The following is a 57,671-nucleotide window of genomic DNA, read 5'->3' as shown; positions in this document are numbered from 1 at the left end:
ATCTTTGCATTTTACAAAAATAACATAAACCATTGAGATATTTTCTAGAGCTTTCATATAACGGAATGAACTATCACGGCTGGCAAAACCAACCCAATGCTATTTCGGTTCAGGAAGTGATTGAAAAAGCACTGTCCACTTTATTAGGGCAAGAAACAGCCATAGTTGGAGCAGGAAGGACCGATGCTGGTGTGCATGCCAAACAGATGTTTGCTCATTTTAATTCGGAGGTTGTTTTTAACAATGATAATCTGTGTTACAGACTCAATGCGTTATTACCAAAAGATGTGGCTATTCAGAATATATTTGCTGTAACACCTGAAACTCATGCACGGTTCCATGCCACCAGTCGCACGTATTTGTACCGTTTAGCTTTGAAAAAAAACGCTTTTAATTTTGAAAGGGCTTATTTTATAAAGCAAAACCTCGATATTCCAAAAATGCAAACAGCAGCTGAAAGCTTATTAAACTATAAAGATTTTCAATGCTTTTCTAAAACAAACACCGATGTAAAGACGTATAATTGTAATATTATGAGTGTGCATTTTGAACTAATAGATGATGAATTGCACTTTACCATTCAAGCCGATCGATTTTTACGTAATATGGTTCGGGCAATCGTTGGTACTTTAATTAATATTGGGTTAGGAAAAATTAGTTTATCCGACCTAGACACTATTATTCAATCTAAAAACAGGCAAGAAGCAGGCTATTCTGTTCCAGCACATGGTTTGTATTTAATTCAAATTTCGTATCCAGAGTCTATAAAAAAATGACAACTAAAACAGATAATAAATTACTAGACACTAATCTCCTAAAAAAACTTGTAAAGTTCATGAAACCTTACAACCGTGTTTTTATTGGTGTGCTTTTTGTGGTTATTTTATTGGCACTATTAAGTGCTGCAAGGCCTTATATTTTGCAGCAAGCTATAGATAAAAATATAGCTACTAAAACGCTTGAGGGCTTTTTGCCATACATTTTGTTAATGGCCACGCTATTATTATTTGAAGTTATTAGCCAATTGCTATTTATCTTTTATGCTAGTTGGCTAGGGCAAACCGTTGTTAAAGATATTCGGGTAACCCTATTTAACCATATGCTTCGTTTTAAAATGAAGTATTATGATAATTCTTCAGTAGGTGTGTTAATTACCAGAGCCGTTACCGATATGGAGCGTATTGCTGCTATTTTTGGTGAAGGTTTATTTATGATTTTTAGAGATTTACTAACCATGCTGGTTGTTTCCGGTGTTATGGTTTACATGAATTGGCAGTTAAGTATTATTGTGTTTTTAATGTTGCCCTTGGTTTTATATGCCACACGAATTTTTCAGAAGTACATGAAAAAAGCCTTTGAAGAAGTTCGTACAGAAGTCTCCAATTTAAATTCTTTTGTTCAGGAGCGTGTTACAGGCATGAAAATTTTGCAATTATTTACACGGGAAGATACTGAATATAAAAATTTCAAAATAATTAACGAACGCCATAAACAGGGTTGGTTAAAAACAGTTTGGTATAACTCAATATTTTTTCCAATTGCCGAATTATCATCATCCATTACCATTGGTTTAATAGCTTGGTATGGTGGCTTAAATGCGGTGGTTGATGATACTGCAACGCTAGGAGATTTAACAGCATTTATCATGATGATTCCTATGTTATTTAGACCATTGCGTCAAATAGCTGATAAATTCAATACTTTGCAAATGGGTATGGTTGCAGCCAATCGTGTGTTTAGAGTTTTGGAAACAACATCGCAAATAGATGATACCGGAACGCAAGTTGCAACACATTTTAAAGGAGATATTAACTTTAATAATGTTCACTTTAGTTATGTAATTGATGAGGAAGTGCTAAAAGGAATATCCTTAAACGTGAAAGCTGGTGATACCATTGCTATTGTTGGAGCAACAGGAGCAGGGAAATCTACTATTATAAATTTATTAAATCGCTTTTATGAAATTAATAAAGGCGTTATAACAGTTGATGGGACTGATATTAAAGAATTTACTTTGGCTTCTTTGAGACAGCAAATTGCCGTAGTATTACAGGATGTATTTTTGTTTGCAGACACCATTTTAAGCAACATTACGTTAAATAATCCACATATTACAGAGGATGATGTTGTTGAAGCTGCGAAAGCTATAGGGATTCATGATTTTATTATGACCTTGCCAAACGGATATCACTATAATGTAAAAGAACGAGGTGCTATGTTATCCTCTGGGCAACGCCAACTGATTTCGTTTTTACGTGCTTATGTAACTAACCCGAGTATTTTGGTTTTGGATGAAGCCACATCGTCAGTAGATTCTTATTCTGAACAATTAATTCAAAATGCTACCGATAAAATAACTAAAAATAGAACCTCTATTGTTATTGCTCATCGATTAGCGACTATTAAAAAAGCAGATCAGATTATTGTTATGGACGCTGGTGAAATTGTAGAGCAAGGCACACATAACGAGTTGCTTAAGAAAGATAATGGCTATTATAAAAACTTACACGATGTGCAATTTGCCAAAGAAGAGGTGGCCGTATAAGACTTTGTAAAGCAGTTTGGTAGGTTTTATAATTGATTAGGTTAGATCTTTTTTAATCATTTCTGCCAATTCAACGGTATCATTAAACATAACAAATTCGCCATCCTTAAAATAGGCAATTTGTCCTGTTTCTTCGCTAACAGCAAGCGCTAAAGCATCTGTTTTTTCAGTAATTCCTACAGCAGCTCTATGGCGTAGTCCAAAACGACTGGGTAAGTTTTTGTCATTGTTTACAGGTAAAATAACACGTGTTGCCTTTACAATGTTATTGGAAATAATAATGGCACCGTCGTGCAGCGGACTATTTTTAAAAAAAATACTTTCAATAATTGGCTGTGTTACCGTAATGTTCATGGCGTCGCCAGTTGTGGTTAAAAAATCTAGATTATTATTATGTTCTAAAACAATTAACGCACCTGTTTTAGAAGCACTCATTTTATTACAGGCAGAAATAATAACATCCACATCTGTTTCGTTTTCGGTTTCTGTTTTCAAAAATTTAAACTGTTTGAAAAACTTCCCGCGCTTACTAAAATTAGTGGAACCAACCATCAGTAGAAATTTTCGGATTTCTTGTTGAAAAACAACAATTAAAGCAATTAAGCCTACACTCATAAACCCTCCTAAAATCTTACTCAACATTTTCATTTGTAAGGTTTCAGTAACTAGATAAATAAGATAAATAATAACAATGCCAATAAAAATATTGATAGCAACGGTGCCCTTTACCAATTTGTAAACGTAGTAGAGTAGTGCTGCTACAAGAACCACATCTATGATATCTATAACTGTGAATTTTAATAGGTCGTCAAAAATTTCCAAAGGCGTGTGTTTTTGTAAATGTAATAATTTCAGTTTAATAAATAAATTCGTTGTTGTGAACTTGTATTCCTTCAGAAATTAGAGAAATTAATGCAGATTTTATACTCATATAATCTTGAAATGTTAAGGATTCTGCTAGGTGGAGGACCAAAGGTTCCGATTTAAGTGTTGAATCCGTTTGTAGTTCAGAAATGAGTTGGTTTAGATTTTTAAACTCTTCCGAGTGTGAGAATTTAATGCGATTTAAAGTTTCAACTTTAATATTAAAACGGTTAGTTTTCATTTTGTTCAAAGCTTTTTGAGTGGCTTCAACAGAATCTTTCGTGAAGTAATTTACATCCGTAAAGTCTATAAATCCTAAATTTTTAATGCGTGTGTCGTTACAGCTGTAATAATTTTTGGCATCTTCATTTTTATGCATTTCAGCACCACGCTTTTTATTTTGTAGAAACTGTATTTTAGGTATAACATGTTTTAGTGTTAAACGCCTGTCTACATTTACCAGCCAGTTGGTTGAAATGATTAAATTTTTTCTGTTTAGTTCAATGCTATTTACAGCAGTAGAATCGTAAAACAAATAGGCTGGTGATATATCTAAAACCTCGTGCGTGTTGACTTGTTGTACTTCTGGTAATAGTATAACTTTTTCGCTGTTACAGGCAACAACAAGTAATGGTATTAAAAATTTAAAATATTTCATAGGGAATTATGTCATTTCAAGTGTTAAGTGAATGCATTCCATGGCTTCTTTTACATCATGAACCCGTAGAATGTTGGCACCTTTTTGTAAGGCTATTGTATTTAAAACGGTTGTGCCGTTTAGAGCATCTTTGGCTGTAACCTGTAAGGTGTTGTAAATCATTGATTTTCTTGAAACACCAATTAGAAGTGTTTTTTCAAGCATCTTAAAATGTTCTAAATGTTTTAATAGTTTAAAATTTTGTTCGCGTGTTTTTGCAAAACCAAAACCAGGATCAATAATAATATCTGATATCTGGTGTTTTTTTGCTTCAGATAGCCTTTCGGAAAAATAAAATATGATGTCTTTTAAAAGCAACTCGTATTCGGTTAAGGTTTGCATTGTTTGTGGTGTACCTCGCATATGCATCATAACATATGGCACTTTCAATTTGCCAACCATACTCAGCATATTAGTGTCTAATTTTCCAGCCGAAATATCGTTTACTAAAGCTGCTCCAGCTAAAATACTCTGTTGGGCTACTTGACTTCTAAAGGTGTCTACAGATAGTAAAATATCAGGGAACTTATCAGTAATGCCTTGTATAATGGGAATAATTCGATTGAGTTCTTCCGTTTCACTAACAAAACTAGCATTTGGCTTAGAACTATAGGCACCAACATCAATAAAGGTGGCGCCTTCGTGTAACATGGTTTCTACTTGGAAAAGGACATCGCTTATATTTTTATATTTTCCACCATCAAAAAAGGAATCTGGTGTCAGATTCAATATTCCCATTACTTTTGGGGTTGATAAATCAATTAGGTTTCCTTTACAGTTAATGGTCATAATTTGGCAATCTAGTTTATTCTTTTGAAAGTATTATCTTCACACAAGCAAACAAAATTAAGATATTCAAAGTAAAATAGTTGGTAATTTATATCAAAATAAAAACAATCAGTATTCAACTTTGAACTTTAAACAATTTAAGCGAAATTTACACAAAATTCAACGAAACTCATGCCAGATACCTCACAAGAATATGATGCTGTAATTGCTGTTTGCAGAAACCTTTTCGAGAAAAAAATGTCCGATTATGGCAGCGCATGGCGTATTTTACGTCTGCCATCTTTAACAGATCAAATTTTTATTAAAGCGCAACGAATTCGCGGTTTGCAACAAAATGCCGTTCAAAAAGTAGATGAAGGTGAAGTAAGTGAGTTTATTGGTATTATTAATTACTGCGTTATGGCGTTGATTCAAATAGAAAAAGGTGTTGTTGAGCAGCCGGACTTAAATACAGAAGAAGCCGTAAAACTATATACAGAACATGTTGGTATTACCAAAGAACTCATGATGAATAAAAATCATGATTACGGTGAGGCCTGGCGTGATATGCGGGTGAGTAGTTTAACCGATTTAATTCTTCAAAAATTATTACGCGTAAAGCAAATTGAAAACAACCAAGGTAAAACATTGGTAAGCGAAGGTATTGATGCCAATTATCAGGATATGATTAATTATGCCGTTTTTGCATTAATTCATTTAGAAGTAGCCAATCAATAACTATATTTAGATTTTAGAAAGAAAAATTATGAAATACATTGTAGCAGTTAGTCGCATATTTGTTGGAGTCCTTTTTATTATATCTGGATTTATTAAGTTAAACGATCCGTTAGGCTTTTCTTATAAACTACAAGAATATTTTAGTGCAGATGTTTTAAACATTCCTTTTTTGGAGCCTTATGCTTTAATAATATCCATTTTAGTGGTTGTTTTTGAAGTAGTTTTAGGCGTTTTTCTGCTTATTGGCTATAAGTCTAAATTTACAGTTTACAGCTTATTGGCTATGATTGTTTTCTTTACCTTTTTAACATTTTATTCAGCCTATTTTGATAAAGTTAAAGACTGTGGGTGTTTTGGTGATGCATTAAAATTAACACCATGGGAGAGTTTTACAAAAGATATTATATTGTTATTTTTTATTTTAATTCTAGTAGCTGGAATTAAACATATAAAACCACTTTTTGGCAGACCTGTTATTACAACCGCAATTGCGTTATTAAGTTTTCTAGCATCTTTGTCCTTTGCATATTACGTTTTAATGCATTTACCTGCAATAGACTTCCGTGCGTATAAGGTTGGTGCCAATATTCAAGAAGGGATGACTGTTCCAGATGATGCTCCTAAACCTGTTCAGGAATTTACATGGACTTTTAAGGTTGATGGAGCGGAACAAATATTTGTTACAGACGGTAGCTATCCTACTGTTGATGGTGAATATGTAGGTGTAGAGTCTAAAGTAATTGATCCTGGTTATGAACCACCTGTTGTCGATTTTTCAATAGAAACTGAAGACGAGGATCTGACAACATATTTTTTGGAAAAAGATAAGCTTATCATGATAATCATGTATAATTTGGCAACTGCAGAACCAGATGGTGTAGCAAAATTAAAAACTTTTTCTGATGAGGCTCTTAAAAAAGGATACACAGTAATTGGTCTGTCTGCATCTGGTGGAGAAGAGAAAGCACGCTTTAAAGCAAAGCATAAACTTAACTTTGATTTTTATTTATGCGATGAAAAAGCATTAAAAACTGTGGTTAGAGCAAGTCCTGGAATTGTGAAACTAGAGAAAGGAACCGTTGTTCAAAAAGTCCATTGGAATGATGTGGAAGCTATCAAGCTTTAAGCGTTAATTAATTTTAAAAATAAAGATATTTACTTCTGATAAGCTATTTGTTACATAAAATTACCTATGCATTACTAACCCTTTTTGGAGTGGTAACGGTAATATTTTTGTTATTTAATGTATTGCCTGGCGATCCTGCTAAAATGATGTTAGGTCAAAATCAAACAGCGGAGCAGGTTGAAGCTGTCCGACAGAAATATGGTTTTGATAAACCTAAAACAACCCAATATTTTTATTATTTAAACGATTTATTACCCATATCATTTCATTCTAAAAATGAAACAGATTACACCTATTTACGAGCTGGGAAGTATTCCGCAACCACGTTGTTTTCTATTGGTAATATAACTACCGTTTTAAAACTTCCATATTTACGAGAATCTTTTACAAAACAAGGAAAACGTGTTTCTGAAGTTATTAGCGAAACCTTGCCAAATACTGCTGTATTGGCTGTGTCAGCAATAACTATTGCCTTATTTATTGGTTTAATTTTAGGGGTTGTGTCAGCTATTTATAAAAATACGTGGTTGGATAAAGGCATTCAAATTGTGAGTACAGTAGGTATGAGTGTGCCGTCATTTTTTAGTGCTATTTTGTTTGCTTGGTTTTTTGGTTTTGTGCTTCATGAATATACCAATTTGGAAATGACGGGTAGTTTGTATGAACTGGATGATTATGGTCAAGCTATGCACATTCAATGGAAAAATTTAATACTTCCAGCACTTGTTTTGGGTATTCGGCCGTTAGCGGTTGTTATTCAGCTCATGCGGAATTCATTATTAGAAATCTATAATCAAGACTTTATTCGCACAGCAAGAGCAAAAGGCTTAAGTGAATTTCAAATTATACGAAAGCATGCGGTTAAAAATGCTTTAAATCCGGTAGTGACAGCTATTTCTGGTTGGTTTGCTTCTATGTTAGCAGGAGCTGTTTTTGTAGAGTATATTTTTGGATGGAATGGTCTTGGTAAAGAAATTGTAAATGCATTAAACACGCTAGATTTACCTGTTATTATGGGATCTGTATTGATAATTGCGGTTATCTTTATAATAATCAATATTTTTGTCGATATTATTTATACCTGGTTGGATCCGAAGGTTAGTCTTCAGTAGATAGTCTTCACATTGCAATCATGAATTCACAATCTTAATTCTAGGTAAGTGAATATGTTATAGATAATCAAATTTAAATTTTAACTCTAAATAAAAGTTCCTTCTCTTTAAGAAGGTTAAGTTGGGCTTATGAGAAAGCAAATAGTTGCTGGAAACTGGAAAATGAATAATGATTTGGCTATGACAGAATCATTAATAACGGAATTAAAAAAACATGTAAAAATATCTGATGCAGATATGATGATTGCGCCAGCATTTACAAATCTTTGGCATGCATTTGAGGCTTTAAGACATTCGGATATTGAGGTTGTTGCACAAAATATGCATTTTGCTGAAAGTGGTGCTTATACTGGAGAGATAAGCGCAGGTATGTTAAAAAGTGTTGGCATTCAAACCGTTATTTTAGGACATAGTGAACGTCGTGCATATTTTAATGAAACAGATGATTTACTAGCTCAAAAAGTAAATACAGCCTTAAAAAATAACATGCGTGTTATTTTTTGTTTTGGTGAAGAACTGGCTGATAGAAAGTCTAATAATCATGAAATGGTTGTAGAGAATCAAATTAAAAAGGCGTTATTTCATTTAAATTCTGACGCATTTAATAGCCTTATTTTAGCCTATGAACCAGTTTGGGCTATTGGAACCGGAGAAACGGCTAGTCCGGAGCAAGCTCAAGATATGCATGCGTTTATAAGAGAAACATTGGCCAATAAATATGGCCAAAATCTAGCCGACTCTGTTTCTATATTATATGGCGGAAGTGTGAAACCAAATAATGCCAGAGAAATATTCTCCAAGCCAGACGTGGATGGCGGATTAATAGGAGGAGCAGCACTGAAAGCTGAAGATTTTATGGCAATAGTAAATGCGTTTTAAGTTTTAAAAAATATGTCAAATACAATTTATATTGGTTACGATTTTACGGTAACACCGTTACAGCCAGCGGTTGAAATTTTAATAGCCGAATTAGGATATGCCGGATTTGAGAGTTTTGTAGAAACGGAATCAGGTGTAACAGCCTATATCCAGAAGACGGACTGGAACAAAGATATTTTAACGGATATTCAAATTTTAGCATCTAATGAATTTAAAATTACCTATGAATTCAACGAAATAGAGCAGGTAAATTGGAATGCTGAATGGGAACGAAACTTCAATCCAATAATAGTTGATGATGTTTGTGCTGTTCGAGCACCTTTTCATGAAAAATTCCAGACCAAGTATGATATTATTATAGAACCCAAAATGAGTTTTGGAACAGGACATCATGAAACCACTCATATGATGATTCAACACATACTTAAAAATGATTTTATCGATAAAACCGTATTAGATATGGGTTGTGGGACTGGTGTGTTGGCTATTTTGGCTGAAATGAAAGGTGCCAAAAAATTAGATGCTATTGATATTGATAATTGGTGCTACTTAAATAGTGTGGAGAATGTAGAAAGAAATAACTGCCATCATATTTCAGTTTACGAAGGAGATGTTAGTTTATTAACCAATAAAAATTACGATATTATTATAGCTAATATTAATAGAAATATCCTACTCCAAGATATTCCACAATATACAACTTGTTTAAATCCAAAAGGTTTATTATTTTTAAGTGGATTTTATTTCGACGATATTCCTGTAATTGAAGAGCTTTGCAATAAATACAACTTAAAACTCGTTGATACATTACAACGGAACGATTGGGTTGCCCTAAAATTTGAAAAAGAATAAAGGCTAATTGAAAGTCATTTCAAAAACGCTAAATTTTAATAGTATGAGTACCAAAGAACAAACTTTAGAAGACGTTTTACTTAAAGAAGATGTTTTAAAAGAAAACGAAATAATTCTTTATAATGATGATGTAAACACCTTTGATCATGTTATAAATACCTTAATTTATGCCTGTGATCATACTCCAGAACAAGCTGAACAGTGCTCCATATTAGTACATTATAAAGGACAGTGCACGGTTAAAACGGGATCCTATAAAGATCTTGAGCCCAGATGTTCCATGCTTCTGGAAGCTGGCTTAAGTGCAGAAATAAATTAATTAAAAAGAGATGTTTTGAAAAAGCAAATTCTAAATTAGAGTTTGCTTTTTTTTTTTGTTTAACAATCATATAAGCGTTGGTATTTTATGAGAATTTTATGATTAATCCTTTTACCAACAACCATAATGGTAGTATATTTAAAAGGAAAACTTAAAAAATAGTAATAATGAAAACATTATATGAAGCAACTACCCAAGCAGTGGGCGGAAGAAAGGGATATGTCAAATCTGACAACAGTCCAGTAGATTTCAATTTATCAGTACCAAAATCCATGGGAGGAGATGGAGGAGATGGTGCCAACCCAGAACAATTATTTGGTGCCGCATATGCAGCATGTTTTGGTGGTGCTATTCAGTCTGTTGCTAATAGCGAAGGTATTAAAATAGATGAAGAAGAATTAAGCGTTACAGCTATAATAGGATTTTGTAAAGATGATGACGGATTTTTCTTAGAGGCGACTTTGGATTGTTATATTCCAGGTGTAGATCTTGAAACAGGTGAGGATTTGGTCGAGAAAGCACATGAAGTTTGCCCTTTTAGTAAAGCAACTCGCGATAATATTACCGTAAACTTGAACCTATTGTTAGATGAATAGCTATCAATAAAAATATAAATAAAAAAACTTACCAAATGGTGAGTTTTTTTGTAACCAAGTCCACAACTAAACACCTGTGTTTACATAACGCAGTAATTTTTCCTGAATGCAATTGATTAAAAAGCCTCTGCCTCTAGAACACGTGTAAGGCTACAGTTTTTAGTTGTTTACAATGCAAATTGATTTTTTTTCAATTACTTAACATTCCTAAAGCTACGCTCTGGAAATCCATAAAAAACAAAAAAAACGCTCAAGCTAGCTTGGCGTTTTTTTCTTATTTAAGTAATTTATTCGTGACCTCGACTGGATTCAAACCAGTAACCTCTTGAGCCGTAATCAAGTGCGCTATTCAGTTGCGCCACGAGGCCGTTTTTGTGGGTGCAAATATATTTGTTTTTCTAATATATGCCAAATAAAATGACAATTAATCTAAAGCATTTTTTGTTACATATAATTTCCAGCCAAAAATGGCCATTTGAATTTTACTCGCTTTACTCAAGTCCAAGCCTTGTTTTGTAAAACTTGGTAACAATACTTTGTTTACTTTAGCTAAAAATTTAAAAAATTGTTTTTTCATAAATTAACTGAAAATGATTTTTAGTTAAGATGTTAAATTTAAGAATTTAATAATCTATAAAATAATAATTCCTAAAGTAGTTCCTTACATTTGCAAAAACCCCTTTTTATGAAATATAATTTACTATTTATTTTACTATTTTTTATTGGCTTTCAATCCTTTAGCCAGATTGTAATTAATGAGTTGGATTGTGATACGCCAGGTATTGATGACCAGGAATTTTTAGAAATTAAATCAGACGTGCCTAATTTTAATCTAGATGGTTATGTGGTGGTGTTTTTTAATGGTTCCAATTCTGGTGGTAACTCTAGCTACTTTACTATTGATTTAGATGGTTATACCACAGATGAAAATGGTTTATTATTAATAGGAAGCGATACGGTTACACCTTTTCCTCAATTATTAATTGCTGCAAATACTATTCAAAATGGTGCAGATGCTGTGGCTATTTATCAAGGAAGTGATTTTGATTTTCCCGAAGAAACTGTTGCAACCATTGATAACCTTATTGATGTATTAATTTATGATACCTCGGATTCAGATGATGAGGACATGATAGCTATTTTTAGTGCTGATCCAAATTTTGCCAGTATTGAGCAAATTAATGAAGGCCCAGGAAATAATACCAATTCTATTCAGCGGAATAATGATGGTACGTATACGTCTACTACACCAACACCACGTGCCTTAAATGATGGTAGCGGAATAGTTTTTAATAGCATTGCTATATCTACAGATGCGGAACAGTATCAGGAAGGCGAAACCATACTCATAACATTTACTTCGCAAACAAACGTGGATTCAGACGCTACTTTCTCATTTTCATTATCAAATGCAGGATTTAATACTATGGACTATACAGGAAGCACGACTGTTACCATTCCAAACGGACAAAATTCTGTTTCAACCTCTATTACGCTAGTTAATGATACAGAAGATGAAGGAGATGAAGAACCAGTTATTAAATTTGTCAACTTGCCTTCACCTTATATTCCGTTTAATAACTTTATAAAACTTCGAGCCATTGATGATGATTTTACCGTTGCCAGTTTTGGAACGCCTTTAAATTCTACTTTTGGCAATGTAACAAGTACTCAACCTAGCGGTTATTATAATAGTTTAGATGGTTTGTCTGATGCAAATTTAAAGCAAGCTTTGCAGGATATAATTGCCGATCCTTCAGTAGTAAGAGCGCAAACTTATGCCGATGTGATTGATATTTTAAAAGAAGCCGATCAAAATCCAGAAAATAGTAACGAAGTTTGGCTGGTATATTTAGAGCAAGGTCGTGCAAAATTGGATTTTCAATTAACTTCCGATAGTAATGGTAAGTGGAATAGGGAACATACCTTTCCACGTTCTCGTGCTGGTTATTACAGTATTGAAGAAGATGAAATTGCAGATGGAAAAGATATTTTCTGGACCACGAAAGCGGATTCACTGCGACATGGAAATTCTGATGCTCATGCTTTAAGAGCTGTAGATGGTCCTGAAAACAGTAGTAGAAACAATCAGTTTTATGGAGAGTATACTGGCCCAGTTGGTACGTTAGGCGGTTTTAAAGGTGATGTAGCACGAGGTGTTTTTTATCTAGCTGTACGTTATAACGGTCTAGATATTGTTAATGGTTATCCAGATGGCAATGTTGGACAGTTTGGCGACTTACAAACGCTATTAGAATGGCACAGAAATGATCCGCCAGATGATTTTGAAATGAACAGAAATAATGTCATTTATACATGGCAATACAACAGAAACCCGTTTATAGATCAACCTGAATTAATTGAATATATTTGGGGTGATAACATTGGAGAAACATGGGTACAACCCTTAAGTATTGATGAAAATTCGTTAGATACTGTTTCAGTGTATCCAAATCCAACTACAGGACGGGTTTATATTAAAGGGTTAAAAAAATCAGCCAATATAACTGTTTATTCTATGGACGGAAGAGCACTATTTACAAAAGCCGTTGATAACGCAACCATAGATTTAAACCTTTCAAGTGGTATGTTTCTAATGCAAATAACTTCAGAGGATAGAACGACTATTAAAAAAATTATGGTTAATTAATTATAAAAAAATTAAAACCTAAAAAACCCAAACAGCACTGTTTGGGTTTTTTTTATGAACTAAATTAGTGGCCTATTTCCGAATCTTGGTTGTCACGATTATAGCACCATTTTTACCTTTTTCGTTGTATAACGATTTGGCAATTTCTGGTTTTAAAACATTCACATTTTCAATATTACTTGGATCAATGGCTTGCAAGTCTCTCCTTGTAGATTCTACTCCGTTAATAAGGATTAATGTCGTTTCAGGAATATCCATAAGTTTCGTGTTTGTTTCTCCTGTCGAAATAATAATCACACCATCTTGGCCTTTTTTACCATATTTTTCTAGTAGACTTTTATCGTTTATTACATCTGTTTTAATTATGGTGTTTGGGTCAATTTGGTTCATTTTTTCAGGTGTAATTTCTTTTCCATTCAGTAGAATCAGAGCTCTGCTTTCTGTTGTAGATGGATTTTTATTAACAGGTTTGGAGTCCTGTGAATCAAAAAAGGTTTCTCCTTCAAAAATAATAACACCGTCTTTTCCTGCTTCACCATATCGTTCTAATCCCTCGTTTTTATTAATAATCGTTATGTGTTCCGAAATGGTATAATTTTGATGTTTCAGATTGCTTTTTTTGTAGTGTTCTCCATTTATAATATACAGCGGATCATTTCCTAATCCATCCTCGTCACTAATAGTTTTTTTGTTTCCTATTTGTGTTGTAGCTGTTTTTCCAAACATGATACGATCTTTACTGACAAGTGTTGTTTCATCGTCAGAAAATTGGAACATAATATCTTGCTCGTTTTCTGTAAGCATCAATGAAAACGGTTTTATAGTTTCCTGATTATCATTTTTAACAGTAACTCGTTTGGTGAATTTGGTACCTTGATTATGTTTTGTTTTAATGGTTATTTCTCGAATGGTATTATCGGTGTTTCTAGAAATATCGCTAAACTTCAACTTCACGTTTTTATTAGAAAAGTAGGTTTCAATTGTCGCGAGTTCTGATGGAGTGGATGTTTCCGTAACCGTAAAGCGTTGGAATGAATTATTGGTTTCAAACGAAGTTGTTGAAATATAAACTTCTTTAGTGTTGAAACTCATTAAAAATAAAGCTAATACAGGAATAACAAAAGCATATTTCCAAGCTTGTAAAGTTTTTGATTTTGATGTGTGTAGCATAACGATTCGTTTTTTGATTAATGAATTATAAAAATTATTTGCCATCTCCAATTGATTTGTTGGAATACTTGTCTTTAATAACAGACGTTGATAGCTTTTTTTGCAATCAGATTGTAATTGTGTTTGGTGGTCTGCAATAAACTCTAGATTTTGCTGGAGAGCTTTTTTGTAATACCAAACTAATGGATTAAACCATAAAATAATACAGGTAAGCTCTGATATGAGGATATCTAAAGAATGGTGTTGCTTTACATGAACTCGTTCATGATTTAGTATTAGTTGTAATTCATAGGGTTTATAAATATTTGGATTAAAAACAATTCTATTAAAAAAAGAAAAAGGGGCAACGGCATCCTTTGTTTCTATATAATAAATACCAGCTATTTTTTTCGAATGTCTATGTTTTATTACCCTGATTAGCGATAGCAAATTAACTATGAATTTACCTGTAAAAAATAAAACACCCAAACTATAAAGACCAAGCAATAAGGTTTTTAGGTTAAAACTATTCGCGGTAATTTGTTGTGAAATAGCAGTCTTGGAAAACATTAAGGCATTAAAAGATTGTGGTTCTACCTTCACATAAATTGGAATAACCACCAATGGAAGCAGTAGAGCAATAAGCTGTCCGCTTAATAAAAACCAACGATTTCCGTTAAAAAATGTTTCAAGCTGTAAAAACCATTTATATCCCAAATAGAAGATGGTTAGTATGGCAGACGCTTTTAAGAAGTAATCCATAATTATTGGTTGTTTTCTATTAGGGCTATAATTTCTTTAAGTTCGTCTACACTTATTTTTTCTTCTTTAGCAAAAAATGAAACTACGTTTTTATAAGAGCTATTAAAATAGTTGTCAATAGCTGTTGACATAAATTTTTTCTTATAACTTTCTTTAGTAACCAATGGAAAATATTCATGTGTTTTTCCATATGCTTTATAGCCTACATATCCTTTGTCTTCAAGGTTTCTGATAATTGTAGATAAGGTGTTGTAATGAGGTTTATCTGTTTTAATTTTGGCTAATACATCTTTTACAAAAGCCTTTTTTAGCGTCCATAAAATATGCATAATTTCTTCCTCTTTATTTGTTAGTTTTTGCATTATAATTTATTTAATGATAGTCAAATGTATAACTATTTTTATAGTTATACAACTTAATATATAGTTAATTAACGAATTTTTTAGTTTTAGTAATAAAATCATAGGAAATAGTATCTTCGCATTGTAATATATCAGTGATAGAAAACTGTTAAAATTTAATTGAAAATGAGTATAGTTTGGATGCTATTAGGTTTGGTTTTATTAGTGGTAGGAGGTGAGTTCTTAGTTCGGTCTTCTGTGGCGCTTTCCTTTAAATTTAATATTTCTAAATTGGTAATAGGAATGACGGTAGTATCTTTTGCAACATCTGCTCCTGAATTGCTAGTTAGTCTGCAAGCGGCTTTAGATGGGTCGCCAGACATTGCTTTAGGAAATGTCATTGGTTCAAACATAGCAAATATTGGACTCGTTTTGGGAATTACGGCCTTTATATCACCTTTAACAATTGACAAGGATTTTTATAAAATGAATTGGCCAATGATGATGTTGCTATCTGTAGCACTGTATTTTATGCTACAAAGCGGTTTAGTGCTGGATTTTAAAGAGGGTTTGGCTTTAATGATTTCTTTAATTGTTTTTCTGTATATTTTAATAAGCCGTTCTAAAAAAGCGAGTAATAAGGAACTCGATATAGAGGAGGTAGATGATGCATTGCAAACAACATCAAATTTTAAGGTAATTATCTGGTTGCTTATAGGTGCAGCAGCCTTATACTTTGGGAGTGAATGGCTGGTAGTGGGCGCTAAAGATATGGCAACGAGCATGGGTGTTAGTGAGCGCGTTATTTCTGTTACTATGGTAGCTATTGGAACAAGTGTTCCAGAGTTGGCAGCATCTGTAATCGCAGCCTTGAAAAAAGAAAAAGCCATATCTTTAGGGAATTTAATAGGATCTAATATTTTCAATATTGCTTCTGTTTTAGGTCTAACAGCAATGATTCATCCCATACCTGTTAATAATCCAAATATTTTAAGTCAAGATGTTTTTTGGATGCTAGGGTTTGCAGCTGTTTTAATCCCTTTAGCATTTCTACCAAAACGATTTTCTTTAGGGCGTTATAAAGGTGCTTTGCTTTTAGGGTCTTACATTATTTTTGTGTATATGGCTTTTTCAGGTAGCTTTTAATAGGGTTCATTTTATTTTATTTTAATTTTTTTAATGGTTACCCCTAAAAAAAAGAGGGGTGTTTGTTTGTTTTTTAAAAAAAAGTGTACTTTTGTATGGAAATTATTAAAAAACAAATTATGTCCACATTAAGATTTTATGCCATTAAGGAAACGTTGAATCGTAAGCCTATTAAAATTGAAGAGAATGAACGTCGTTCCGAAATTTTTGGATCAAACGTTTTTAATGAAGACACGATGCGTCAATACTTAACAAAAGAAGCATTTGTTAGTGTTATGGACGCCATGCAAAACGGATCTAAAATAAGTCGTTATGTAGCTGATCATATTTCAACAGGTATGAAAGAATGGGCTATTTCTAAAGGTGCCACGCATTATACACATTGGTTTCAACCCTTAACAGGTACAACAGCTGAAAAGCATGATGCTTTTTTTGAGCCCATAGGGAATGGTCGTGCTATTGAAAAATTTGGAGGTGGACAATTAGTACAACAAGAACCAGACGCTTCTAGTTTTCCAAATGGAGGTATTAGAAATACGTTTGAAGCTCGTGGTTATACCGCATGGGATCCAACATCGCCTGCATTTATTTATGGTACTACGCTTTGTATTCCAACTGTTTTTGTTGCTTATACGGGAGAAGCATTAGATTATAAAACGCCATTATTGCGTGCTTTACAGGCTGTAGATACGGCTGCTGTAGATGTGTGTAAGTATTTTGATAAAAATGTAAAGAAGGTAAACGCTTCGCTAGGTTGGGAGCAGGAATACTTTTTGGTAGATAGCGCTTTGGCAGCCTCAAGACCTGATATTGTATTAACTGGTCGCACAATGCTTGGTCACTCGCCAGCTAAAGGTCAGCAACTAGACGATCACTATTTTGGAACCATCCCAACGCGTGCTATGCAGTTTATGCGCGATTTAGAAACGGAATGTATGTTATTGGGAATTCCTGTTAAAACACGACATAATGAGGTTGCTCCAAATCAGTTTGAGTTGGCGCCAGTTTACGATGAAGCCAATTTAGCCGTAGACCATAACTCTTTATTAATGGATTTAATGCATAAGGTAGGTGAGCGTCATCATTTTAAGGTGTTATTTCATGAAAAACCTTATAAAGGTGTTAATGGTTCTGGGAAACATAATAACTGGAGTTTAACCACGGATACTGGAGTCAATCTTTTTGGACCTGGAAAGACACCAATGAGTAATTTACAGTTTTTAACCTTTTTTATCAATGCTATCAAAGCGGTAAACGATCATGAAGAAATAATTCGCGCAGCTATTGCCTCTGCGAGTAACGATCACCGTTTGGGAGCCAATGAAGCTCCTCCGGCTATCGTATCAGTGTTTATAGGTGAGCAATTAACAAATGTACTCAACGAGTTGCAAAATGTAACAAACGGTAAATTGTCTCCAGAAGAAAAAACCGACTTAAAGCTGAATGTAGTTGGTAAAATTCCAGAAATTTTATTAGATAATACAGATAGAAATAGAACATCACCTTTCGCCTTTACAGGGAATAAATTTGAATTTAGAGCAGTTGGTTCTAAAGCTAACTGTGCAAATCCAATGACAGTTTTAAATACAATTATGGCAAGACAGTTAATTGACTTTAAAGCTGAAGTGGATGCCTTAATTGAGAAAGAGAGTCTTAAAAAAGATGAAGCTATTTTTAATGTGTTGCGTGAGTATATCAAGCATTCTCAAAACATCTTGTTTGAAGGAAATGGATATGGAGAAGCTTGGGAAAAAGAGGCTAAAAGACGTGGTCTAAGTAACAACAAAACAACTCCAGAAGCATTAAAAGCTAAAATTTCTGAAAAAGCAATTAAGCTTTTTGAAGATTTGGGTGTTATGAATCGCGTAGAATCTGAAGCGCGCTATGAAATTGAAATGGAAGATTACGTAATGCGTATCCAAATTGAAGGTCGTGTTATTGGGGATATTGCTAGGAACCATGTAGTGCCAGTTGCTGTGAGATATCAAAATATATTGATTAAGAATGTTAAAGGCTTAAAAGAGATATATGGCGACGATTTCAAGAAATTTGGACAAGAACAATTGAATTTAATTGAAGATATTTCTGAACACATTGCGTCTATTAATTCAAATGTTACGTTGATGATTAATGAACGTAAAATAGCCAACAAAATTGGTGAGATTGATAAAAAAGCCGATGCCTATTGCAATAAAGTAAAGCCGTTTTTTGATGATATTAGATATCATTGTGATAAGCTTGAATTATTGGTAGATGATGAGCTTTGGCCATTGACAAAATACCGAGAATTATTATTTACTAAATAGTAAATTAATATTATAACTTATTGTAAACGCTCTACTTATGTAGGGCGTTTTCTATATTGTAAAGGCTTTAATATGTAGTTTGTCTGATATAATTTGTAGGTTAACGAAAATATAATTTTGAATGCGATTCTTTGTAAATAAATCGTATTTTTGAAATGCTATTAATCATTATAAATTACATTATGAAAAGGCTTATTATAAGTGTTCTTATGCTTATGGCTGCTACTCTAATTTTTTCTCAAGCTAAAGATTCTGTTGATGACAATGCGTCTAAACAGGAAGTTGTTAGCCAAAAAGAAATACCAACAACATTGGGGTAATATTTTAGTCAGCCACGTTGTTGAAAAAATCATATTTAAATTTTAAAGTATTCAAGAAGTTCTTTAAAATTTAGATGTGGTTTTTTTTATGCCCTTAAATTTCAGTCTGTTGGCTTTTTTCTAGCAGGATATTTGTTATATTGTCCACTTGTTAAAAAATGAATAATGACATATCCTGTTAAAAAACAGCCATTTTTAGTTCAGCTTAAATGGTGTATGAGTCTTTTAATTCCAATATTTCTGTTGCTTAATTGGAGTGGTTTTGCTCAAGGCAATCGGAGTAGCAAGCAACAAACAGACTTACCAAAAACTGATTTTTATGATTATCGCGGAACGCATGCTATTTCAACAGCTTTAGGAGCGGCTATTATTAATGGAGATTATGCTGATCCAGAGTTTGGAGTTTATATGGGTTTTGGTTACAAGAAATCGATTATTCCATATATTAACATACATCTTACCTATAATAAGTTTAATCTTGTTTATAAAAATCAGTTTAATAATGGTTTTATGTCTTTTGATTTGAATGCTGAAATTTTAGCCTTACCACATGAGCGCTTTTCGCCATTTGTATTTTTTGGAGGTGGTGTTAATGCGTCTAATTACTTTGAAGCAGTAGATCCAAAAGTTCAAGGAGGTCTGGGCTTAGAATATGTAATTTATGAAGGGTTGAGTTTTAGAGTATTTGGAGATTATAACCATGTTTTTAGCGATGAATTAGATGGTAAAGTTTTTGGTGCTTCAGACGATGTTTACTGGAGAATTGCCTGTGGTGTTACTTTTTATTTTGGAGGTGCCAAGAAAAAAGCGAAACTGTTAAATGCGGTGCCAACAATTATTAAAACTAACCCAATTCCTACCGATAACTAAATAACAATTCTTATTTTTGTTGCTCAATTTCAGGATATGAGTCAAGAAGTAAGTAAAAGATACGCGCAAAGAGGTGTTTCTGCCTCTAAAGAAGATGTGCATAATGCCATTAAAAACATAGACAAAGGCTTGTTTCCAAAAGCTTTTTGTAAAATAGTTCCCGATTATTTAACCAACAATCCAGAGTATTGCCTTATTATGCATGCCGATGGTGCTGGTACTAAATCGTCATTAGCATATATGTATTGGAAAGAAACCGGCGATTTATCTGTTTGGAAAGGCATTGCTCAAGATGCTTTAATTATGAATATTGATGATTTATTGTGTGTTGGCGCTACTGATAATATTATGCTTTCCTCGACAATTGGACGCAATAAAAACAATATTCCTGGCGAGGTGCTTTCGGCAATTATTAATGGAACTGAAGCCCTTATTGCAGATTTAAAGTCCTTTGGCGTTACCATTCATTCTACAGGAGGAGAAACAGCAGACGTTGGCGATTTAGTACGAACCATTATTGTCGATTCTACTGTTACAGCACGCATGAAACGCTCGGATGTTATCGATAATGCTAATATCAAGGCTGGTGATGTTATTGTTGGTTTGGAATCCTTTGGTCAGGCAACTTATGAAAAAAGTTATAATGGCGGTATGGGAAGCAACGGTTTAACATCTGCAAGGCATGATGTGTTCCATAACTATCTAGCCCAAAAATATCCAGAAAGTTTTGATGCAGCTGTTCCAAGTGATTTGGTGTATTCTGGTGCTATGAAATTAACAGATAGTGTTTCTGAATCACCTATAGACGCTGGAAAATTGTTGTTATCTCCAACACGAACCTATGCGCCAATTATTAAAGAAATATTGGATACCTTCACTAGTGAAACCATTCATGGAATGGTTCATTGTAGTGGTGGTGCACAAACTAAAATTTTGCATTTTATTGACAGTCTTCATATTGTTAAAGATAATTTATTTAATGTGCCACCTTTATTTAAGCTGATACAGGAGCAGTCTAAAACAGACTGGAAAGAAATGTATCAGGTGTTTAATTGTGGGCATCGTATGGAATTGTATGTAGATCCAAAAGTGGCAGACGCTATTATTAAAATTTCAAAATCCTATAATGTTGATGCTAAAATAGTTGGATATGTTGAAGCGGCTTCAGAGAAAAAGCTTACAATAAAAAGCGAATTCGGTGAGTTTGTATATCAATAAGATGTTATTCTTCAAATTTCCCAAAAAGTTTATTTCAATGCGTAAAAGTGTCGTTCTATTTTTATTCCTAATTGTACAATTTGTAAGTGCCCAACCAGATTCTTTGTATTTCAAACCGGCAATAAATCCAAATGTGCCTGTTTGGTCAAATACCAATACAGCAGGATTAGATATTAACGAGGTAGCATTTGTTAATTGGAATTCAGGTGGTAGTAACTCTATCTCTGCGTTAATTGGTCTTAACAGTGTTTTGCGTTATCAATACCGAAATTTTATTTGGGATAGTAATTTACTAGCGCGTTACGGACTTAATAAGCAAGAGGAACAGGAGTTTAGAAAAACTGATGATTTACTAGAAATTAGCTCTAGTTTAGGTTTTAGAAAGAATAAATTAACCAATTGGTATTATTCCGCCCGATTTAGTTTTAGAACACAGTTTGCCAACGGTTATAACTATCCAAACACATCAAATGAGATTTCGAAATTTATGGCTCCTGGATATTTGTTTTTAGGTGGTGGTATTGAATACGGTAAGAATATAGATAAATTTTCTATGTATTTTTCACCGCTAACATTAAAAACAACTTTTGTTTTTGATGAAGCCTTATCCGATGCTGGTTCCTTTGGTGTTATGCCAGCTGAATATGATGCCAATGGAAATTTAATTCGTTCTGGTGAACGCGTCAGGAAAGAATTAGGAATCTTATTAACTAGTGCTTATGAAACTCAATTATTTGAAAATATTGCTATTCGTAATTTTATGAGTTTCTACACTGATTATATTAATGACTTTGGTAATGTAGATATTGATTGGGAGATTGTTTTCGATTTTAAAGTAAACAATTTCGTTCGTGCTACCTTGGGTTCGCATTTAAAGTATGATAACGATGTTAAAATTCAAGAAGAAGTTACGAATCCCGAAATGGAAGAAACAGAGTTTATAGAATTAGGAGCTCGTGTTCAATGGAAACAGTTGTTAGGCGTTGGCGTTGTTTATGAGTTTTAAAAAAAAATAATTATTTGTTAACTTTTTTATGTTGATAAATAATTTAATTATTGATAATCAGATAGTTGCTATTTTTTCTTGTAAACTTTGTGATTTTTATCATGAATTAAGTTTAAAATTTTTACGTTATTTACAATTCGTAAAAAGCAATAAAATTTTAAATTATATAATTCATGCCAACACAAACCAAACCCCTCACAAAACCTAAAACATACACACAAGATGAAGCTTTTGAAGCTTCTGTAAAATATTTTAAAGGAGATGATCTTGCAGCTCGCGTATGGATCAATAAATATGCTTTAAAAGATTCGCAAGGAAATATATATGAGTTAACGCCAAATGATATGCATAGGCGTATTGCTAAAGAAATTGCTCGTGTTGAAGCGCGCTACCCAAACCCAATGTCGGAGGAGGAGGTTTTCGACTTAATAAAAGACTTCAAATATATTGTACCACAAGGGAGTCCTATGGCTGGAATAGGCAACCCTTACCAAACAGGATCTTTGTCTAATTGCTTTGTAATAGGTAATGATGGCGTATCAGATTCTTATGGCGGTATTATGAAAATAGATCAAGAACAAGTACAGTTAATGAAACGTCGTGGAGGTGTTGGTCACGATTTATCACATATTCGTCCTAAAGGGTCGCCTGTAAAAAATTCAGCTTTAACATCAACTGGTATTGTGCCTTTTATGGAGCGTTACTCTAACTCAACAAGAGAGGTTGCTCAAGATGGTCGTAGAGGTGCTTTAATGCTATCTGTTTCTATAAACCATCCAGATTCAGAGGATTTTATCGATGCCAAATTAGAACAAGGAAAAGTTACTGGTGCCAATGTTTCTGTTCGTATTGACGATGCCTTTATGAAAGCTGTTAAAACAAATGACGAATACACACAGAGTTATCCAATTTTTAGTAAACAACCAAAAGTTTCTAAAAGGATTGATGCTAATGGTATTTGGAAAAAGATAGTTCACAATGCTTGGAAATCTGCGGAGCCAGGAATTTTATTTTGGGATACTATTATTAATGAATCTGTTCCAGATTGTTATGCCGATTTAGGGTATAGAACTGTATCAACAAATCCATGTGGTGAAATTCCATTATGTCCTTATGACTCTTGCCGACTTTTGGCAATCAACTTATTATCTTATGTTGAAAATCCATTTTCCAAACAAGCTTCTTTTAATTTTGAATTGTTTAAAAAGCACGTGGTAGTTGCCCAGAGAATCATGGATGATGTTATTGATTTAGAATTAGAAAAAATCGATGCTATTTTAGAAAAAATTGATGCCGATCCAGAGCAAGCTGAAATTAAAGCAACAGAGCGCAATTTATGGGTTAACATTCAGAAAAAAGCTGAAGAAGGTAGACGAACAGGAATTGGCATTACGGCTGAAGGTGATATGTTAGCAGCTTTAGGAATTCAATATGGTAGTGAAGCTGGAAATGCTTTTTCAGTTGAGGTGCATAAAACCTTGGCTATTGAAACTTATCGCGCCTCTGTAATGGCAGCTAAAGAGCGTGGTGCTTTTGCTATTTTTGATTCAGAGCGCGAAAAAAACAATCCGTTTATTTTACGCTTAAAAGAAGCTGATGAAAAATTATACTTCGAAATGTTAGAATACGGTCGTCGTAACATTGCGTTACTTACTATTGCTCCAACAGGAACAACGAGTTTAATGACGCAAACCTCATCAGGAATTGAGCCTGTTTTTATGCCAGTTTACAAACGCAGACGTAAAGTAAACCCAAATGATAAACACGTACGGGTTGATTTTGTTGATGAGGTAGGGGATTCATGGGAGGAATATGTCGTGTTTCATCACAGATTCAAGCAATGGATGGACGTAAATGGTATAGATTCTGATAAAAACTTTTCGCAAGAAGAATTGGACGTGCTGATAAAAAAATCTCCGTATTATAAGGCAACTTCTAATGATGTAGATTGGTTAAGCAAAGTTACCATGCAAGGTGCAGTGCAAAAGTGGGTGGATCATTCTATAAGTGTAACTATTAATTTACCAAATGATGCCACTGAAGAATTGGTGGGTGACTTATACCTGAAAGCATGGGAAGTTGGTTGTAAAGGAGTAACCGTTTATCGAGATGGTTCGCGTTCTGGTGTACTTATTTCAAATGATGATAAAAAAGAAGACGGTCAGGCAGAAACCTTAACAAATTTTCCTGTAAAACGTCCTGAAATTTTAGAGGCTGATGTAGTACGTTTTCAAAATAAAAAAGAAAAATGGATTGCTTTTATAGGTTTAATTGATGGTAAGCCTTATGAGATATTCACCGGTTTAGCAGATGATGAGGATGGTATTTTAATTCCACGATGGGTAGAAAATGGAGTTATAATTAAAAATAGAAATCAAGACGGAACGTCTCGTTACGATTTTCAGTATGAAAACAAACGTGGTTATAAAACCACAATTGAAGGATTATCACATAAATTTAATCCAGAATATTGGAACTATGCTAAACTAATTTCTAGTACGTTACGCCATGGTATGCCAATTGATAATATTGTGGAATTAATAAACAGTTTGCAATTAGATTCAGAATCTATAAATACATGGAAAAATGGTGTTGGTCGTGCTTTAAAGCGTTATGTAGCTGATGGAACAAAAGCAAAAGGACACACATGTACAAATTGTAAATCGGAAAACTTAATTTATCAAGAAGGTTGCTTAACTTGTAAAGACTGTGGCTCTTCAAAATGTGGGTAACACTAAAAATTTTTAAAATTAAAAAACGCTATTTCTAAAGGGATAGCGTTTTTTTTATATAATTATTTTCATGTGTATCATCAGTTCAAGTGAGTTTTAAGTTCTATAAGAACATGGCTTTAGTATCGAGAACAGGTTGTTTTTTTTGTGTTCGATATAATTTTCTGGTTAAAACCATTCGAACAAGCGTTCCAATACTAGTATAAAACCATGCAGTTTAAAATTCAGATTTGCTTAAATACTTATAATCTTCCAACATGTTTACATGCGTTATTAATTTGGAGTGACCATCTTTTATCAAATATAAATTATCGCTGGTTTCAATTATATCATGATATAGATGATCGGTAATAATGATTATTTTTTGTTGTTTTTCTTCAGAAATGATGCTTTTTATTTTTTCAATATACAAAGGTGCAATGTGTGAAAACGGTTCGTCTAACAGCACAATGTCTGTCGGACTTTTTAATAATATATAGGTTTCTACAATCCGTCGTTCGCCTCCTGAAAGCTGATAGAATTTAAAATCTTTATATTTAGAAAAAGAATCAAAATGTGTTGTAAATTCATTCCAATTTACCTGAAATAATTTAAAAGCTAGTTTTAAGTTGTTTGGAGTAATTGGTAATTGCGGTAAAAAATGAATGCGTTTGGTTTTATAAAGAGGCTTTAAAACAGGTTTGTTATTCAAACGGATGAGTTTGTATTTTGGTTTTAAGGTGCCAAAAATAATGTTTAAGATACAACTTTTACCACAGCCATTACTGCCTAATATTCCGGTAACCTTGCCAATCTCTGCTCTTAAATAAATGCCATTTAAAATGCGTTTCTCTTTAAAATACAGTTCAACATTATCCAATTCTAAAATCATATAAATACGCCAATCAACTTATAAAGAAGGCTGGTTATCAATATATCAATTATATAAATGATACCAAAAAGTTTAAATGATGAAATGCCTAAATTTTTATAAAATAGCAGTTTTCGTTTAGCAGTTGTTTCAGACAGAAAATACCATAAAAATCCAGTTAAAAATAATTTAGAAATACAGATAACAGGAAATTCAGAGCCAAGAGAAAGTAGTAAAATTGTAATGCCTACAGACCAGATTATATAGGGCTTGTAAAATAATAATATGGCTCCAAAACGGTGTATCATACTTTAAAAACGGAAAAGTTGATTAATTATTTTTAAACTCATTCACTTAACATATTCCAATTCATAAATTATCGTATTTTTGTGAAACAATTTAAGGAACTCCATGTTAGAAAAATTACAGATTATAAAGCAGCGTTTTGATGAGGTGAGTGATTTAATCATTCAGCCAGACATTATTACAGACCAGAAACGCTATGTGGCTTTAAATAAAGAATATAAAGATTTAAGATTATTAATGGATAAGCGCGAAGCCTATTTAGAGCTTACCAATAATTTAAAAGAAGCGGAAGAAATACTAGATGATGGGAGTGATCCTGAAATGGTAGATATGGCAAAAATGCAATATGAAGAAGCCAAAGAAGGGATTCCAAAATTAGAGGATGAAATTAAATTTATGTTAATTCCAAAAGACCCACAAGACTCTAAAAATGCGGTTGTAGAACTACGTGCTGGAACAGGTGGTGATGAAGCCAGTATTTTTGCAGGCGATTTGTTCCGTATGTATTCTAAATATTGTGAGAGTAAAGGTTGGAAGGTAGATACGGTAGATTATAGCGAAGGTACTAATGGAGGCTTTAAAGAAATTCAGTTTGAGGTTACGGGTGATGATGTATATGGAACGCTAAAATTTGAAGCTGGTGTTCACCGTGTGCAGCGTGTTCCGCAAACAGAAACACAAGGTCGTGTACACACTAGTGCTGCAACGGTAATGGTGTTTCCTGAAGCTGAAGAATTTGATGTAGAAATTAATCCAAAGGATGTCCGAATCGATTTTTTCTGTTCATCAGGTCCAGGTGGTCAGTCGGTAAATACAACCTATTCAGCTGTGCGTTTAACGCATATTCCAACAGGGTTAGTAGCTCAATGTCAAGACCAGAAATCGCAGCATAAAAACAAGGAAAAAGCTTTCAAAGTATTGCGTTCTCGTTTGTACGATATGGAATTAGCCAAGAAAATGGAAGAAGATGCAGCCTTAAGAGGTACTATGGTAACATCGGGTGATAGAAGTGCTAAAATTAGAACGTACAACTATCCACAAGGTCGTGTAACCGATCATAGAATTGGATTAACGCTTTACGATTTATCCAATATTGTAAATGGTGATATTCAAAAAATTATTGATGAATTAATGCTAGCTGAAAATACCCAGAAGTTAAAAGCTAGTGATGAACATATTTAAATTTAAAGCCTCTATTTTTGAGGCTTTTTTATGAAGTGCTAATTTAAACTAAACGAAAAATGCCATTTCCAATTGACGAAAAATATATAATTGAAACTGAATCTGAATTGCAAGTGAAATTTCCGACTGAATTTAAAAAACGGATGATGGAATTGAATGGTGGAGAATTAGTGTCGAAAAAATTGGAATTTGAACTTTTCCCCTTTTTTGATAAGTCTGACAAAAAAAGAATAAGTCGAACATGTAATCATATTGGACTTGAAACCAAAAATGCACAGAAATGGAATGGCTTTCCAGAAAATGCAATAGCAATTGGTTCAGATGGCTTTGGTAATTTACTTGTATTAACCCACAACGGAAATGGAATTCTGACTGATGAACTTTATTTTTGGAATCATGAAATAGGTCAAATAAAAAAAATAGCAGAATCAATTAATAAGCTTGACATAAAGAAATCTAATTCTAATAATGGATATGATTTATTATGGAATAAGATTAAATCAAGATTTAATTCATAAGTCAAACACAAAGTAAAATAATTTAGACTGTTTTAGTTTAATACTAAAATAAAGAAGCAAAAAATCACAAAACAGTTTCCTCTTCTGGAGGATTAAGAAACCAGATGACAACACAACAACTAACAGAACAAATTCAAAAAAAACAATCCTTTTTATGTATTGGATTGGATGTAGATTTAAATAAAATCCCACAACATTTACTGCAGGAGGAAGATCCTATTTTTGCGTTTAATAAAGCTATCATTGATGCCACTCATCAGGTTTGTGTAGCTTACAAACCCAACACGGCTTTCTATGAGGCCTATGGTATGAAAGGTTGGCAAGCACTTGAAAAAACCATTAATTATTTAAACGAAAAGCATCCAGATATTTTTACCATTGCAGATGCAAAACGTGGTGATATTGGGAATACAAGTAGCATGTATGCCAAAGCTTTTTTCGAGGATTTAGCCTTTGATAGTGTTACCGTGGCACCTTATATGGGTAAAGATTCAGTGGAACCGTTTTTGGCTTTCAAAAACAAACACACCATATTATTAGCTCTAACCTCTAATCAAGGAGCATTTGATTTTCAAACAAAACTGGTTGATGATAAGGAGTTGTACAAACAGGTTTTAGAAACCTCAAAATCATGGGAAAACTCTAAAAACCTCATGTATGTGGTTGGTGCAACTAAAGCAGAATATTTTGCAGAGATTCGGAAAATTATTCCAAACAGCTTTTTACTTGTTCCTGGTGTTGGAGCACAAGGTGGAAATTTACAGGATGTTTGTAAATACGGATTGGCGGATAATGTGGGCTTACTGATTAATTCATCTCGTGGCATTATTTATGCCTCCAACCAATCCGATTTTGCCGAAGCTGCTGCCCAAAAAGCACAGAACCTGCAATTAGAAATGGCAAGTATTTTAAAACATGCAGATTAAAGATCAACTTCAACGAGTTATTAAGCTGAACCGTACTCCACAACGTATTGTCTGTCTCGTTCCAAGTATTACTGAATTAATTTGCGATTTAGGTTTGGAGCCATTGCTCGTTGGTGTAACTAAATTTTGCGTGCATCCGCAACATATCATAACTAACGTTGTGGTTGTAGGTGGAACTAAACAGGTGCATTATGATAAAATTCGAAATTTAAATCCAGATATTATTCTATGTAATAAAGAAGAAAACACGCCCGAAATGATTCGCGAGTTGGAAGCTATTACAACGGTTCACATTAGTGATGTAAATACCATTGAAGATTGTTTGGAATTAATGGATATGTATGGCATTATTTTTCAATGTTCACCTCAAGCTAAAAGTCTTATTTCAAAAATATCATCTGCTAAAATAGATTTTGAAGACTTTATAAAAACACAACCTGTTAGGGAAGTGACTTATTTTATTTGGAAAGACCCTTGGATGGTTGTCGCAAATAACACCTTTATAAATTATATGTTATCGCTTAATAATTTCAAAAACACCTTTCAAAAGGAGTCGCGTTATCCTGAAATTGCTATGGATGGTATCTATTCAACTGTGGAGCTGGTATTATTATCTAGTGAACCATATCCTTTTAAAAATGAACATAAAAAAGCCATTCAACCACAATTTCCAAATGCCAAAATATTTTTGGTTAATGGCGAAATGTTTTCGTGGTATGGCAGCCGATTACTATTGGCTTTTGATTATTTTAAAACGTGGCATCGCACTGTTTTGCCTTCAGAATAATCTGTTTTATTTTTTGCGCCTCAAAGTATAACATGTCGCTTAAACTTGCATCGGTCATACTCACATTGTAAGCTTCTTCAATAAAATTTTTATATTTATTTTCAAGTTCTTTTAAGCCTAATATTTGTTTTAAATCGACTTTTACTTTTCCTATTTTGCAGAATTGTGCACTCATAATTACTTGTTTTAAAAAGATATACGTGAGTAACGTCTGTAAAAGATGTTGCTAAAAGTTAAAGTTAATTTAAAAATTAAGAGGATAGTGTTTTTTGTGAAGCTTCTCTATTTAAATACTTTAAGCGGTTTAATTTATTTAGAAGTTTAATAGCTTTAAATTCTGAAATATCACTCTGTGCAGAATCGGTTTGTCTTAAATTATAAGCTTGTTCTACAAGTTCTTTATAGCGAGATTGCAGCTTGATTTGGGCCTGCTTGAGTTTTGAGAGATTTTCCATTTTTTTGCCATATTGAAATTAAATATATTTAAAATATTGGAATACAGCAAATTAAAATTAAGAATTGTTAATAAAAAAATCGATCTGTTTCCAAACCGATTTTTTATACTAACTAACTCTATAATCCAAAGTGAAATTGGACGCGTGTACTAAAGATCAATACAAAGATACTTTAATGCTTAAAATAGCATGTTATGAGGTTGTTATCAAATAGTTAATCTTGCAAAGCAAATACTTTTCTTAATAAATCTGTTGTTCTAGAGTTTAATTGGGTTCGGATATCCTTTTCTTCAACAGCAATCATTGTATAAACACCTTTTAATGCTTCTTTGGTTACATAATCCGTTAAATCTGGATTGACATTGGAAGTAAATGGAATACTATTATAACGATTAATTAAGTTGGACCAAATATCATTAGCACCTACTTTTTTAAAGGAGTTATTAATAATAGGTTGAAATTCAGCATATAATTCCGATTCTGTTCTACCAGCTAGATAACGCGTTGCTGCATCATCAGCTCCTAATAAAATAGATTTGGCATCATTAAACGTAATCCCTTTTACAGCATTTATAAAAATAGGCGTTGCCGTTCCAACAGCATCTTCGGCTGCACGATTTAATACTTTTAAACCTTCATCTGCTAAACTTCCTAAACCAATATCACGTAATGCTTTATCTACTTTCTGTAATTCTTCTGGGAGGAGAATTTTTACTAGGTCATTTTTATAAAATCCATCTTGTTTCATAAGCGTTGTTACTTGCTTATCTATACCTTGGTCCAATGCTTGACGCAAGCCATTGGCAATATCGGTATTCGAAATACCTGGTGTGTTTTCCGGTAAATTATCCACTACTTGTTGGAGTTCCGCACAGGCAGTGATATTTAAAATTATTACAAGGGCAAATAAACGTTTTATCATAATTTTGTTTGATTCTATTTTCCACAAAGATAAATATTCAGGGCTCATATCATTTTAAAAGATATTTAAATTTAAAAAATCATGTCTTAACATATTCGCAACAAAATCCTGAAATTCAAGGTGGTTTTTGACAATCTTATTATAAAATGTATGATTTAGTGGCATCTCATGTATCATCTTTAAATTAATACAGTAATATTCCTTAAATTTGCAAAGCTTAAAAAACATGTTTATACCGAATGAAAAATATTACACCATACAGCCCAAAATATAAAGTACGAATCGTAACGGCAGCATCCCTTTTTGATGGCCATGATGCATCTATTAATATCATGCGTCGTATTATTCAAGCTACAGGCGTGGAAGTTATCCATCTTGGACATGATAGAAGTGTTGAAGAGGTTGTAAATACAGCAATTCAAGAAGATGCAAACGCTATATGTTTAACGTCTTATCAAGGAGGTCATAATGAGTATTTTAAATATATGTATGATTTATTGGCTGAAAAAGGCGCTAGCCATATTAAAATCTTCGGTGGAGGAGGTGGTGTTATTTTACCTTCAGAAATTAAGGAATTAATGGATTATGGTATTACCCGTATTTACTCGCCAGATGATGGTCGTGAAATGGGTTTACAAGGTATGATTAATGATTTGGTTCAGCAATCCGATTTTGCCATAGGTGATAAATTAAATAATGAAGTTGATGAATTAGCAAATAAAAACCCGAAAGCTATTGCGCGCATTATTTCTTCGGCTGAAAATTTTCCTGATGTTGCTAAAAGCACATTAGATAAGATTCACGAGAAAAATAAAAATTCCAAAACCCCAGTTTTGGGAATTACGGGAACGGGAGGTGCTGGTAAATCATCGTTAGTTGATGAATTAGTAAGACGGTTTTTAATCGATTTTCCTGAAAAAACGGTTGGTCTAGTTTCGGTAGATCCATCCAAGCGTAAAACAGGAGGTGCACTTTTAGGCGATAGAATTCGTATGAATGCTATAAATAACGCGCGCGTTTATATGCGTAGTTTGGCTACGCGTCAGTCTAATTTAGCATTGTCTAAATATGTACATGAAGCCGTTGAGGTTTTGAAAGCGGCGGAATATGATTTAATTATTTTAGAAACTTCCGGAATTGGACAATCCGATACCGAAATTATCGAGCATTCAGATGTTTCCTTATATGTAATGACGCCGGAATTTGGAGCAGCAACTCAATTAGAAAAAATTGACATGCTAGATTTTGCGGATTTAGTAGCCATTAATAAATTTGATAAACGTGGTTCTTTGGATGCGCTTCGCGATGTAAAAAAACAATATATGCGTAACAATCATTTGTGGGACACTCCACAGGATGCGTTGCCAGTTTATGGAACCATTGCATCACAGTTTAACGATCCAGGCATGAATACGCTTTATAAAGCTGTCATGGATAAATTGGTTGAAAAAGCGGATTCTGAATTAGAATCTACTTTCCATATTGCCGACGAAATGAGTGAGAAGATTTTTGTTATTCCGCCATCAAGAACGCGTTATTTATCAGAAATTGCTGAAAGTAATCGTGCTTATGATAAAACGGCTAATGAGCAAGTAGATGTTGCACAAAAATTATATGGGATTTATAAAACGATATGTTCGGTTGCTGACATTTCTACCGAAAGTGAGAAATCGCTTTTAAACAAGTTTGGTGTTAATCAAGAAGAGATTCTTCACGCTATTCAGAAGGATAAAGCCGACTTTGTTAAAATGCTTATAGCGGAATTCGACCGTGTTAAATTAAATTTAGACCCTTACAATTGGGAAATTATTACCGGTTGGGATGACAAAGTAAACAAATATAAAAATCCAATTTACTCTTTTAAAGTTCGCGATAAAGAAATAAAAATTGAAACCCACACCGAGTCCTTATCACATACGCAAATTCCTAAAGTGGCTTTACCAAAGTACCAAGCATGGGGTGATATTTTAAGATGGTGTTTACAAGAAAATGTACCTGGTGAATTTCCTTACACTTCTGGTTTATATCCTTTTAAACGTACAGGTGAAGATCCAGCACGTATGTTTGCGGGTGAAGGTGGACCAGAACGTACCAACAGACGTTTTCATTACGTAAGTGCAGGTTTACCAGCCAAGCGTTTGTCAACTGCTTTTGATAGTGTCACGCTTTACGGAAACGATCCAGATTTACGTCCAGATATTTATGGTAAAATTGGAAATGCTGGTGTATCTATTTGCTGTTTAGACGATGCCAAGAAACTCTATTCTGGTTTCGATTTAGCCAATGTGATGACTTCGGTTAGTATGACAATTAATGGTCCAGCACCCATGTTATTAGGGTTCTTTATGAATGCAGCCATCGATCAGCAATGTGAAATATATATTAAAGAAAACGGCCTTGAAAAAGAAGTAGAAGCTAAAATAGCCAAACTTTATAAAGGTAAGGAGCGTCCGCAATATTATGGCGATTTACCAGATGGTAACAACGGTTTAGGCCTCATGTTGTTAGGTGTAACAGGCGATCAAGTATTACCTGCAGATGTGTATGCAGACATTAAAAAGAACACCATTGCGCAAGTGCGAGGAACGGTTCAAGCAGATATTTTAAAGGAAGATCAAGCACAAAATACCTGTATTTTCTCTACCGAATTCGCTTTGCGATTAATGGGAGATGTTCAGGAATACTTTATTGAGAATAATGTGCGTAATTTTTATTCGGTTTCTATTTCTGGCTACCATATTGCTGAAGCAGGAGCCAACCCAATTACGCAATTGGCCCTGACTTTATCTAATGGTTTCACTTACGTGGAATATTATTTAAGTCGTGGTATGGACATCAATAAATTTGGTCCAAACTTATCCTTCTTTTTCTCTAATGGAATTGATCCAGAATATGCGGTTATAGGTCGTGTGGCCCGAAAAATATGGTCCAAAGCCATGAAAAACAAGTATGGTGCTAATGCTAGAGCGCAAATGCTGAAATATCATATCCAAACATCCGGACGAAGTTTACACGCGCAGGAAATTGATTTTAATGATATTAGAACCACGCTTCAAGCTTTGTATGCTATTTATGATAACTGTAATTCTTTACATACCAATGCCTATGATGAAGCCATTACCACACCAACAGAAGAATCGGTGCGTCGTGCTATGGCTATACAGTTAATTATTAATAAAGAATTAGGATTGGCCAAGAATGAAAATCCAATTCAAGGTTCGTTTATTATAGAAGAATTAACCGATTTAGTTGAAGAAGCTGTCTTGTTAGAATTTGATAGAATTACGGAGCGTGGTGGTGTTTTAGGCGCTATGGAAACCATGTACCAACGTAGTAAAATACAAGAAGAAAGCTTGTATTACGAAACCTTAAAGCATAACGGCGAATTCCCAATTATAGGTGTGAATACCTTTTTAAGTTCTAAAGGGTCTCCAACAGTTCAACCAGCGGAAGTTATTCGTGCCACCGAAACCGAAAAGCAAAATCAAATTACCACGTTGAAAAACTTGCATGCTGCCAAAGACACAACCGATTTATTAAAGGACCTTCAAAATAAGGCTATTCATAATGAGAATATTTTTGAAGCTTTAATGGATGTTTGTAAGGTGTGTAGTTTAGGTGAAATTACATCTGCTTTATTTGAAGTAGGCGGTCAGTATAGACGAAATATGTAAGCTAATTATCTATGTAATTATAAAAAAAAAGAGGATAACATTGGTTGTCCTCTTTTTTGTTGGAAAAACTAACATAGTGCGTTTATTTTTTGGACGGCTTCCTACTTGATGAGCTGTAATGTATCACGCTTACTTTCGTCTGTTCGTTTTTTTTGCTCCCAATACGGTTCGTTGATACTTTTTTTTAATTGCGCTTCCGTTATTAACCCATCACCATTATTTTCGGTCCACGCGAGAATTTTATACGGAAATTGTTTTTCAACATTAATCGTAACTGTTCTGTTATAATTCAGGTACTGAACGGTGTAGTTTGTTGTGGAATCTGTTTCGGTTTTGCTAATTTCGGCTTTGGTAGCTTCTAAATCTTTATGGTCAAAACGACTGTACAGTGTAGAGAAAATCATGTTGGTTTCTCCAAGAGGAAGTTGTCCTTTATGGATGCGAATTCGCGTCATCAATTCGTCTTCTAAAAGTGCAATAGGCATATCCTTTTCCGTATCTCCTTCTGCTTCAAAGTATGAGAATTCCTGAAAATGATAATTGCTTTCTTTCAGGTTGAGCTGTGTAAATGTATGTCCACACCATTCTTGGATACTAGTATTTAGTTTTAAAGTATATGGGTGTTTTTGTGAGTTTATAGGTGTAAATGTTGAGCTTACAATAGAGTAGTCGTAGATCCCTGTATTGAATTTTCTAATGTTATTAAGTTTCATAACTGATACCTTATCTGCACCAGCAGCATCGGGATTGTCAAGTTTTACCTGTTTGCTTAATGAGAATGGTTCAGTAACAAAGATAAGAACCACTTCGCCATCACGAATTTCACCATAACGAGATTGCTTTAAAGAATAACTGTTCAGTTCGGCTTTGCCTGTATACCAATACGCTTTAAACTCGTCGTCCATGGTTGCTGGGTTCCATTGTATTTCTGTCGGTAATGGCGTGTTGTTGGCCTTCTCATCCTGTTTACAAGCAAGCAATGAAAAGATGGCTAATACGCAGTATGTTTTTAATAGGTGTATCATTTCTTGAAAGGATTTATTTTATTGTTATGCACAGTACTTATTAGATTCTTGTGGCTTTATTCAGGACGAGTCAAACTTATAAACAACGGTCTCGGCTATGAGTAGTTGCGTGCAAATTAGCAATTAATTTTCGGTTGATCCACAAGCCAGATTTTTAAATTTTACTATTTATCTTTTTTATTGGAAATCGTCAAATTTAAAAATTTGGCGACTTTCCAAATACGCCTTAATTTCGGTTTAAGCAACTGATTAGAAATGAGCTATACACGTTTTTGTGGTGCGTTTTTTATTCATAATGCTATTCAATCGGCAGTATTTTGTTCAGCCAAGTAATTTCCTCAAGTGAATTTTTATTTTCAAAAAGTTCATTCATTAAATTTGTATCTGAAAAACATCCTAAACAATTATAGACAAGAATTGATGAAGATTTCCAAAATTTTATTTTTTCTAATTCTTTATCTTTCAATATGTAGTTTTTGTTTTGATTCAGCCGTTCTAATGTTAGGATAGCAAGAAATATTTCTCCACTATTTTTAGACTCCAATAAAGACGAAATTTCAGAATATTTTTTTTCTTTTATTAAATCAGTCATTTTATCAACAAGTGGTGTAGTTCCAGCAGAAACTCCGCACATAAAGCCAACAGTCAACTTTTCACGTTTTTCAGCTTGTCCGAAAATCAAAGTCGGAATCAAAAATAAAGCGGTTAATAAAAGTAATTTATTCTTATTCATTATTTTTTTTCAAATGCACCACAACAAGCATATATAACCACCTGTTCTAAATGTACTACTAAAATAACATTCTAAAAGTAGTAAACAAGCAGAATAATGGGGTAAATTCCATAAGCAGTTTATAAAGTGGCGCGTAGTTGTGTTTAAAATAAAAAATCTTTTTTTGCATCTTTTTTGAGTGATTCCCGTCTATTATATGAATTTAAAAATTAGATAGTATGAAAAATATAGAATGTACCTGTACCTGTAGTAATTGCCAAGGTGGTAATTGTGCTGGATGCACCTGTGAAAACTGTACCTGTAACAACTGCAACTGTTAAGATGTGCTAAAAACATTGTAAAGCAGAACGTATTTAGTAAATTTATACTAAAGGTTCTGCTTTTTTAATATTGAGAAAATGACCACACACGATATATGGAATACCTATGCTGATGATATTAAATACTTTATTTTAAGTCAAGTAAAAGTGCCTGCTATTGCTGACGATTTGCTGCAAGAAACCTTTATAAAAGTGCATACCAAAAAAGATATGCTTAAAAATGATGAGAAGTTGAAATCTTGGTTATTTAGCATTGCACGCTTTACGGTTATGGATTACTTTAGAGCACAAAAACCCATAAATAAATTGCCTAATATGGAACTCGTTGAGGCAGACTCTACACCAGAACACACCGAGCACGATTGCCTACGTGGAATAATAAAAAGCTTGCCAAAAAAGTATAGAGTTCCCTTATTTTTATCGGATGTTAAAGGGATGAAACAATCTGCTATTGCAGAACAGTTGCAGTTAGCATTGCCGACTGTAAAGTCGCAAATACAACGCGGCAGAAAACTAATTACACAAGGTTTTATGGATTGTTGCGATTTTACCCTCAATGAATCGGGTTTTCTTGTTGGTGAAATTAAGGACAAAAAGGACTGTAAAATTTGCCATTAAAAAACGTATAACGGCTTAAGTGTTTTTTAAAAATTTTAATGCCAAATTTTAGTCGTAAGTTTACAACATTATATTTTTTCAACTAACGGCTAATTATTTTTATGTCTTTTAAAAAATTCCACCCCATACTTAAAGAAGCTCTACTCGCTCACAATATGGAAAGCCCTTTGCCATTTCAAAAAGCTATTTTATCAAAATTAAAAGGTGGTATGGATGTGTACGGAATTGCGCCAACAGGAGCAGGAAAAACCACGGCTTTTATACTGGCTACTATTCATAAATTAAAAGCGGAAGCCTTTGAAGATTCGCCACGTGCCTTGGTTATGGTTAAGGATAAAGCAGCAGCCTTGCATTTAAAAGAGCAGTTTGAGCACTTTACAAATGAAACGGATTTACGGATTTATTGTGCTTATGACGAGTACGATTTGGAAAAGCAAAAAGAAGAAATTTATTTTGGAGTTGATATCATGATTGTTACACCAAAACGCTTAAACAAATTGTATTTTCTAAATGGTATTCATTTAGGGCAACTACAATTGTTTATCATGGAGGATGCCGAATTCTTAATGCGAAATAATTATCAGAATGATGTGTTACGCGTTACCGAAAGTTTAAAAAAATGCCAATATGTAATTATAGCTGAAAAGTTATCGCCCAAACTAAAAAGTCTTCAGGAAAATATGATGAGCAATGCGCTAATTGTTTCGAGCTAATGTACTATAAAGTTAACGTCCATGTATGTTGCAGCTGTTTGAATTTTTTCAATTCGGCACGTAATAATGGTAAGTAATCTTTTCCATTACTGTTACAGTTTTCTAACCGTTTAATGTTTTTATTTAGCAAATATGTCAACCGTTTTACGGAAGCAATGTGCTTGTATTTTTTTTCGGAATATCGCGCTTCTTCAGCTTTCGCTATTTCTGGTGCTAACGAAACAGATTGTTGAACAATATCTCCAGAAAAATAAATAAATGCATTTTCCGAACCATCTTCATGTAACGCTGATAAGTCTTGGTTTAAGTAGGTTGAAATGCTTCGCGAAAGCGTAATAATATCCATAGCCTTTTGATATAGAGGCGAATGGAATAAGCTCGAAGAGATGTGGGTCATCATATTAAACTAGCAATTTTATCAAAAATAGCGACAAGTTTTCACAATGTTCTTTAGATATTAAGGTAAAAGCGTATATTTGATTTAATAATTGATTTATTATAGTTAATTTGCTTTAAAATGAGTATTGATAGCTTAAATTGGAAAATATTGAAGTGTTTGCAGCAAAATGCACGCATGACGAATGCTGAAATAGGAAGGCAAGTGGGTATTAGTTCGCCTGCCGTTTCCGAGCGCATAAAAAAAATGGAGGATGCTGGTATTATTCAACATTATCATACAACCGTTTCACCTTTTGAAGCTGGTTATCAATTGAAAGCATTAATCACGATTCGGGCTTTTATGGGTATGTTAAAGCCATTTTTAGAGAAAGTAAAAACCTATGATGAAGTTATTAATTGTTACCGGATAACTGGTAATGAAAACATAGTCATGGAAGTGGTTTTAAAGAACCAAAAGCATTTGGAGGTTTTTATAGATCAACTAATTGTTTATGGTGAAACCAAAACGCAAATTGTCTTGTCTCATGTGGTTAAGCATAATCCTGTGAAGCCTTTAAAGTAGCTTTTGTGTTAAGACTTTAAATCAAGCTGATTCATGCGTCTTTAAATACCGCATTAAAAGCCAAAGGAGTCCCATGCAAATTACTGAAAGTAGCGTCATTATATACCAAGTGTTCTCAAAACCCAAGGTATCTGCCATTTGCATGCCTGCATTGTGTCCAAATATATGAGCTATTGAAAACGCTATGCTATACAGTGCCATATATTCGCCTTGATTACCTCTTTTAGCCCGTTCCATAGCAAATGCATTTGAAAATGGAAAGGTTATCATTTCACCAATAGTCATAAATAACATACCAAAAAGTAAAATGCCTATCCAAGGCGTAACATTTAAAATTATAAAACTGATTCCAACTAAAATAGCACCAAATACCATAAGGGCTGGTTTGCTATAACGTGTATTTTCTAACCACTTAATGAGTGGCATTTCTAAAAGAAAAATAAAGGCACCATTTAAGCCTAGAATAATACCGATTTCCAATTCTGTTAAATTATGAATTTTTTTATAGTATAGTGGCATGGTTGAAAAGTACTGTAAAAATACAATTCCAAACATGGTCATGGCAGCTAGAAAAATCCAAAAAGCTTTGTCTTTGTAAGCAGATTGTGGATTGTTGTTAATAATACTATCTTGCGTTTTAGCTTTTTTAGGATTCAATACGTTTACCATTAAAATAGTTGCTAAAATACAGGTAATACCATCCACCCAAAAAAGACCAGCATAACTCAACGTTGTAATTATAATACCACCCAAAGCTGGGCCTGCCGAGAATCCGAGATTTATAGCCAGTCGGATAAGCGTTACCGAACGTGTTTTATTTTCCGTTTTACTATATGCACTTAAGGCTACAAACATGGCAGGACGAAACATATCAGCAACTAACATAACCAAAAATATTCCTATACAAATACTGGCAAAGGTGTGTAAAAATTGTAACGCTACAAATAGTATTCCTGTAGACAATAAACTTCTTACCATAACCTTATAGTAGCCAATTTTATCCGTTAGTTTTCCACCTAACCAAGAACCACAAACAGATCCTAAACCAAAAGCCGACATCACCCAACCAACTTGGGCAAATGATAATTTTAAATCTGTTGTTAGGTATAAAGACAAAAACGGAATAACCATGGTGCCAGCTCTATTTATTAAAGTAATTAGTGCCAACCACCAAATTTCAGGCGATAAACCGCGAAACGTATTTATATAGCTGTTGTAAAGTTTTCTCATGATAATTATTGGTGTTGTTATTAACTAAAAAATCCGACGCAATGGTCGGACTTTCTTATATTGGTACTGTCAATTAAAAATTATTCACATACAAATAGTGTCCAACCCATTAAAAATGAGATACAAGGTTTTCTATACGTGGTGACACTTTTTTGCATGATTTTTATTTAAATAGAATTTCAAATCTAAACAAAATATGAATAAGTTGTACTTTTGAATTCAAAATTAATACTTCATATGAAAATAGCTTTTAGTTTTTTAGTGCTTTTTACTTTAATTGGTTGTGCTCAAAATAAAGAACCCTTATTAGGCGAAACCGATTGGCAACGCCAACAAAATGCCGATTTTAAAGATGCTAGTAAATCACCATTAAAAGCAAAAGACAGAAAGGGTTTTAAAACACTTGATTTTTTTCCAGTAGACTCATCTGCCATCGTGGAAGCTACATTAAAACGCACTCCAGACTCCGACTGGTTTCTAATGCAAACCACAACAGATCGTGTGTCTAATGAGCGTATATATGGAATTGTTACCTTTGAACTACAAGGAAGACCATTTGAATTAGCAGTGTACCAAGGTCAAGATTTAATGACTAAAGCAGGTTTTGAAGATTACTTATTTTTACCATTTATGGATAATACTAATGGCGATTCAACGTATGGAGGTGGTCGTTATTTAGACTTACGTATTCCAGAGGGTGACCACATGATTATTGATTTTAATAAAGCCTATAATCCTTACTGTGCTTACAACGCTAAATATTCTTGTCCAATTGTGCCACGTAATAATTATTTAGATATTAAGGTAGAAGCAGGAGTAAAGGCTTTCAATAAAAATTAAAGCGCCTAACAAATTTGTTAGACGCCTTAATAACTACTAATCAAAACTTACTTTTTAATAATCCGTTTGGATATACTTCCAACTTCTGTGGCTATTTGTAATAAATAAACACCTTGTTGCAGGTTAGAAATCTGTATTTTTTCTAAATGATTTGTTAGATGCTTAACAATCTTTCCATTCATGTCAATTAACATGATTGATTTTATACTTAAACTATTTGGAGTTTTAATATGCACATAATCCGTTGCTGGATTTGGATATATGTTAATCTCTGAAAGGATTTCAGAATCTAGGCCTAAAGTTCCATCAATTTCAAATAATTTCCGGTCGTAAAGGGACCAAGTACCATCGGTATTTTGAACACGAATATGTAAATAATGATCGCCTTGAGCTAGTCCTGTGCTTGTAGGGATTACTAAATTTTCATCCAATTCATCGCCTGTAACATTTAGTGCAGTTGCCAACCCAAGACCAGGGTCTACATCTATATAATATTCGGCTGAAACAATAGAAGCGTTGTTTGTAAACGGAATATCTGATACGCGAAACGTTTTTTCGTCATAAATACTCCAACGATTAGCACTATTTTTTACACGCATAAATAAACGGTGTGTTCCCATGGTAAGGCTAGTAGTGGGTATAATTAAATCATCATCTAAAGATGCAACATCATTTACGTCTACAATTGTGCCATTTCCAATGCCTGGATCTGTATCAAAAAAGTACTCAGCTTCCACAATATCACTGGTATTTGTTTCTGGAGTATCAGAAACTCTAAAGGTTTTGGTGTCATACAGACTCCATTTGTTATTGCTGTTTTTAACGCGTAAAAACATTCGGTGTGTACCGATAGACAATCCTGCTGTTGGAATGTTGAGGTTTTCATCTAAAACTGTTACATCAGCAACATCTAAATTAGTGCCATTTCCAATTCCAGGATCTGTATCGAAGAAGTATTCTGCTTCTACAATATCACTGGTATTCGTTTCTGGAACATCAGATTTTCTGAATGTTTTATAGGTGTACATACTCCATTCATTGTTTTCGTTTTTAAAGCGAAAAAATAATCTATGTGTACCAATTGGCAATCCTGAAGTTGAAATATTAAAACTTCTATTTACCGATCCTGCATCAGTAACATTTGCAATAGTTCCATTGCCTATCCCTGGGTCGACATTAAAGAAAAATTCAGCTTCTGTAATGTTGGCAGTATTAGAATCTGGAACATCAGATATTCTAAACGTTTTGTAATTGTACATACTAGTCGTACCATCTACATTGATAACTCTCATAAACAACCGATGGGTTCCAATAGGCAAACCTATTGTAGAAATATTGAGTGATTGATCTAACAATTCAACATCAGGATCAATATCCACTTGAGTGCCATTCCCAATACCTGGATCGGTATTAAAGAAATATTCAACACTTGCAATATCTGATTGCGCTAACGATATACCAACACAAAAGCAGCCTATTAAAAAGGTATATATAGCTTTCATAATTTGGTGGTTTTTAGTTAGTCTTGTTAGCGTTTGCCTTTAAATTCACATTTAAGCTGGTGCCAGCAGGAACCATATTGTTACTTATGGACATTTCAGTTAAATAAGGTAATTCAGTTGGATATCCACGCATATCAAAATCATAATATCCGTTGTAAATACCTACATCATTTCCATCCGTTCCAGCATCATTACCAGCAGAACTGTTGCCTAAATTGTAGTTGTTGTCAACATTCCAATATGGATTGTTAGCTGGAATATTCACGAAAAATGGATTCTGATTATCTAAATTTCCGGTGCCATTTAAAGCTGTAATGGTTGGTGTACCGTAGTGGTATGTTAGCGAGTTATTATGGATTACTGGTGTGCCTCCATTTTGGTCAACTTGAGCCAAAGAATTATTGGTAAATAACCAAATATTGTTTTGGCACACGAGATTATTAGGAGCAAAGAATATGACGTAACCTGTTAAGGCTTGGTCTCCAATAATAACGTTATTATTAAAAATAGTGGTGTCGTTAAAATATTGAAACGGACTTGAGACTAAATTTTGAATGAGGTTATTGGTTATTGTTATATTTAGACTGTTTGTTGGCGATGCGTTTAAATAAATTAAATTCCGAATAACATTACCTCTATACGTAATATTTGCATTTCCAGTTGCTGAAGCATATGCTCCTGATGCCAACCAACAATCTTCAACTAATAAATTGGTAACATTATTTCCAGGAGAAACCCAGCCATTTACATCTAGTCCTGCAATTTTTACATTGCTTGCAGAAACCGTAATGTTTCCTGTTTGGGAAGTTTCACCATTATTCAGTTCTGGTGCATAACCCATACCTAAAACGGTTATGGATTTATTAATTGTTATGTTTCCATAAGAACCGCCAGATGGTTGAATGAGAATGGTGTCGCCATTGGAAGCGTTTGCAATTGCAGCCGAAAATGTTGTGTAAACGTGTGAAGGAGAATCGTCTATAAAAACATTACGATCTACAATTAATGTGTTTTGAGCTTGTGTATAACTTATTACTAATAAAGCCATACTTAAAATAAATTTTTTCATGAAAATTAGGTTTTATTGATTAATAGGTCAAAATTCCTAATTATTTCATTGTCAAAACATACGTAGAATGTCGTATATTTTTTAAATATATAGAAGCTGGGTTGCTTTTATAACGACTCTTGCTGTGAAAATAGAATTACTAATTTCAACAATTATCAGATTCTAAAAAAATCATGCTTATTTTACAAGAAAGATTCCAAGGAATACTGCTAAAAATCCAATAGCAAAACTTGATAGCGTATAAATTGCAAAATTCATAAAATCTCCAGATTTTAAAAAAATATGATTCTCATAGGCAAAGGTTGAAAATGTAGTAAAGCCACCACAGAACCCAGTAGCTATTAATGCCATATGGTTTTCAGATATGGAGTTGTTTTTAGCTGCTAAACCTAATATAACTCCTATAAACAAGCTTCCTAAAATATTTGCTAGAAATGTGCCATAAGGAATACCTGTTTCAGGATTGTTTAAAAATTTGCCGACTAAAAAGCGCAATACACTTCCAAAACCACCTCCAATAAATACCAACAGTATTTGTTTCATGCGTTGTTTAGTTAATAGCTATGTAGATTTCAGTAATCCAATTGGCTGGATTTGGTTTCTGGCTAGGTTCTGTTAAGTACACCTCTAACATAGGGCCGTTTTCAGATGCTTCTAAATTATACTGTTTAAGATATGCGTTAGTCTTATCCCAAGCTTCCTTTAGGTTGGTGTAATTTCCTTTAAGCGTTGTTTTAACGGCTTTAAAAGGTTCAAATTGCCCTGTTAAAATGTCGCTTTGTGTGGTTGTGACCTCTGTAGTAGTAGGTATACAAAAAGAAAACATAACCGCATTGTTAACTTCGTCCCATTTATGATAATTTATGTAAGGTGCTCCAGCCATGGCAATATTGTTTTTAATGGCATAACTTTTTACGCGAGGCATAACCTTGTTGATTGTTGTTTGTAAATCGGATATTTTACTTGATGTAGTTGTATAAATATAAAACCCACCACCATGTTGCGCTATGCCATCTATTTTTATTGAATAAACATCCATAGCAGCAAGAACTACACGTTCTAATTCATGTAAACCGCGTTCTAAATCTGGCCCTAATATTTTTTCATAACTTCCATTTAGTATTGCAAGGCCTTTTTCATAGAACGATAAATTATCAGCAGCCAATGTCCAGGACACTTCAGTTTCTTTTGCGCTATTTTGCTTAAACTCCCAGATTGCGTTGCTTGGAGCCATGTCATTTAAAACGAGTGTCTGTTCAATAGATTGATAAGGTATGCTTTCTACTGTTTTTATAGAGCCTTTTTTATCATTAGTTTTCCACGAGTAGGTTTGGCTCATGTTACTTGATGTGTCTGTAGCAACCATTTTAGTTTCAGAATTCTTTTCAACCCAAGGAAACCAGGTGTTCCAGGTATTAAAGTCTATTGCATGCTTATAGATAACTTGCGAAGGAGCTGTAATTGTTCGCGTTCGTGTTACGCTATACTCATTAGGTTGTACTGCTATGTAAATAGAAACACCAATAATTATGATGAGTAAAAGGAACAAGATATATTTAATAGTTTTCATGTATGATTGGGTTATAAATCAAATATAAACAATTTTATGCGTTAATAATTAATGTTACATTTGTGAATATTAAAAAACAATTAAACAAATGAAACTAAAACTTATAATGGGCATGGCTTTATTAACAGCCTTTTCCTATTCGTGTAAAAATGATAAGGCAGAACCTCAAGCCGAAACAGTTGAAACCGAAACAAAAATTGAAGCGGAATTCGATTTTAACGTAGAGCAGTTTGCTGATATTAAAATTTTAAGATATCAAATTCCAGGATGGGAAAATTTAACACTTAAAGAACAAAAACTGGTTTATTACCTTGGTCAAGCTGGTTTAGCCGGACGAGATATCATATGGGATCAGAATTACCGACACAATCTAACAATAAGAAAGGCTTTAGAGAATGTTTATATAAATTATTCCGGCGATAAAGCAACAAATGATTGGAGTGCATTTGAAACCTATTTAAAACGTATCTGGTTTAGTAATGGAATTCACCACCATTATTCGAATGATAAAATGAAACCAGATTTTTCTAAAGACTATTTAGTGTCTTTATTAAAAGAAACGAATACGTCATTAGAAGGTGAAGCTTTAGATGTTTTATTCAATGATAAAGATTCTAAAAAGGTAAATCAAGCAAAGGGTATTGATAATGTGTTATTATCGGCTGTTAATTTTTATGGTCCTGATGTTACTACTGCTGAAGTTGAAGCATTTTACAAAACGAAAAAGTCTCCTAATCCAGAAAAGCCTCTATCTTTTGGGTTAAACTCTAAATTGGTAAAAGAAAATGGCAAACTTGTAGAACAAGTTTATAAGTCAGGTGGTTTATATGGTTCTGCTATAGATCAAATTGTTTCTTGGTTGGAAAAAGCACAAAGTGTTGCTGAAAACAAAGCGCAAGGTGATGCTATTGGATTACTTATTTCGTATTACAAAACAGGTGATTTACAAACATGGGACGATTACAATGTGGCATGGACAGCTGCAACCGAAGGTAATATTGATTATATAAACAGTTTTATTGAAGTCTATAACGATCCTTTAGGTTATACAGGAAGTTACGAAACGATTGTACAAATTAAGGACTTTGATATGTCTGAAAAAATGTCTGTTTTATCTGAAAATGCACAATGGTTTGAGGATAATTCGCCGTTAATGGAAGCGCATAAAAAGAAAAATGTTGTTGGTGTTTCATATAAAGTAGTTAATGTAGCTGCTGAAGCTGGAGATGCATCGCCAAGTACACCTATTGGTGTTAATTTGCCAAATGCTAACTGGATTCGTGCAGCTGTAGGTAGTAAGTCGGTATCGTTAGGGAATATCATTCATGCCTATAATAACGCAGGTAGTACAGGTCGTTTAAAAGAATTTGCTCATGATGAAGAGGAAATTCAATTGGAAGAAAAATACGGACAAGTAGCAGATAAATTGCATACAGCTTTACATGAGGTTATTGGTCATGCATCGGGACAATTAAATCCTGGTGTTGGTGAAACCAAAGAAACATTAAAAACGTATTCGTCTACATTGGAAGAAGGTCGTGCAGATTTAGTAGGACTTTATTATTTGTACAATCCGAAATTACAAGAATTAGGGTTGGTGGACGACTGGAAATCAGTTGGAAAAGCGGCATATGATGGGTATATCCGAAATGGATTAATGACACAGTTAATCCGTTTAAATATTGGCGATGATGTAGAAGAAGCACACATGCGAAATAGACAGTGGGTAAGTGCTTGGGCCTTCGAAAAAGGGCAAGAAGCAAACGTTATTGAAAAAGTAACCCGCGACGGAAAAACCTATTTCAATATTACCGATTATGATAAATTACATGATTTATTTGGTCAATTATTACGTGAAACGCAACGTATTAAATCCGAAGGCGATTTTAAAGCCGTTCAAGCTTTAGTAGAAGATTATGGCGTAAAAGTAGATCAGGAAATCCATGCTGAAGTATTAAAGCGTAACGAACAATTTGAGTCTGCGCCATATAGTGGTTTTGTAAATCCGATGTTGGTTCCGGAAATGGATGAAAGTGGCGAGATAACTAAAATTAATGTTGTTCAACCAAAAACATTTTCTGGCCAGATGTTAGAATATAGTAAAAATTATAATTTTCTTCCAGAAATGAATTAACTAGAAATAACCGTTATCAAAAAAGCCTTAACCGAATAAGTTAAGGCTTTTTTTATTTATTGAACTTATTTGAATATTAGCCTAATGTTCTAAGCATTATTGAAATAACCACTTAATAGAAACAATAAATAATATAAAGCAGATAAAAGCAATCAGCACCCAAACGGTTCCTTTATAATATTTTCTATGCAGGGCTAAATCTTTTCTATATGTATAGATTAAAATAAGAATAAAAGCAACAGCAAATAAACCACCGAAAACTACTTGACCTGTACTAAACATGACGTGTTTTTTTGCAAATTTAATAAAACAAACCCATATCCAAATCTTTATTTGATTGAATTACTTTGGAATCTGGTTGATTAGCTTTTTTTTAATTTGTTAATTTGGAGGAACCCTAATAATTAAAATTATGAAAAGTAAAATAGAAGCGGTAAAAGCATTCCATACGGCATTTAAAATAGGCCATCGTGAAACGCCTCAAGCCGATTTAGGTACCGATAAAAATCTTTTACGTTATAAATTAATGCGTGAAGAAAATGAAGAATATTTGGAGGCAGCAACTAATAATGATTTAGTTGAGGTTGCTGATGCGTTAGGAGATATGCTCTATATTTTATGTGGTACCATAATCGAGCATGGATTACAGCATAAAATTGAAGCAGTTTTTAATGAAATTCAACGCAGTAATATGAGTAAATTAGGTGAAGATGGCGAACCGATTTACCGAGAAGATGGTAAGGTTTTAAAAGGGCCTAATTATTTTAAACCTAATATTTCTTCAATTCTCAAAGCATAATAGCTAGAAAAACAGTAAAAAAATAATCCAATTCAGAAACGACAGAATTGGATTATTTTTTTACTGTTTTATAAAGGGATATAGGCTTAAAATTTATAGTAGCGCGAGCTAACAACTTAAACTATTTAATCTCATAACGCCAGCCATGTTTATCTTCGGCAGCATTTTGTTGAATATCCATTAATGTCTTTTTAAATAGCGTTGCATACGAATCAGAAGCGTCTGGGATTTCAAATACTTCTTCAGCATGTTCAAATGCCGAAATTGGGCTGATTACAGCAGCAGTTCCAGTTCCAAAAATTTCCTTTAAACTACCATTTCTAGCAGCTTCTTTAATTTCGACAACACTAATTCGTCTCACTTCTACGGCAATATTAGTATCCTGTGCTAACTGGATAATACTTTTTCTGGTAATTCCATCTAAAATACGGTCACTTGTAGGTGCGGTAATTAAGGTGTCATTTATTCTAAAAAAGATATTCATGGTACCCGCTTCCTCTAAATACTCATGGGTATTGGCATCCGTCCAAATTATTTGTTGGTAACCTTTCTTTTGTGCCAAACTTGTTGGATAAAACTGTGCGGCATAATTTCCAGCAGCTTTAGCAAAGCCAACACCACCATCAGCAGAACGACTATATTTTTCAGCAAAAAGCACGCGAACTTTACCCGTATAATAAGCTTTTGCAGGCGAACAAATAATCATGAACCGGTAGGCTTGCGCTGGGGCAGCAGAAATGGCAGGCTCAAATGCAAAAACAAATGGTCTTATATATAACGAATTACCAGCACCTGGTTTAATCCAGTCTTTATCCATTTGCATTAAAGTTGTTAAACCTTTCATGAAATATTCCTTTGGAAATTCAGGGATCGCTAATCGAGCTGCTGAAATATTTATTCGTTTGTGGTTGTCTTCAGGGCGAAACAAAAAAGCATTACCATTACTGTCTTTGTAAGCTTTCATACCCTCGAAAACGGCTTGACCATAATGGAAAACACGCGCAGAAGGCTCTATGGTCATAGGCTGATAAGGAACAATTTTAGGCTGTTGCCAAGCACCATCAACAAAGTCACAGTAAAACATATGATCGGTGAACTTACGCCCAAAATCGATATTGTTAAAATCAACATCATTGATTTTCGTTTTTTCAATTTTTACTATATCGATTTCGTTATATTTTTGTTCCGTCATTTCTATTCATATTTTGGTTTTGCGAAAGTACTCAATTTTAGCCTTATAAAAAACTTAAAATTAACTTAAAAAAAGCGTATATTTGGCCTTAAATTTTATAAAAAATCGGAATAATGAAAAACATATTTATGGCACTTTGTTTAGTGTTTGTTATAGTGTCCTGTAAAAATAATGAGGAAAAGAAAGAGGTTGTTGAAACTGAAGTAAACGAAATAGCCTATGTTTCTTTTGGTGAAAAAATTGAAGCAGAGAATGCTTTGAATGTGAATGAAATTAGCGAGAAATATCAAAATTTAGCAGTAGGTGATACCTTGCAGATCAAAGTCCTTGCCAAAGTAAATAGCGTTTGTCAAGCTAAAGGTTGTTGGATGCGTTTGGATTTAGAAAATGATGAAGAGGTCATGGTGAAATTTAAGGACTACGGCTTTTTCATGCCAAAAAATATTGCAGATAGAGATGTGATTATTAACGGAAAAGCATATGTAACAGAAGTATCTGTTGATGAACAACGTCATTACGCAGAAGATGCTGGTAAAACAGAAGAAGAAATTGCTGCTATAACAGAACCAAAACGTACCTTATCATTTGAAGCGGATGGTGTTTTGTTAATTGAAGAGTAATGAAACTGTTTTTTAGCGCTATAAGTTTTCTTTTCGTATTTGTAAGTTGTAATGAAACTGCTGAAAAAGCAACTCCAGAAAATTCTGAAAAAAAGGAAATTGTGTACGATATGTATGAGCCTTCAGAAATGGCGAATCTTATGAATCAGATGTATGCTTATAATTTGAATGTCAAGAACGCAATTGTGTCAGGTAAAGATATTGAAGAATTCCCTTTAGATTTTTTAAAAATTCATACAGCTGAACTTTCTGATTTTAAAAAACGAAACGAAACATTTGAGAGTTTTTCTAAACTGTTTATTCAAGCTGAAAAGGAGTTGTATAATCCAAATTCAGAAATGTCAGAAACAGATCGGTTTAATGCCGTTGTAAACCTCTGTATTTCTTGTCATCAAACCGAATGCACTGGTCCTATTCCGCGTATCAAGAAACTCTTAATTAATTAGGATTGAAACGCCATATTATTACAACAGGCGATGGATCTAAAACCATTCAGATTGATGACTGGCATGAACAATACCATTCCATTCACGGAGCTATTCAAGAAGCAAATCATGTATTCTTAAAAACGGGATTTGATGCAGTAATTTCTGAATTAAAACTTGATGCTATTTCTATTTTAGAAATAGGTTTTGGTACAGGTTTAAATGCTATAATGACATTGTTAAAGTCTGAAAAAGACGCTGTTCATGTTGATTATGTGGGTGTTGAAGCTTACCCTGTGTCTGTATCTGAAATAAAACAATTAAACTATACAGAATTACTGGAAGGTAAGCTAACCAATAAACACTTTAATACAATCCATATTGTGCCTTGGGAAGAAAAAACATCAATCACTAATTTTTTTCAGCTAACAAAACAGAATAAAAAATTTCAGGAAATCACCAATTCCAATCAGTTTCACCTGATCTATTTTGATGCTTTTGGAGCTAGAGTTCAACCTGAATTATGGACAGAGGCTATTTTTAAAAAAATGTATCATGCTCTGAAAGTAAATGGTGTTCTGGTTACGTATTCGGCAAAAGGTAGTGTGCGTCGTGCTTTGCAATCTGTAGGTTTTAAAGTAGAACGTCTGCCAGGACCTCCAGGAAAACGCGAAATGTTACGAGCTACTAAATAATTTAAATCATTCTTTATTTATAAATACTATTCTCTTTAGTGGTAAGACAGCTAATCTTACGTTAATACTGTTAAACCTTCTTTAAAAGCTGTTATAATCAGCCTTCTAATGCCTATCTTTATATAAAAATTGTAGATGAAAGTATTAATAACAGGTGCTACTGGTTTAATAGGTCAGGCTATTGTTTCGCAATGTCACAACCTTAATATAGCCGTTCATTATTTAACCACTTCTCAAGAGAAAATTTCACAACAAGAGAATTATAAAGGATTTTATTGGAACCCTAAAAATAATGAAATTGATGTGGCGTGTTTGGAAGGTGTAGAGGCCATTATCAATTTAGCAGGAGCCACTATTTCTAAACGCTGGACTGCGTCCTATAAAAATGTCATACTAAATAGTAGATTAAATACACTACGTTTAATAAAAGAAACATTAGAAAAAGAAAAACACGAGATTAAACAAGTTATTTCTGCAAGTGCCATAGGTATTTATCCAGACTCTTTAACGAACTATTATGATGAGGGAACTAAAGCGACTTCCACAAGTTTTTTAGGAGAAGTCGTTGAAAAATGGGAAGCAATGACCGATACTTTTCAGGAGTTGTCCGTTGTTGTCTCTAAAATCAGAATAGGCTTGGTGTTAGATAACGAACAAGGTGCTCTGCCACAAATAGTCAAGCCAGTTAAATATGGTTTTGGAGCTGCTTTTGGAAGCGGTAATCAGTGGCAATCTTGGATACACATCAAAGATTTAGCTGGTATTTTTGTACATGTTTTAAAACACAAATTAGAGGGTGTTTTTAACGGAGTTGCTCCAAATCCAGTTACTAATACCGAATTGACTAAAACCGTTGCTGGTGTCTTAAATAAGCCGCTATTTCTACCAAACATACCCAAATCTCTAATGAAATTAATTTTAGGCGATATGCATATTTTGCTATTTGAAAGCCAGCGTGTTAGTAGTAAAAAAATAGAAGATTCAGGCTATCAGTTTGAATATGTTAATATTAAGCCTGCATTAGCTAGTTTGTTAGATTAAAAATGTAAAAAAAAATCCGCTACAATTTGTAGCGGATTTTTTTGTGATAGACACAAATTAATTACGCCTTATTAGCGGTAATTGTAATTTGCAATTCCATATCATCATTAATGAATTTATCACCTAAATCATCAAAAAATGATTTTGAACCATACTTGATATTCCATTTAGAACGATCTACTGTAAATGTTTCACTTGTAATAGTTACAGAATCATTGTTTTCTGTAATTGTAACAGGAATAGAAATATTGTTTTCTACATCTTTCATTTTTAAATTTCCTGATAACATCATTTTACCATTTTCAGAAGTAAAACCAGTTACTTCAAAAGCTGATGCTGGAAATGTTTCAACATCAAAAAAGTCTGGACTTTTTAAATGTCCTGTTAATTTACCGTGATCTTCCTCTTCTTCAGGAATATCTGTTACATTTAATGAAGTCATATCTACTAAAAAGCTTCCGCTTTCAATAGCATCTCCATTCATAGTAAATACACCACTTTCTAATTGAATAGTTCCTGTGTGTGATCCTGTTGGTTTAAAACCTTTCCACATAATGGTTGAGGCATCCGTATCTACTAAATATTTTGTAGAAACTTCAGTTACTTCGGCTGCTTCAGCTGCTTCTGTTGTTTCTGCTTCTTGAGCTTTGTCTTTACAACTAGCAAAGGTTACAACTAATGCTAATGTTAAGATTGTTAAAAAACGATTTTTCATAGTTTAATATGTTTTAGTGTTAAGTTGCAAAAATAGTTGATTCAGATTTAAATTTGTTTAAAAAAATATTAAATTATTTTCGTGACATTTTGACATTTTAAGGATAATGGCAGTACTTTTGCCATCCATTTAAGGTATTTTAAAAATAGAGATACGTAATGAGTAAAAAAGATAAAAATAACGCTACTGCAAATGAGTCAGTAGACGAGCAAATCAAAGATATCAATGAAAATTCTTCCGAGGATACAAGAACTGTTGAGGAGCAGTTAACAGAAGAATTAGCTCACGAGAAAGATAAATTTCTACGCCTTTTTGCAGAATTTGAAAATTATAAAAGACGGACAGCTAAAGAACGTAGTGATTTGTTTAAAACAGCAAGTCAGGACGTCATAGTGTCTTTGTTGCCAGTTTTAGACGATTTTGATCGTGCCTACACTGAAATAGCAAAAACTGAAGAAAAAGATTTGTTAAAAGGTGTTGAGCTTATAAAGAACAAGTTTAGAAACACACTTGAAAACAAAGGTTTAGAGCTAATGAATTTGCAAGCTGGTGATGAATTTAACGCAGATAATCATGAAGCGATAACGCAAATTCCTGCGCCTAACGACTCTTTAAAAGGGAAAATTATAGATGTTGTTGAAAAAGGATACAAATTAGGTGATAAAATAATAAGATTTCCAAAAGTAGTTATAGGACAATAATATGGCAAAACAAGATTATTACGAGGTTTTAGGAGTTGGTAAAAATGCCGATGCGTCTGAAATTAAAAAGGCGTATCGTAAAATGGCTTTAAAATATCATCCTGATAAAAATCCTGATAATAGCGAAGCAGAAACCAAATTTAAGGAAGCAGCTGAAGCATACGAGGTATTAAGCAATGCTGATAAAAAAGCGCGTTACGATCAATTTGGACATCAAGCATTTGAGGGTAACGGTGGCTTTGGTGGCGGAAGCATGAATATGGATGACATATTTAGCCAATTTGGTGATATTTTTGGTGGTGCATTTGGCGGTGGCGGCGGATTTTCTGGCTTTGGTGGTGGTTTTAGTAACGGACAACGTCGCGTTAAAGGAACCAACATGCGAATTCGTGTGAAATTAACCCTCGAGGAAATAGCTAATGGTGTTGAGAAAAAAGTAAAAGTTAGACGAAAAGTACAAGCGTCTGGAACCACATACAAAACATGTTCTACTTGTAATGGAGCAGGACAAGTGATGCGTGTAACCAATACTATTTTAGGTCGTATGCAAACCGCAACAACCTGTACCGCTTGTGGTGGAGCAGGACAAATTATAGACAAAAAACCAAACGAAGCGGATGCTCAAGGTATGCTGGTTAAAGAAGAAACCGTTTCAATTAAAATACCTGCAGGTGTTGTTGATGGCATGCAGCTTAAAGTTACAGGAAAAGGTAATGAGGCACCAGGGAATGGTGTTTCTGGTGATTTATTAGTAGCAATTGAAGAAGAAGCACATGCTACATTGCAACGCGAAGGAGATAATCTACATTATGATTTATATGTAAGTTTGTCTGATGCTGTGTTAGGAACCTCAAAAGAAATTGATACGGTTACAGGAAAGGTTCGTATTAAAATTGAGGCAGGTGTACAATCTGGAAAAATATTAAGATTACGCGGTAAAGGTATTCCATCTATTAATGGATATGGAAAAGGTGATTTATTAGTTCATGTAAATGTATGGACGCCAAAAACACTTAATAAACAGCAAAAAGACTTTTTTGAATCCATGCGTGAAGATGAGCATTTTGAGCCAAAACCGGAAGTAGGCGATAAATCTTTCTTTGAAAAAGTTAAAGATATGTTTTCTTAAAATTAGACATTATTGTAGTACAAATCCGCCTTTCGTGCGGATTTGTTGTTTTAATAAAGAAGTTATTGTCGGACTTACTATAATAGTTTAATAAAAATTACTATATTTGGTTTATTACTATTTTTTGATAGTAATAATTTTTCTTTTTCATAGCAATTTTTTCCCATCCTTGAATGCAAATTTTAGGATGGGTTTTGTTTATAATTACTTATAGGAAATTTCTTTTTTATTAATTTCGGATTGCTGTATGACATTTAATATCTTTACAATCATTTCAATTAAGCAATAGTTTGGTATGGGTAACTTATTAGAGGCGCATAACGTCTCTAAAAAATTTGGAGATTATACAGCTTTAAACAATGTGTCTATAGCTGTGCCACAAGGAAGTATTTTTGGATTGTTAGGTCCAAATGGTGCTGGAAAAACAACACTTATTCGGGTTGTAAATCAAATTACCATGCCAGATTCAGGTCATGTTCTTTTGGATAATGAACCTTTGCAAGCACATCACGTAACTGATATTGGATACCTACCAGAAGAGCGCGGTTTGTATAAGTCTATGAAAGTAGGTGAGCAGGCATTATACCTTGCTCAACTGAAAGGCTTAAGCAAATCAGAAGCCAAAAAACGCTTGAAATATTGGTTTGATAGATTGGATATAGGGGATTGGTGGCATAAAAAAATACAAGAGCTTTCAAAAGGAATGGCTCAAAAGGTACAATTTATAGTGACCGTTTTACACGAACCTAAATTACTAATATTTGATGAGCCTTTTTCTGGTTTCGATCCTATAAATGCAATCGTGATTAAGGATGAAATTTTAAGGCTTCGTGATAATGGTGCAACCGTTATTTTTTCAACTCACCGCATGGAATCGGTTGAAGAATTGTGTGACCATATTGCACTTATTCATCAATCAAATAAAATATTAGATGGTAAATTGCAAGATATAAAAACCCAATTTAAAACCCATACATTTGAAATTGGTATTCGCACTGAAAATGGGGCTGAATTGGATAATGAATTAGCTAATAAATTTACAGTAACACCAACTAATTTTAAAACACTAGGAAATGAATTAAAACGAAATATTAAGTTGCAAGCGCATCAGTCACCTAACGAATTATTGAGTTTTTTAACCAGTAGAGGTCAGGTGTCACATTTTGTTGAATTAATTCCAACTGCCAACGACATATTTATTCAAGCCGTAAAGAATAATTAATTATGAACCATTTACCGCTCATTATAAAACGCGAATACTTTACAAAAGTGAAGAATAAATCGTTTATAATCATGACGTTTTTAAGTCCTATGATAATGATAGGTTTAGTGGCAGTTGTCGCTTATTTATCACAATTAAATAATAATTCTGAACGCACGATTACAATATTAGATGAATCTGGAATGATTGCTTCCATTTTTGAAAACACTAAAAATACCAAGTATAAGGTGATAGATAAACTCTCATTGGAGGATGCCAAAAAACTAACCCAAGTACAAGAAAATTATGGATTACTTTATATTGGTAAATTTAATGATGTATCTTCTGCTGGAAATGTTATAAAATTTTATTCCGAAGAGTCTCCTTCTATTTCAGTTATTAGTGGTTTAGAAAGTAAACTGGAAAAGCATTTAACAGATTTAAAATTAGAGAGTCAAGGGGTTGATATTGAGAAGATAAAAACTTCAAAAATAGATATAGCGGTAGCTCAAGAAAGTTTTACGGGTGAAAAAACCTCGAAAATTGACAGTATTGTTAAGTTAATATTTGGTGGTGCCGCAGGATATTTATTGTTTATGTTTATTATTATTTATGGAAACATGATAATGCGAAGTGTTATTGAAGAGAAAACAAGTCGGATAATTGAAGTTATCATTTCTTCAGTCAAACCTGTGCAATTAATGCTTGGTAAAATTATTGGAACTTCATTAGCAGGTGTTACACAATTTATAATCTGGCTTATTTTAGGAGGTGTATTATTAACCATTGTTTCAGCTATTTTTGGTATCGATTTAATGCAGGCAAGTCCTTCTGGACAATTATTAAATCAGGCAGGTAATGATGCAGCCATGCCAGATATGGTACAAAATGGGTTTTTAGCTTTTTACAATTTACCACTTACTAATTTAATTATAGCGTTCTTGCTGTTCTTTATTGGTGGTTATTTATTATACAGTTCACTATATGCTGCTATTGGTGCTGCAGTAGATAATGAAACAGATACACAGCAGTTTTTGTTCCCTATTCTTATGCCTTTAATTTTGGCTGTTTACATTGGTTTTTTTACAGTTATAGAAGATCCTCATGGTACCATATCAACAATTTTTTCATTCATTCCTTTTACATCGCCAGTTGTCATGCTAATGCGTATACCGTTTGGCGTTCCAATTTGGCAGCAAATCTTGTCCTTAAGCATTTTAATAGGTACTTTTATGTTTGCGGTTTGGTTTGCAGCTAAAATTTATCGTGTTGGTATATTGATGTATGGAAAAAAACCGAGTTATAGAGAAATATTAAAGTGGATAAAATATTAAATTAAAAGCATGCAAAGTAAGTTTGAAAATTTAGAAGAAGTTGTCACCGAAAGCAGTGTTTGGGAAACCTTTTTAGACTTTTTAAATTTAGGGTTTCAATTTGGTTCTGAAGACAACCCAATAAATATTACGGTAGGTTTGGTTCTCCTTGTGCTCATTATATATGTTATAACCACCCTTATATTAAATTTTGTTCGTAGAATTTATACCAAACATTTGCCAAAAACTGATAGAGCCAAGTTTAATACCGTTTTTTCGTTTGCCAGATGGTTAATTTATTTGGTTGTTATTCTCATTGTTTTCGACTCGGTAGGAGTTAATGTTACCGCTATTTTTGCCGCTTCAGCAGCATTATTAATTGGTATTGGTTTAGCTCTTCAAACACTTTTTCAGGATATTATTTCAGGAGTTTTTATTCTTATAGATCAAAGTTTACACGTAGGTGATATTATAGAACTTGAAGGTAAGGTTGGTCGCGTGGAAGAAAT

58 protein-coding genes and 1 tRNA gene (1 of these 59 cut by a window edge) are annotated in these 57,671 nt (G+C 33.5%); 37 read left to right on the top strand and 22 right to left on the bottom strand.

Going from position 1 to position 57,671, the window contains the following annotated elements; all coding sequences use genetic code 11:
• Positions 1–32 precede the first annotated feature (32 nt).
• Together truA and BM239_RS12160 are read left to right on the top strand one after the other, a co-directional pair.
• A complete protein-coding gene (gene truA, locus BM239_RS12165) occupies positions 33–776 on the top strand; it encodes a tRNA pseudouridine(38-40) synthase TruA (RefSeq protein WP_092208990.1) in 744 nt (247 codons plus the stop codon).
• Positions 773–2,545: an ABC transporter ATP-binding protein gene (locus BM239_RS12160; RefSeq protein ID WP_092208988.1), complete on the top strand. Its 1,773-nt coding sequence runs from the start codon at positions 773–775 to the stop codon at positions 2,543–2,545. The genes truA and BM239_RS12160 overlap by 4 nt, the downstream gene beginning before the upstream one ends.
• Positions 2,546–2,581: 36 nt before the next feature.
• Here the strand turns inward: BM239_RS12160 and BM239_RS12155 are convergent, their stop codons facing one another.
• From BM239_RS12155 to folP, 3 genes are read right to left on the bottom strand one after another with little or no spacing between them, the layout of a single operon-like run.
• Positions 2,582–3,367: a diadenylate cyclase gene (locus BM239_RS12155; RefSeq protein ID WP_092208986.1), complete on the bottom strand. Its 786-nt coding sequence runs from the start codon at positions 3,365–3,367 to the stop codon at positions 2,582–2,584.
• A 34-nt stretch (positions 3,368–3,401) separates the two neighbouring features.
• A complete protein-coding gene (locus BM239_RS12150) occupies positions 3,402–4,067 on the bottom strand; it encodes a hypothetical protein (RefSeq protein ID WP_092208984.1) in 666 nt (221 codons plus the stop codon).
• A gap of 6 nt (positions 4,068–4,073) precedes the next feature.
• The gene (gene folP / locus BM239_RS12145) at positions 4,074–4,895 is read right to left on the bottom strand and encodes a dihydropteroate synthase (RefSeq protein WP_092208982.1); all 822 of its coding nucleotides are present in this window, start codon (positions 4,893–4,895) and stop codon (positions 4,074–4,076) included.
• A 171-nt stretch (positions 4,896–5,066) separates the two neighbouring features.
• Between folP and BM239_RS12140 the strand changes: the two genes are divergently transcribed.
• From BM239_RS12140 to BM239_RS12110, 7 genes are all read left to right on the top strand, one after another.
• On the top strand, positions 5,067–5,612 hold the full coding sequence (locus BM239_RS12140; protein ID WP_092208980.1) for a DUF1599 domain-containing protein: 546 nt from the start codon (positions 5,067–5,069) through the stop codon (positions 5,610–5,612).
• 28 nt (positions 5,613–5,640) lie between these two features.
• Positions 5,641–6,738, top strand: coding sequence for a BT_3928 family protein (locus BM239_RS12135; protein ID WP_092208978.1), 1,098 nt, complete (start codon positions 5,641–5,643; stop codon positions 6,736–6,738).
• Positions 6,739–6,773: 35 nt separating this feature from the next.
• Positions 6,774–7,850 carry an ABC transporter permease gene (locus BM239_RS12130; protein ID WP_092208976.1) on the top strand — a complete coding sequence of 359 codons (1,077 nt, stop codon included), beginning with the start codon at positions 6,774–6,776 and terminating at the stop codon, positions 7,848–7,850.
• A 129-nt stretch (positions 7,851–7,979) separates the two neighbouring features.
• Entirely contained in the window at positions 7,980–8,729 is a 750-nt protein-coding gene (gene tpiA, locus BM239_RS12125) for a triose-phosphate isomerase (protein ID WP_092208974.1), read from the top strand.
• 12 nt (positions 8,730–8,741) lie between these two features.
• The gene (gene prmA / locus BM239_RS12120; RefSeq protein WP_092208972.1) at positions 8,742–9,581 is read left to right on the top strand and encodes a 50S ribosomal protein L11 methyltransferase; all 840 of its coding nucleotides are present in this window, start codon (positions 8,742–8,744) and stop codon (positions 9,579–9,581) included.
• Between the two features lie 43 nt (positions 9,582–9,624).
• A complete protein-coding gene (locus BM239_RS12115) occupies positions 9,625–9,900 on the top strand; it encodes an ATP-dependent Clp protease adaptor ClpS (protein ID WP_092209138.1) in 276 nt (91 codons plus the stop codon).
• A 167-nt stretch (positions 9,901–10,067) separates the two neighbouring features.
• Positions 10,068–10,496: an organic hydroperoxide resistance protein gene (locus BM239_RS12110; RefSeq protein ID WP_092208970.1), complete on the top strand. Its 429-nt coding sequence runs from the start codon at positions 10,068–10,070 to the stop codon at positions 10,494–10,496.
• Positions 10,497–10,790: 294 nt separating this feature from the next.
• On the opposite strand, the gene BM239_RS12105 is transcribed toward BM239_RS12110, so the two are convergent.
• Positions 10,791–10,864 (bottom strand) — tRNA-Arg (locus BM239_RS12105).
• 56 nt (positions 10,865–10,920) lie between these two features.
• Entirely contained in the window at positions 10,921–11,073 is a 153-nt protein-coding gene (locus tag BM239_RS12100) for an SsrA-binding protein (RefSeq protein ID WP_092208968.1), read from the bottom strand.
• Between the two features lie 108 nt (positions 11,074–11,181).
• On the opposite strand from BM239_RS12100, the gene BM239_RS12095 reads away from it, so the two are divergent.
• Positions 11,182–13,146 (top strand): endonuclease, encoded by a 1,965-nt coding sequence (locus tag BM239_RS12095; protein WP_092208966.1) that lies wholly within the window; start codon positions 11,182–11,184, stop codon positions 13,144–13,146.
• A gap of 72 nt (positions 13,147–13,218) precedes the next feature.
• Here the strand turns inward: BM239_RS12095 and BM239_RS12090 are convergent, their stop codons facing one another.
• The gene (locus BM239_RS12090; RefSeq protein WP_092208964.1) at positions 13,219–15,057 is read right to left on the bottom strand and encodes a M56 family metallopeptidase; all 1,839 of its coding nucleotides are present in this window, start codon (positions 15,055–15,057) and stop codon (positions 13,219–13,221) included.
• A gap of 2 nt (positions 15,058–15,059) precedes the next feature.
• Positions 15,060–15,419 (bottom strand): BlaI/MecI/CopY family transcriptional regulator, encoded by a 360-nt coding sequence (locus tag BM239_RS12085; RefSeq protein WP_092208962.1) that lies wholly within the window; start codon positions 15,417–15,419, stop codon positions 15,060–15,062.
• Positions 15,420–15,584: 165 nt separating this feature from the next.
• Here BM239_RS12085 and BM239_RS12080 point away from each other — a divergent pair, with 165 nt between their 5' ends.
• From BM239_RS12080 to BM239_RS12055, 7 genes are all read left to right on the top strand, one after another.
• Positions 15,585–16,544 carry a calcium/sodium antiporter gene (locus BM239_RS12080; RefSeq protein WP_092208960.1) on the top strand — a complete coding sequence of 320 codons (960 nt, stop codon included), beginning with the start codon at positions 15,585–15,587 and terminating at the stop codon, positions 16,542–16,544.
• Positions 16,545–16,663: 119 nt separating this feature from the next.
• Positions 16,664–18,850, top strand: a complete 2,187-nt coding sequence (locus BM239_RS12075; protein WP_092209136.1) for a glutamine synthetase III family protein — start codon at positions 16,664–16,666, stop codon at positions 18,848–18,850.
• A gap of 182 nt (positions 18,851–19,032) precedes the next feature.
• The gene (locus tag BM239_RS15440; RefSeq protein WP_177209037.1) at positions 19,033–19,170 is read left to right on the top strand and encodes a hypothetical protein; all 138 of its coding nucleotides are present in this window, start codon (positions 19,033–19,035) and stop codon (positions 19,168–19,170) included.
• Between the two features lie 165 nt (positions 19,171–19,335).
• Positions 19,336–20,040 carry a Curli production assembly/transport component CsgG gene (locus BM239_RS12070; protein ID WP_177209036.1) on the top strand — a complete coding sequence of 235 codons (705 nt, stop codon included), beginning with the start codon at positions 19,336–19,338 and terminating at the stop codon, positions 20,038–20,040.
• Between the two features lie 36 nt (positions 20,041–20,076).
• Positions 20,077–21,258: an AIR synthase related protein gene (locus BM239_RS12065; RefSeq protein ID WP_092208958.1), complete on the top strand. Its 1,182-nt coding sequence runs from the start codon at positions 20,077–20,079 to the stop codon at positions 21,256–21,258.
• Between the two features lie 37 nt (positions 21,259–21,295).
• Complete coding sequence (locus BM239_RS12060; protein WP_092209134.1) at positions 21,296–22,264, top strand: DUF3078 domain-containing protein; 969 nt, start codon at positions 21,296–21,298, stop codon at positions 22,262–22,264.
• 173 nt (positions 22,265–22,437) lie between these two features.
• Positions 22,438–24,996 carry an adenosylcobalamin-dependent ribonucleoside-diphosphate reductase gene (locus BM239_RS12055; RefSeq protein WP_092208956.1) on the top strand — a complete coding sequence of 853 codons (2,559 nt, stop codon included), beginning with the start codon at positions 22,438–22,440 and terminating at the stop codon, positions 24,994–24,996.
• 217 nt (positions 24,997–25,213) lie between these two features.
• Here BM239_RS12055 and BM239_RS12050 read toward each other — a convergent pair whose 3' ends face one another.
• Positions 25,214–25,867 carry an ATP-binding cassette domain-containing protein gene (locus tag BM239_RS12050; protein WP_092208954.1) on the bottom strand — a complete coding sequence of 218 codons (654 nt, stop codon included), beginning with the start codon at positions 25,865–25,867 and terminating at the stop codon, positions 25,214–25,216.
• Positions 25,868–26,257: 390 nt separating this feature from the next.
• Here BM239_RS12050 and prfA point away from each other — a divergent pair, with 390 nt between their 5' ends.
• The 4 genes from prfA to BM239_RS12025 all read left to right on the top strand — a co-directional run bounded on the left by prfA (position 26,258) and on the right by BM239_RS12025 (position 29,565).
• Positions 26,258–27,334, top strand: a complete 1,077-nt coding sequence (gene prfA, locus BM239_RS12040; RefSeq protein ID WP_092208950.1) for a peptide chain release factor 1 — start codon at positions 26,258–26,260, stop codon at positions 27,332–27,334.
• Positions 27,335–27,393: 59 nt separating this feature from the next.
• Positions 27,394–27,852 (top strand): SMI1/KNR4 family protein, encoded by a 459-nt coding sequence (locus BM239_RS12035; protein WP_092208948.1) that lies wholly within the window; start codon positions 27,394–27,396, stop codon positions 27,850–27,852.
• 104 nt (positions 27,853–27,956) lie between these two features.
• The gene (pyrF, locus tag BM239_RS12030; RefSeq protein WP_092208946.1) at positions 27,957–28,778 is read left to right on the top strand and encodes an orotidine-5'-phosphate decarboxylase; all 822 of its coding nucleotides are present in this window, start codon (positions 27,957–27,959) and stop codon (positions 28,776–28,778) included.
• Entirely contained in the window at positions 28,768–29,565 is a 798-nt protein-coding gene (locus BM239_RS12025) for an ABC transporter substrate-binding protein (RefSeq protein ID WP_092208944.1), read from the top strand. Before pyrF ends, BM239_RS12025 begins: the two co-directional genes overlap by 11 nt.
• Here BM239_RS12025 and BM239_RS12020 read toward each other — a convergent pair.
• The 3 genes from BM239_RS12020 to BM239_RS12010 form a co-directional block, all read right to left on the bottom strand.
• Positions 29,528–29,740 (bottom strand): Lacal_2735 family protein, encoded by a 213-nt coding sequence (locus BM239_RS12020; protein ID WP_092208942.1) that lies wholly within the window; start codon positions 29,738–29,740, stop codon positions 29,528–29,530. The two genes, BM239_RS12025 and BM239_RS12020, sit on opposite strands and share 38 nt — an antisense overlap.
• A gap of 76 nt (positions 29,741–29,816) precedes the next feature.
• Positions 29,817–30,020 carry a Lacal_2735 family protein gene (locus BM239_RS12015; protein WP_092208940.1) on the bottom strand — a complete coding sequence of 68 codons (204 nt, stop codon included), beginning with the start codon at positions 30,018–30,020 and terminating at the stop codon, positions 29,817–29,819.
• A gap of 214 nt (positions 30,021–30,234) precedes the next feature.
• Positions 30,235–30,942, bottom strand: coding sequence for a DUF4197 domain-containing protein (locus BM239_RS12010; RefSeq protein WP_092209132.1), 708 nt, complete (start codon positions 30,940–30,942; stop codon positions 30,235–30,237).
• A gap of 239 nt (positions 30,943–31,181) precedes the next feature.
• Here BM239_RS12010 and BM239_RS12005 point away from each other — a divergent pair, with 239 nt between their 5' ends.
• Complete coding sequence (locus BM239_RS12005) at positions 31,182–34,616, top strand: methylmalonyl-CoA mutase family protein (RefSeq protein ID WP_092208938.1); 3,435 nt, start codon at positions 31,182–31,184, stop codon at positions 34,614–34,616.
• Positions 34,617–34,717: 101 nt separating this feature from the next.
• Here the strand turns inward: BM239_RS12005 and BM239_RS12000 are convergent, their stop codons facing one another.
• Positions 34,718–35,641: a hypothetical protein gene (locus tag BM239_RS12000; protein ID WP_143094922.1), complete on the bottom strand. Its 924-nt coding sequence runs from the start codon at positions 35,639–35,641 to the stop codon at positions 34,718–34,720.
• A gap of 298 nt (positions 35,642–35,939) precedes the next feature.
• The gene (locus tag BM239_RS11995; RefSeq protein ID WP_092208934.1) at positions 35,940–36,374 is read right to left on the bottom strand and encodes a hypothetical protein; all 435 of its coding nucleotides are present in this window, start codon (positions 36,372–36,374) and stop codon (positions 35,940–35,942) included.
• A gap of 398 nt (positions 36,375–36,772) precedes the next feature.
• Between BM239_RS11995 and BM239_RS11990 the strand changes: the two genes are divergently transcribed.
• Positions 36,773–37,312: a sigma-70 family RNA polymerase sigma factor gene (locus BM239_RS11990; RefSeq protein ID WP_092208932.1), complete on the top strand. Its 540-nt coding sequence runs from the start codon at positions 36,773–36,775 to the stop codon at positions 37,310–37,312.
• A 101-nt stretch (positions 37,313–37,413) separates the two neighbouring features.
• Complete coding sequence (locus tag BM239_RS11985; protein ID WP_092208930.1) at positions 37,414–38,025, top strand: DEAD/DEAH box helicase; 612 nt, start codon at positions 37,414–37,416, stop codon at positions 38,023–38,025.
• Positions 38,026–38,029: 4 nt separating this feature from the next.
• On the opposite strand, the gene BM239_RS11980 is transcribed toward BM239_RS11985, so the two are convergent.
• Positions 38,030–38,425 carry a hypothetical protein gene (locus BM239_RS11980; protein ID WP_245758236.1) on the bottom strand — a complete coding sequence of 132 codons (396 nt, stop codon included), beginning with the start codon at positions 38,423–38,425 and terminating at the stop codon, positions 38,030–38,032.
• A gap of 117 nt (positions 38,426–38,542) precedes the next feature.
• On the opposite strand from BM239_RS11980, the gene BM239_RS11975 reads away from it, so the two are divergent.
• Positions 38,543–38,986, top strand: a complete 444-nt coding sequence (locus tag BM239_RS11975; RefSeq protein ID WP_092208926.1) for an Lrp/AsnC family transcriptional regulator — start codon at positions 38,543–38,545, stop codon at positions 38,984–38,986.
• A 21-nt stretch (positions 38,987–39,007) separates the two neighbouring features.
• Here the strand turns inward: BM239_RS11975 and BM239_RS11970 are convergent, their stop codons facing one another.
• Complete coding sequence (locus BM239_RS11970) at positions 39,008–40,216, bottom strand: MDR family MFS transporter (RefSeq protein WP_092208924.1); 1,209 nt, start codon at positions 40,214–40,216, stop codon at positions 39,008–39,010.
• Positions 40,217–40,453: 237 nt separating this feature from the next.
• Between BM239_RS11970 and BM239_RS11965 the strand changes: the two genes are divergently transcribed.
• Entirely contained in the window at positions 40,454–41,056 is a 603-nt protein-coding gene (locus BM239_RS11965; RefSeq protein WP_092208922.1) for a DUF1684 domain-containing protein, read from the top strand.
• Positions 41,057–41,103: 47 nt separating this feature from the next.
• Here the strand turns inward: BM239_RS11965 and BM239_RS11960 are convergent, their stop codons facing one another.
• The 4 genes from BM239_RS11960 to BM239_RS11945 form a co-directional block, all read right to left on the bottom strand.
• Entirely contained in the window at positions 41,104–42,558 is a 1,455-nt protein-coding gene (locus tag BM239_RS11960) for a T9SS type A sorting domain-containing protein (RefSeq protein ID WP_092208920.1), read from the bottom strand.
• Positions 42,559–42,571: 13 nt separating this feature from the next.
• Positions 42,572–43,627: a right-handed parallel beta-helix repeat-containing protein gene (locus BM239_RS11955; protein ID WP_092208918.1), complete on the bottom strand. Its 1,056-nt coding sequence runs from the start codon at positions 43,625–43,627 to the stop codon at positions 42,572–42,574.
• A gap of 177 nt (positions 43,628–43,804) precedes the next feature.
• Complete coding sequence (crcB, locus tag BM239_RS11950) at positions 43,805–44,170, bottom strand: fluoride efflux transporter CrcB (protein ID WP_092208916.1); 366 nt, start codon at positions 44,168–44,170, stop codon at positions 43,805–43,807.
• A 7-nt stretch (positions 44,171–44,177) separates the two neighbouring features.
• Positions 44,178–45,197: a GyrI-like domain-containing protein gene (locus BM239_RS11945; RefSeq protein WP_092208914.1), complete on the bottom strand. Its 1,020-nt coding sequence runs from the start codon at positions 45,195–45,197 to the stop codon at positions 44,178–44,180.
• 88 nt (positions 45,198–45,285) lie between these two features.
• Between BM239_RS11945 and BM239_RS11940 the strand changes: the two genes are divergently transcribed.
• The gene (locus BM239_RS11940) at positions 45,286–47,331 is read left to right on the top strand and encodes a dipeptidyl-peptidase 3 family protein (protein WP_177209035.1); all 2,046 of its coding nucleotides are present in this window, start codon (positions 45,286–45,288) and stop codon (positions 47,329–47,331) included.
• A 96-nt stretch (positions 47,332–47,427) separates the two neighbouring features.
• On the opposite strand, the gene BM239_RS11935 is transcribed toward BM239_RS11940, so the two are convergent.
• Positions 47,428–47,613, bottom strand: coding sequence for a hypothetical protein (locus tag BM239_RS11935; RefSeq protein WP_092208912.1), 186 nt, complete (start codon positions 47,611–47,613; stop codon positions 47,428–47,430).
• A 130-nt stretch (positions 47,614–47,743) separates the two neighbouring features.
• Between BM239_RS11935 and BM239_RS11930 the strand changes: the two genes are divergently transcribed.
• Complete coding sequence (locus BM239_RS11930; protein WP_092208910.1) at positions 47,744–48,130, top strand: pyrophosphohydrolase domain-containing protein; 387 nt, start codon at positions 47,744–47,746, stop codon at positions 48,128–48,130.
• A gap of 121 nt (positions 48,131–48,251) precedes the next feature.
• On the opposite strand, the gene BM239_RS11925 is transcribed toward BM239_RS11930, so the two are convergent.
• Positions 48,252–49,322: a branched-chain amino acid aminotransferase gene (locus tag BM239_RS11925; protein ID WP_092208908.1), complete on the bottom strand. Its 1,071-nt coding sequence runs from the start codon at positions 49,320–49,322 to the stop codon at positions 48,252–48,254.
• A 113-nt stretch (positions 49,323–49,435) separates the two neighbouring features.
• Here BM239_RS11925 and BM239_RS11920 point away from each other — a divergent pair, with 113 nt between their 5' ends.
• From BM239_RS11920 to BM239_RS11905, 4 genes are all read left to right on the top strand, one after another.
• Positions 49,436–49,942, top strand: a complete 507-nt coding sequence (locus BM239_RS11920) for a DUF4920 domain-containing protein (protein ID WP_092208906.1) — start codon at positions 49,436–49,438, stop codon at positions 49,940–49,942.
• Positions 49,942–50,388 carry a hypothetical protein gene (locus BM239_RS11915; RefSeq protein ID WP_092208904.1) on the top strand — a complete coding sequence of 149 codons (447 nt, stop codon included), beginning with the start codon at positions 49,942–49,944 and terminating at the stop codon, positions 50,386–50,388. The genes BM239_RS11920 and BM239_RS11915 overlap by 1 nt, the downstream gene beginning before the upstream one ends.
• Before the next feature lie 2 nt (positions 50,389–50,390).
• A complete protein-coding gene (mnmD, locus tag BM239_RS11910; protein WP_092208902.1) occupies positions 50,391–51,062 on the top strand; it encodes a tRNA (5-methylaminomethyl-2-thiouridine)(34)-methyltransferase MnmC2 in 672 nt (223 codons plus the stop codon).
• 135 nt (positions 51,063–51,197) lie between these two features.
• The gene (locus BM239_RS11905; RefSeq protein ID WP_092208900.1) at positions 51,198–52,103 is read left to right on the top strand and encodes a TIGR01777 family oxidoreductase; all 906 of its coding nucleotides are present in this window, start codon (positions 51,198–51,200) and stop codon (positions 52,101–52,103) included.
• A gap of 61 nt (positions 52,104–52,164) precedes the next feature.
• On the opposite strand, the gene BM239_RS11900 is transcribed toward BM239_RS11905, so the two are convergent.
• Entirely contained in the window at positions 52,165–52,818 is a 654-nt protein-coding gene (locus tag BM239_RS11900; RefSeq protein WP_092208898.1) for a YceI family protein, read from the bottom strand.
• Between the two features lie 158 nt (positions 52,819–52,976).
• Between BM239_RS11900 and BM239_RS11895 the strand changes: the two genes are divergently transcribed.
• The 5 genes from BM239_RS11895 to BM239_RS11875 form a co-directional block, all read left to right on the top strand.
• A complete protein-coding gene (locus BM239_RS11895) occupies positions 52,977–53,519 on the top strand; it encodes a nucleotide exchange factor GrpE (protein ID WP_092208896.1) in 543 nt (180 codons plus the stop codon).
• 1 nt (position 53,520) lies between these two features.
• Positions 53,521–54,648 carry a molecular chaperone DnaJ gene (gene dnaJ, locus BM239_RS11890; protein ID WP_092208894.1) on the top strand — a complete coding sequence of 376 codons (1,128 nt, stop codon included), beginning with the start codon at positions 53,521–53,523 and terminating at the stop codon, positions 54,646–54,648.
• Between the two features lie 295 nt (positions 54,649–54,943).
• Entirely contained in the window at positions 54,944–55,870 is a 927-nt protein-coding gene (locus tag BM239_RS11885; protein WP_092208892.1) for an ABC transporter ATP-binding protein, read from the top strand.
• 2 nt (positions 55,871–55,872) lie between these two features.
• Positions 55,873–57,183 carry an ABC transporter permease gene (locus BM239_RS11880; protein ID WP_092208890.1) on the top strand — a complete coding sequence of 437 codons (1,311 nt, stop codon included), beginning with the start codon at positions 55,873–55,875 and terminating at the stop codon, positions 57,181–57,183.
• Between the two features lie 9 nt (positions 57,184–57,192).
• Positions 57,193–57,671, top strand: the 5' portion of a protein-coding gene (locus tag BM239_RS11875) for a mechanosensitive ion channel family protein (protein WP_092208888.1). 418 nt of this gene lie beyond the right edge of the window; only the first 479 of its 897 coding nucleotides appear in the window; it begins with the start codon at positions 57,193–57,195; its stop codon lies off the right edge, out of view.

The organism is Algorimicrobium echini (genome assembly GCF_900115185.1).
GTDB classification, from domain to species: domain Bacteria; phylum Bacteroidota; class Bacteroidia; order Flavobacteriales; family Flavobacteriaceae; genus Algorimicrobium; species Algorimicrobium echini.
This window is presented reverse-complemented; position numbering and strand designations above follow the sequence as displayed.

What these genes read in the sequence shown, in the direction of transcription:
- BM239_RS12055 (WP_092208956.1), top strand. Translation starts at nt 22,438, where the DNA reads ATGCCAACACAAACCAAACCCCTCACAAAACCTAAAACATACACACAA.
- BM239_RS11940 (WP_177209035.1), top strand. Translation starts at nt 45,286, where the DNA reads ATGAAACTAAAACTTATAATGGGCATGGCTTTATTAACAGCCTTTTCC.
- crcB (WP_092208916.1), bottom strand. Translation starts at nt 44,170, where the DNA reads ATGAAACAAATACTGTTGGTATTTATTGGAGGTGGTTTTGGAAGTGTA.
- BM239_RS11975 (WP_092208926.1), top strand. Translation starts at nt 38,543, where the DNA reads ATGAGTATTGATAGCTTAAATTGGAAAATATTGAAGTGTTTGCAGCAA.
- BM239_RS12135 (WP_092208978.1), top strand. Translation starts at nt 5,641, where the DNA reads ATGAAATACATTGTAGCAGTTAGTCGCATATTTGTTGGAGTCCTTTTT.
- BM239_RS12035 (WP_092208948.1), top strand. Translation starts at nt 27,394, where the DNA reads ATGCCATTTCCAATTGACGAAAAATATATAATTGAAACTGAATCTGAA.
- BM239_RS11905 (WP_092208900.1), top strand. Translation starts at nt 51,198, where the DNA reads ATGAAAGTATTAATAACAGGTGCTACTGGTTTAATAGGTCAGGCTATT.
- BM239_RS11895 (WP_092208896.1), top strand. Translation starts at nt 52,977, where the DNA reads ATGAGTAAAAAAGATAAAAATAACGCTACTGCAAATGAGTCAGTAGAC.
- BM239_RS11925 (WP_092208908.1), bottom strand. Translation starts at nt 49,322, where the DNA reads ATGACGGAACAAAAATATAACGAAATCGATATAGTAAAAATTGAAAAA.
- BM239_RS11965 (WP_092208922.1), top strand. Translation starts at nt 40,454, where the DNA reads ATGAAAATAGCTTTTAGTTTTTTAGTGCTTTTTACTTTAATTGGTTGT.
- BM239_RS11960 (WP_092208920.1), bottom strand. Translation starts at nt 42,558, where the DNA reads ATGAAAGCTATATATACCTTTTTAATAGGCTGCTTTTGTGTTGGTATA.
- tpiA (WP_092208974.1), top strand. Translation starts at nt 7,980, where the DNA reads ATGAGAAAGCAAATAGTTGCTGGAAACTGGAAAATGAATAATGATTTG.
- BM239_RS12090 (WP_092208964.1), bottom strand. Translation starts at nt 15,057, where the DNA reads ATGGATTACTTCTTAAAAGCGTCTGCCATACTAACCATCTTCTATTTG.
- BM239_RS11970 (WP_092208924.1), bottom strand. Translation starts at nt 40,216, where the DNA reads ATGAGAAAACTTTACAACAGCTATATAAATACGTTTCGCGGTTTATCG.
- dnaJ (WP_092208894.1), top strand. Translation starts at nt 53,521, where the DNA reads ATGGCAAAACAAGATTATTACGAGGTTTTAGGAGTTGGTAAAAATGCC.
- BM239_RS11880 (WP_092208890.1), top strand. Translation starts at nt 55,873, where the DNA reads ATGAACCATTTACCGCTCATTATAAAACGCGAATACTTTACAAAAGTG.
- BM239_RS15440 (WP_177209037.1), top strand. Translation starts at nt 19,033, where the DNA reads ATGAAAAGGCTTATTATAAGTGTTCTTATGCTTATGGCTGCTACTCTA.
- BM239_RS11985 (WP_092208930.1), top strand. Translation starts at nt 37,414, where the DNA reads ATGTCTTTTAAAAAATTCCACCCCATACTTAAAGAAGCTCTACTCGCT.
- BM239_RS12140 (WP_092208980.1), top strand. Translation starts at nt 5,067, where the DNA reads ATGCCAGATACCTCACAAGAATATGATGCTGTAATTGCTGTTTGCAGA.
- BM239_RS12025 (WP_092208944.1), top strand. Translation starts at nt 28,768, where the DNA reads ATGCAGATTAAAGATCAACTTCAACGAGTTATTAAGCTGAACCGTACT.
- BM239_RS12015 (WP_092208940.1), bottom strand. Translation starts at nt 30,020, where the DNA reads ATGGAAAATCTCTCAAAACTCAAGCAGGCCCAAATCAAGCTGCAATCT.
- BM239_RS12100 (WP_092208968.1), bottom strand. Translation starts at nt 11,073, where the DNA reads ATGAAAAAACAATTTTTTAAATTTTTAGCTAAAGTAAACAAAGTATTG.
- BM239_RS12010 (WP_092209132.1), bottom strand. Translation starts at nt 30,942, where the DNA reads ATGATAAAACGTTTATTTGCCCTTGTAATAATTTTAAATATCACTGCC.
- BM239_RS12070 (WP_177209036.1), top strand. Translation starts at nt 19,336, where the DNA reads ATGACATATCCTGTTAAAAAACAGCCATTTTTAGTTCAGCTTAAATGG.
- BM239_RS11900 (WP_092208898.1), bottom strand. Translation starts at nt 52,818, where the DNA reads ATGAAAAATCGTTTTTTAACAATCTTAACATTAGCATTAGTTGTAACC.
- BM239_RS12095 (WP_092208966.1), top strand. Translation starts at nt 11,182, where the DNA reads ATGAAATATAATTTACTATTTATTTTACTATTTTTTATTGGCTTTCAA.
- BM239_RS12020 (WP_092208942.1), bottom strand. Translation starts at nt 29,740, where the DNA reads ATGAGTGCACAATTCTGCAAAATAGGAAAAGTAAAAGTCGATTTAAAA.
- BM239_RS12150 (WP_092208984.1), bottom strand. Translation starts at nt 4,067, where the DNA reads ATGAAATATTTTAAATTTTTAATACCATTACTTGTTGTTGCCTGTAAC.
- BM239_RS12085 (WP_092208962.1), bottom strand. Translation starts at nt 15,419, where the DNA reads ATGCAAAAACTAACAAATAAAGAGGAAGAAATTATGCATATTTTATGG.
- BM239_RS11945 (WP_092208914.1), bottom strand. Translation starts at nt 45,197, where the DNA reads ATGAAAACTATTAAATATATCTTGTTCCTTTTACTCATCATAATTATT.
- BM239_RS12065 (WP_092208958.1), top strand. Translation starts at nt 20,077, where the DNA reads ATGAGTCAAGAAGTAAGTAAAAGATACGCGCAAAGAGGTGTTTCTGCC.
- prmA (WP_092208972.1), top strand. Translation starts at nt 8,742, where the DNA reads ATGTCAAATACAATTTATATTGGTTACGATTTTACGGTAACACCGTTA.
- BM239_RS12115 (WP_092209138.1), top strand. Translation starts at nt 9,625, where the DNA reads ATGAGTACCAAAGAACAAACTTTAGAAGACGTTTTACTTAAAGAAGAT.
- BM239_RS12050 (WP_092208954.1), bottom strand. Translation starts at nt 25,867, where the DNA reads ATGATTTTAGAATTGGATAATGTTGAACTGTATTTTAAAGAGAAACGC.
- BM239_RS11990 (WP_092208932.1), top strand. Translation starts at nt 36,773, where the DNA reads ATGACCACACACGATATATGGAATACCTATGCTGATGATATTAAATAC.
- BM239_RS12005 (WP_092208938.1), top strand. Translation starts at nt 31,182, where the DNA reads ATGAAAAATATTACACCATACAGCCCAAAATATAAAGTACGAATCGTA.
- BM239_RS12060 (WP_092209134.1), top strand. Translation starts at nt 21,296, where the DNA reads ATGCGTAAAAGTGTCGTTCTATTTTTATTCCTAATTGTACAATTTGTA.
- BM239_RS12160 (WP_092208988.1), top strand. Translation starts at nt 773, where the DNA reads ATGACAACTAAAACAGATAATAAATTACTAGACACTAATCTCCTAAAA.
- BM239_RS12110 (WP_092208970.1), top strand. Translation starts at nt 10,068, where the DNA reads ATGAAAACATTATATGAAGCAACTACCCAAGCAGTGGGCGGAAGAAAG.
- folP (WP_092208982.1), bottom strand. Translation starts at nt 4,895, where the DNA reads ATGACCATTAACTGTAAAGGAAACCTAATTGATTTATCAACCCCAAAA.
- BM239_RS12080 (WP_092208960.1), top strand. Translation starts at nt 15,585, where the DNA reads ATGAGTATAGTTTGGATGCTATTAGGTTTGGTTTTATTAGTGGTAGGA.
- BM239_RS12075 (WP_092209136.1), top strand. Translation starts at nt 16,664, where the DNA reads ATGTCCACATTAAGATTTTATGCCATTAAGGAAACGTTGAATCGTAAG.
- BM239_RS11915 (WP_092208904.1), top strand. Translation starts at nt 49,942, where the DNA reads ATGAAACTGTTTTTTAGCGCTATAAGTTTTCTTTTCGTATTTGTAAGT.
- BM239_RS11980 (WP_245758236.1), bottom strand. Translation starts at nt 38,425, where the DNA reads ATGATGACCCACATCTCTTCGAGCTTATTCCATTCGCCTCTATATCAA.
- BM239_RS11885 (WP_092208892.1), top strand. Translation starts at nt 54,944, where the DNA reads ATGGGTAACTTATTAGAGGCGCATAACGTCTCTAAAAAATTTGGAGAT.
- prfA (WP_092208950.1), top strand. Translation starts at nt 26,258, where the DNA reads ATGTTAGAAAAATTACAGATTATAAAGCAGCGTTTTGATGAGGTGAGT.
- BM239_RS11935 (WP_092208912.1), bottom strand. Translation starts at nt 47,613, where the DNA reads ATGTTTAGTACAGGTCAAGTAGTTTTCGGTGGTTTATTTGCTGTTGCT.
- pyrF (WP_092208946.1), top strand. Translation starts at nt 27,957, where the DNA reads ATGACAACACAACAACTAACAGAACAAATTCAAAAAAAACAATCCTTT.
- BM239_RS11930 (WP_092208910.1), top strand. Translation starts at nt 47,744, where the DNA reads ATGAAAAGTAAAATAGAAGCGGTAAAAGCATTCCATACGGCATTTAAA.
- BM239_RS12000 (WP_143094922.1), bottom strand. Translation starts at nt 35,641, where the DNA reads ATGATACACCTATTAAAAACATACTGCGTATTAGCCATCTTTTCATTG.
- BM239_RS11920 (WP_092208906.1), top strand. Translation starts at nt 49,436, where the DNA reads ATGAAAAACATATTTATGGCACTTTGTTTAGTGTTTGTTATAGTGTCC.
- BM239_RS11995 (WP_092208934.1), bottom strand. Translation starts at nt 36,374, where the DNA reads ATGAATAAGAATAAATTACTTTTATTAACCGCTTTATTTTTGATTCCG.
- BM239_RS11955 (WP_092208918.1), bottom strand. Translation starts at nt 43,627, where the DNA reads ATGAAAAAATTTATTTTAAGTATGGCTTTATTAGTAATAAGTTATACA.